A 55827-nucleotide genomic window follows, 5' to 3' on the forward strand; every position below is an offset into this window, starting at 1 on the left:
CGTCCCGGCGCGACGCTCCGCGCCGGGACGGCCGTACGGCGGGACCCGGCCCAGAAGGCGGGGGTCGCGCACAACAGCACGCTGCCGGCCGCGGGGACGCCGTGTCGTGGAACCCTGCGGGCGGCGGTCGCCGTGGCGTCGGGGCCGCAGCCTGGAGCGGCGCGGCGGGCTCCGCGGCCCCTCGCATGCGCAGGCGGCCCCGGGGGTCCCCCGATAGCCTCGCCCTCTGCACCGGAAGGGATTCTCATGCCTCGTATCACGCTCGTGCTGGGCGACATCACGGCCGAGGAGGCCGACGCCGTGGTCAACGCCGCGAACTCCTCGCTGCTCGGCGGTGGGGGAGTCGACGGAGCCATCCACCGGCGCGGCGGCCCGGAGATCCTTGCCGCCTGCGAGGACCTGCGCCGTTCGCACTACGGCAAGGGCCTGCCGACGGGCCGGGCCGTCGCCACCACGGCCGGCCGGCTTCCGGCCGGGCACGTGATCCACACGGTCGGCCCGGTCTGGTCGCGGGACGAGGACCGTTCGGAGCTGCTGGCCTCCTGCTACCGGGAGTCGCTGCGGGTCGCCGATGAGATGGGAGCCCGGAGCGTCGCCTTCCCGGCGATCTCCACCGGCATCTACGGGTGGCCCATGAACGACGGGGCGCGGATCGCGGTGGAGACCGTACGGTCCGTGCGGACCGAGGTCGAGGAGGTGCGGTTCGTGCTGTTCGACGAGCGTGCCTACGCGGCCTTCGCGGCGGCGGTGGACGCCTGACGGGCCCGGTCGGCCCGAGAGGGGCGATTGAAAGAATATGTAGATCGGTCTAGTCTGGCCCCATGGGACAGAAGGGCGCCGAGACGCGGGACCGGCTGCTGGACGCGACGCAGGAGTTGATCGAGGTCGGAGGGTACTTCGGTGCCGGGCTCAATCAAGTGATCGCGGCCAGTGGTGCGCCCCGGGGCTCGCTGTACTTCCACTTCCCCGGCGGCAAGGATCAGCTGGTCGGCGAGTCCGTCCGCCGGGCCGGGGGGATGATCGGTGACGCCCTCGGGGGCCTGGCCGACTCCAGCCCGTCCGTGGCGGAGTTCGTCGACGGGGTGCTGCGGCACCTGGGTGACCGGCTTGAGGAGTCGGGCTGGCGCAAGGGATGCCCGGTGGCCACCGTGGCACTGGAGATGGCCGCCACCAGCGACCCCTTGCACGAGGCGTGCTCGGAGGTCTACGCCTCGTGGCAGGAGGCCCTGCGCGCACAGCTGGCGGGCCGTCCGGACGCGGACGACCTCTCCGTCACGATCCTGGCCCTGGTGGAGGGGGCGCTCCTGCTGGCCCGCGCGCACCGCAGCAGGAGGCCGCTGGACAGCGTCTCCCGTCAGATCGGCGCCCTGCTGCGCTGACACGGCCCGCCGCCACCGGCGGGCTTCATTTTTTGGCCTCAAAATATGTAGACCGATCTATTCTAGGAGTTCTCATGGACGCGATCGTCTTCGGCGCGACCGGCTTCATCGGCCGCTCGCTCGTCGCCGAACTGCTCACCCGGGGGCAGCGGGTGGCGGCAGCCGTACGCAACGACACCCTCACCCCCTGGCTGACTGCCCAGGGCGTCGACACCGGCGGGCTGGACGTCGTCGCCGCCGACATCACGCGACCGCTCCCGGCGCTGCCCGAGGTGCGCGACGTCTACAACGCCGCCGGCCGCTTCGCCTTCGGGCTCGGCGTGCAGGAGGCGCGGGCGACCAACGTCACCGGGGCGCTCAACGTGCTCGAATGGGCCGCCACGCTCCCCCGGTTGCGGCGGCTGGTACACATCAGCGGGTACCGCGTGAGCGCGCCCGGGGGCCGCCCCGACCACGCAGGGCCGGGCGCGTACGAGGCGTCGAAGGTCGAGGGGGATCTCGCGGTGCGCGCCCGGGCTCGCGAGTTGGGAGTACCGCTGACCATCGCGAACCCCAGCACGGTGATCGGGCCGGGCCAGTACATCGGCCTGGCCGCCCTCGTCGAGGACCTGTGGAACGGCCGGCTTCCCGCCCTGCCCGGCGGCCCCGACACCTTCCTGCCCATCGCCACGATCGACTACTTCGTACGGTTCCTCGCGGAGGTCCCCGAGGGGCCCGCCGGTGAGCACTACTGGGTGCTCGACGACAGCACCCCGCTCCTGCCCGAGCTGATCGGTACGGTCGCCGGCCACACCGGCGTACGGGCGCCTCGGCGGACCGTTCCCGCCGGTCTGCTGCGCCGCCTGCCGCGCAGGCTGACCGGCGCCGATCCCGAGACGCTGGCGTTCCTGTCCACCGACCGCTACCCGACGGCGTCCGCCCGCGCCTTCGCGGCGAGCGCAGGCCTGGAGATGCCTCCGGCCGCCGACGCCCTGCGCGAGTGGGCCGACGACCTGGTGGCCGCCCGGTTCGGTGCCGCGACGCCCTGGCTGAGGCCGTACGGGTTCTCCGACGTGGCGGGCAGCCGTACCTGGGTGAGCGGAGAGCGGCAGCGCCCCGACCACGTCCTGCTGCACGGACTGCCGATGAACGCCGACCTCTGGGCACCCCTCGCCGCCCACCTCCCCGGCCCGGTCCTCGCCCCCGACCTGCCGGGCCTCGGCCGATCGGCCGCCACGACCCGGCCGGTGGACGCGTGGCTGGCCGACCTGCTGGGACCGGTGCGGACCCGCCCCGCCCTGGTCGCGCACTCCCTGGCCTGCGGACCGGCGCTGCAATTCGCCGTCGACCATCCGGACCGCATCAGCGGTCTCGTGCTCATCTCCCCGGCGTTCCTGCAGGAACCCGCCGCCCGGCTCGCCCGCTCGTACCTGGCCGCGCCCGTGCTGCGCCGCATGTCCGCCGCCCGGCTGGCCCGGACGCTCGGTGTCCCCGAGGGCGCCGAGGTGGAGAGCGCCGCGGCGGACCTGCGCCGTCACGGCGTGGCGCGCCGCGTGGTCACGGCCGTGCGGACGGACGTCGCCGGCCGCCGGCGGTCGCGGGCGCTGCTGGACCGGGTGAGCGTCCCGGTCCGGATCGTCGTGGGTTCGGCCGATCCGCTGGTCGAGGCCGTCGACCACCCGGTGACCGAGATCGACGGGGCCGGGCACTACCCCCAGCTCACCCACCCCGCGCAGGTCGCCCGCCACCTCGCCGCAGCCTCCGCTCCGATCGGCGGAGGAACGGATGGACGGATGGGGGATGACCGGAGGAACGGATGACCGGATGACCGGCCGGGTCGGCCGGGCCCGTGAGCGCGTGAGCGCACGACCGCCGTGACCGCCCCGAACGGCTCAGGAGGACCGCGGTCGCCTCGATGCGCCCGGGGTGGGCCGCGGGTACGTCCGGGACTGCTTGACGCTGCCGTACGCGAAGCTCGACTCGATCGAGGCGATACCGGGAATGGCGTGGATCCGGTGGCGGACCAGGGCTTCGTAGGCTTCGAGGTCCTCGATGACGACGCGGAGCAGGTAGTCACTGCTTCCCGCCATCAGGTAGCAGTCCTGGATGTGCTCGATGACCGCGACGTGCTCTTCGAACAGCCTCACCGCTTCCGCCGTGTGGCGTTCGAGGCGGATCCGGACGAACACGGTGACCGGGAGTCCGAAGGCGACCTGGTCGACCATGGCGGTGTAGCCGCGGATGAGGCCCGCTTCCTCCAGGCGCCGGACCCGGCGCAGACAGGGCGACGGGGAGAGCCGGACACGGTCGGCCAGATCCTGGTTGGACAGGCGCCCGTCGGCCTGCAATTCCCTGATGATCTGCAGATCGACTGCGTCCATGGCCACTCCTTGGCAGATTCTGCCCCAAACGTATGTCCGGGAGGCAGAACTGGCAATCGACTGCCCCGCCCGAAGCCCTAGCGTTGCCCATGAACGGGCCGGACCGGCCCGCTCTCAGAGGCTGGAGCCATTTCCTTGGTCGCGACGAACACCACCCCGGCGACCGCGCCTCCCGACGCGGCGGGCCCGAAGGCCGGACACCCCGGCCGGTTCGGGCTCTCCCCGCAGGCCGAGGGCATGCTGGCCCTCCTGCTGACCGTGGCGATCTGGGCGGCCTTCGCACTCAGCGCCCGCGCCCTGAGCGCCTCCTCCCTCCTGCCCGCCGATGCCGCCCTGCTGCGGTTCGGCGTCCCCCTCCTCGTCCTGCTCCCCGCCTTGTGGCGGCGCCGTCGCCGCATCGCCGCCGTGCGTCCGGGCGTCGCACTCAAGATCGTCTGCGGTGCGGGGGTGCCGTTCTTCCTGGCGGCGATGCACGGGGGCGCCCTGACCTCCGCGGCCTTCGTCGGCTCGATCGTCCCCGGGATGGTCCCGCTGTTCGTCTCCGCGATCATGGTCGGCCGCGGGCACGGCGCCCCCCGGGGAACACAGGCGGTCGGGCTCGCGCTGATCGCGTCCGGTGTGGTCGCCCTCGTCTGGCGCTACGTCGTTCCGGTGGACACGGACGTCCTCGCGGGCGCCGGCACGCTCCTGGTGGCCAGCGGTCTGTGGGCCCTGTACACGGTGGGACTGCGCGAGGTGGACCTCGATCCCGTCGGGTCGATCGGACTGCTGTGCCTGCCCTCCTTCGCGGTGATCGCAGCCCTGGTCCTCACCGGGGTCCTGCCGACGGGCATCGTGCACGCGGCCGGCAGCGACATCGTGCTCTTCCTGGTGGTGCAGGGGCTCGGGGTCGGGCTGTGCGCGGGCCTGCTGTACGCCTTCGCCATCCGCCGGCTGGGCGCCGAACGCAGCTCCGTCGTCGGCAGCCTCAGCCCCGTCGCCGTCGTCCTGCTCGCCGTCCCGCTGCTCGGTGAATCGCCGACCCTCGCCGTGCTGGTCGGCGTCCCCCTCATCACCGCCGGCGTCGTCCTCGCCAACCGCCGCCCCCGACCCGAGGTTCCCGCAGATGCTTGAGCTCCTCCCGCCGCCGCCCACCGACCCGCTGTGGGACCTGACCTACGAGTTCGGTGCCGACGACCGGCCCGAACGCATGAACCTCGTCCTCGGCGTCTACCGCGACGAGACGGGAACCACGCCCGTCATGGCCGCCGTCCGCGAGGCCGAGATACGCCTGGCCCAGCGCTCGGAGTCCAAGGAGTACCGCGGGCTCTCCGGCAACGCCGCCTTCAACCGCTCCCTGCTGGACCTGGTCCTGGGCCCCGGCCCGGGCGGACCGGCCGACCGGGCCGCGGCCGTGCAGACCGTCGCGGGCTCCGGCGCGCTGCGGCTCCTGTCCGATCTGATCTGGCGTACCCGCCCGGGCACCACGGTGTGGGTCAGCGATCCGGCCTACGTCAACCACCGGCCCATCCTGGAGGCCGCCGGGCTGAAGGTCCGTCCGTACGGCTGGCGCGACGCGGGGGGCGGCTTCGACACGGAAGGCGTGCTGCGGGAACTGCGCGACGCCCGGCGGGACGACGTCGTCCTGCTCCAGGGCTGCTGCCACAACCCCACGGGCGTGGACCCCCTGCCGGCCGACTGGGCGGCGCTGGCCGAGTCGGCCGTCCGCGGCGGCTGGGTGCCCTTCGTCGACCTCGCCTACCACGGGCTCGGCGACGGCCTGGAAGCCGACCTGCTGGCCACGCGGCTGCTGGCGGCGCGGGTGCCGGAAATGCTGATCGCCGTCAGCTGCTCCAAGAACTTCGGCCTCTACAGCGACCGCGTCGGCTGCGCCATCGTCCTCGGCGCCTCCGGCCGGGACGTGCGGCACGCCGAGACGGCTCTGCAGAACGCGGCCCGGACGCTGTACTCGATGCCGCCCGAGCACGGCGCGGCCGTCGTGACCACGATCCTGGAGGACGAGGGCCTACGGGCCGCCTGGCGGGCGGAACTGGACGTCATGCGGGGCCGGATCATGGCCAACCGGGCCGATCTGACCGCTCACCTGACCACGCTGGGGTGCGGGGAGCAGGCCCGGTCGCTGGCACGGCAGAAGGGGATGTTCTCCATGCTGCCGCTCACGCCGCACCAGATGCTCCGCCTCCGCCGCCGGCACGCCATCTACGGGACCACCTCGGGGCGGATCAACATCGCGGGCATCCCGGCGCACCGGATCCCCTGCCTCGCCCGGGGCATCGCTGCGGTCCTCGACCCGGCGGACGCGCCCCGGGCGGTCCTGCCGGCCTGAGGGCGGGCGCCGCCGGTCAGTCCTTCGGTGGCGCCAGGCGGGCCACCACCTCGGCCAGGTCCTCGCAGACCTCCTCGATCTTCAGGCGGATGTTGTCCTGCTCGGTGACGAGGGCGGCCAGCAGCAGCGCGGTCAGGGCGGCGGCTCCGTTGAGCGCCTGGAGGTTGACCATGATTTCCAGGAGGGTGTGGCCGGCGAAGGGCCCGGCGCGGTCGGTCGCCGCCGTGATCGCGAGGACGGACACGAGCAGGGCGCACGGTGCGCTGCCGGGGAGCCGGAAGCGCACCGCGGCCCAGATGAGCAGGGGGAAGACGAGGAAGAGCAGGGACAGGGAGCTGCGGGTGGCCGCGAAGGTGACGCCGCCCACGGTGAGCGCCAGCGCCGCAGCCTCGGCCGCCCGGTACGGGTCCCGCGGCAGCCGGGCCCGGCGCAGGACCAGCAGCAGCGGGGTCACCAGCAGGACGCCCATGGTGTCGCCGGCCCACCAGGCCGACCACACCGGCCAGAAGTTCTCGATCGGCAGGTCGCCGGTGAACACCAGCGTCCAGGTCCCGCTGGTGGCGCTGATCAGCATCGGCAGCAGGCCGCCGAGGAACACCAGCGCCAGCCCGTCCCGCAGCCGGTCCAGTTCGGGGCGGAAGCCCACCCGGCGCAGCAGCGCGTAGCCGCACAGCGGACCCAGGGTGTTGCCCGCGACGATGGCGAGGTCGACGGGGTCGAACTCGCTGATCCGCTCGATGGCGAGGTAGGTCCCGAGCGCGAGGCCCGGCCAGATCCGGGGCCCGAACCACAGCAGACTCGCGAGGGCGATGCCGGTGGGCAGCCACAGGGGTGTGACGATCGCCCCCTCGACGCTCACGTGCAGCCGCAGGCCGAGCCGGCCGGTCGCGTAGTAGGCGACGGCGACGCCGAGGATCCGAAGGAGGGCCTCGGCAGGACGTCGCCATTCCACGGTGCGCACCCCTGCATCAGACAACGGCCGGGGCGTCCCGGCGGGGCGTGACACGCGCGGACGGGTGCCCGGTCGCCGGGGAGGGTCAGCGCGGTCGGGCCGCGTCGTGGCTGAGGACGAGCACCGCGGCGTCGTCGGCGTGGCCGGTGAAATCGGTCACCTTCATCACCTCGGCGGCCAGCTCGTCGGGATCGGTCCCCGCCGCCTCCCCGACGATCCGGGCCACCCGCTGCAGCCCCTCCTCGATCGGGAACGACGGCCCTTCGACCACCCCGTCGGTGACCAGGACGAGGGAGCCCGCCTCCGTCAGCCTCACGCGGGTCACCGGGTACCTGGCCCCGGTGACCGTGCCCAGCGGCGGACCGCCGGCGTCCTCGGCGATGCCGGACCGGCCGTCGGCGGTGGCCCAGACGGTGGGGACGTGGCCGGCCCGGGCCGTCTGGATCTCCCACGTACGCGGATCGAAGCGGAGAAGGCTGCAGGTCGCGAACAGCTCGCTGTCCATCGAGAGCAGGACGTCATTGGCCCGGCTCAGCACCTCGCCGGGATCGACGACGACCGCGGCCACGGCGCGCAGACACACCCGGACCTGCCCCATGAAGGCGGTGGCCGCCACATCGTGCCCCTGCACGTCGCCGATGGAGAAGGCGAGGGCCCCACCCGCCACGCGGAAGCCGTCGTACCAGTCGCCGCCGATCTCCAGGCCGCGCCGGGCGGGTGCGTACCGGGCCGCGGCCCTCAGCCCCGGCAGTACGGGCAGGGAGGCGGGCAGCAGCTCGCGCTGCAGCGCCTCGGCGAGTTCCACCCGGGCCCGCTGCAGCTCCGCTCCCTCCCGCGCCTGGGCGGTGAGCCGGCCCAGCATGCTCAGCAGATCCGCGCTGGCGGGCCGGTGTGGCCGGCGCGGAGTCACGGACCACTCCGGGATACGTCCATGTGCCTCTGCCTCCGCGGCGCGAAAGGGCCGTGCTCATCATATTTCGGCTCGGCACACGGCGCGCAGGCGGCCGGGACGGGCGGAGACGTGGCAGAGGCTCGGCACAGGCGTGGCGGGGGCCCTCAAGCCGTCGAGAAGAGCCGGCCGTAGCCCGTGATGGGGGTGGTCGGGGTGGCCGCCGCGCGGAGGGCCGCCCACAGGAGGGTCTGGTTCGCGGTCAGGACCGGGCGGCCCAGGGTGGCCTCCATGGCCGCGATCGCCCCGACGGCGCGGAAGCCGTTGCCGCCGATGACGACCGCGTCCGCCGTGTCGGGGACGTGCGCCGCCACCCAGTCGTGCAGGGCCCGCGGCCCGATGAGGGTCTGCCCGCTGGGGAGGCCGCAGGGGGCCGCGTACGGGACCTCGAAGCCGGAGTCCTCGTAGTAACCCCGGCCCAGATCGCTCAGCGTCTCGTCGAACCACGGAGGGTCCACGAGCGCGGGCCGGCCGGCCCGCAGCGCCCGCAGCGCCTCGACGGTCGCGGCGCAGGTGGCGACCACGGGCAGCCCGTGGGCGCGCTCGCGCAGCCGGTCCAGCATGTACCCCTCCCCGCGCGGGCCGATGACGTAGGCGGAGCTGGTGAAGGCGTAGGCGATCACCGACACCGGCGCGGCGGCCAGCAGCCCGGCGGCCTCGTCCACGTGCGGGGGCTCGGCGAAGGCCCGTACGGGGGCGAGCGGAATGGTGGGATCCATCATGCCGCCGTGCCCCATCGCGCGGAACGGCACCCGGGCGGCGTGCAGGCCCACGTCGGCCGGAGCCATGGCGCGCAGCTCGGACTCGGGGCCGACATCGGCGTGCGGGGTGAGGACTCCGAGGCGGACGCGCACGTCCCACCCGTCGGGCTGCCACATCGCGTGTTCCTCTCGGAGGCCGGGAGATACGGGAGGTCTTCCACTGTGTCACCGGCCGGGCGGTCGAGCCGCTCGGCCGCGCCGCCGCGTGCGGGGCCGTCGGGTCCTCCCGGGATGTCCACAGGGCCGGGCGGATCCGGGCGGATGTGTCCGAGGAGGTCGCTAGGCTTCTGGGATGACCCCTTCGGAAGCAGCCGTCGAAATCCCCGACGCCCAGCAGGTGCTCCACCGCGTCTTCGGGTACGACTCGTTCCGCGGCGAGCAGCAGCAGATCATCGAGCACGTGGCCGGCGGCGGCGACGCGCTGGTGCTGATGCCCACCGGCGGCGGCAAATCGCTCTGTTACCAGATCCCGGCGCTGGTCAGAGCGGGCACCGGAGTGGTGATCTCCCCGCTGATCGCGCTCATGCAGGACCAGGTGGACGCCCTGAACGCGCTCGGGGTGCGCGCCGGGTTCCTCAATTCGACGCAGTTGTCCGACGAGCGGCGCGCGGTCGAGCAGGCCTTCCTCGACGGCGAGCTCGACCTGCTCTACCTGGCGCCCGAGCGGCTGCGCACCGAAGGGACGCAGCGGCTCCTCGACCGGGGCACGGTCTCGCTCTTCGCCATCGACGAGGCGCACTGCGTCGCCCAGTGGGGCCACGACTTCCGGCCCGACTACCTCGCGCTGTCCATGCTGCACGAGCGCTGGCCCAAGGTGCCGCGGATCGCACTGACCGCTACGGCCACCGAGGCCACGCACGCCGAGATCGCGGCGCGCCTCGGCCTGGAGGAAGCCCGCCACTTCGTGGCCGGCTTCGACCGGCCGAACATCCAGTACCGGATCGTGGCGAAGAACAACCCGCTCAAGCAGCTCCTGGAGCTGATCCGCACCGAGCACCCCGGGGACGCGGGCGTCGTCTACTGCCTCTCGCGGGCATCGGTGGAGAAGACGGCGGCCGCCCTGGTCGAACAGGGCATCGACGCCGTGCCGTACCACGCGGGCATGGACTCCCGGGCGCGCGCCGCGAACCAGTCGAAGTTCCTGCGGGAGGAGGGGGTCGTGGTGGTCGCCACGATCGCGTTCGGCATGGGCATCGACAAGCCCGACGTGCGCTTCGTGGCCCACCTGGACCTGCCCAAGTCGGTCGAGGGCTACTACCAGGAGACCGGCCGCGCCGGCCGCGACGGCGAGCCCGCCACGGCCTGGCTGGCGTACGGGCTCCAGGACGTGGTGCAGCAGCGCAAGATGATCGAGGGCTCCGAGGGCGACGAGGCGCACCGCCGTGCGCTGGCCGGACACCTGGAGGCGATGCTCGCCCTGTGCGAGACGGTCGGCTGCCGCCGGGTGCGGCTGCTGGCGTACTTCGGGCAGACCGGTGCGCCGGACTGCGGGAACTGCGACACCTGCCTGACGCCGGCCGAGTCCTGGGACGGGACGGTCGCGGCGCAGAAGCTGCTGTCCACGGTGTGGCGGCTGGCCAAGGAACGGCGCCAGAAGTTCGGCGCCGGACAGATCATCGACATCCTGCAGGGCAAGAAGACGGCCAAGGTCATCCAGTTCGACCACGACGGGCTCTCGGTGTTCGGCATCGGAACGGACCTGGGCACGAACGAATGGCGCGGGGTCGTGCGCCAGCTGCTGGCGCTCGGACTGCTGGCGGTGGAGGGCGACTACGGCACGCTGGTGCTGACCGAGGCCAGCGGCGAGGTGCTGGGCGGCCGCCGGAGCGTCCCGATGCGCAAGGAGACGGCGCCGGCGGCAGGGGCGTCCCGCAAGGAGTCCGGCGGATCGCGCTCCGGGAAGGGCGGCCGGGTACCGGTCGACCTGCCGGCGGCCGCCGTGCCGGTGTTCGAGGCCCTGCGGGCGTGGCGCGCCGAGACCGCGCGGGAGCAGGGCGTGCCGGCGTACGTCGTCTTCCACGACGCGACGCTGCGGGAGATCGCGACGCAGCTGCCCGGATCGGTCGCGGAGCTGGGCACGATCAGCGGGGTCGGCGAGGCGAAGCTCGCCAAGTACGCCGAGGGCATCCTGAAGACCCTGGGCGGAGCGCAGCCGGAGCCGGGTGCGCAGGCCGCCCCGGCGGCGGAGACCGAGGCCGCCCCTGCCGCGGCTGTACCCCGCGCCGCCGTGGCCGCCCCGGCCGCCGTGACCCGCGCCGCCGCGGCCGTCGTGCCCGCCCAGGCGCATCCGGCACCCCGGGCGGAGGAGTCGCTCTTCGGCCCGGAGGACGAGGACGTCGACCCGCCCTGGGACGACTGGGAGTAGCATCCCCGGCCGCGGGGGCGGGTCCGGAATCCGGCGCGACACAGCGCCGGTCAGCGAAGGCTCGGATAGTGTGAATCGGTAGGAATCGGGCCCCCTGGGGTGAGGTCGGCGCATTGGACACGTACCAGGAGACGAGCGAGGTACCGGACCAGCCGGTGGCTGCTGTCGGGTACGCGGGCGTCCTGAGCGAGCTGCTGCCGATCGCCCTGTGGCGGGAAGACGCCGACGGGGTCGTCGTCGAGTGGTCGCTGGCCGCCCAGGACCTGCTCGGCCACCGACCCGAGGACATCCTCGGCCGGTCGGGCTCCGAGGCGCTCGTCCCCGACGCCAACCACGAGCTCGCCGAGCAGCTGACCCGCCGGGTCCAGGCAGGGGAGACCGTCGTCGGCACCCTGCCCGTGCGCCACCGCGACGGTCACCAGGTCGCGATGGAGATGTGGATCCTGCCCGCCCCCGATCCGCAGGGGCGCACCGGTTCCCTTCTCATCGCCGTGGAGACCTCCGAGGTCCTGCGGATGCGCGATTCGCTCGCCGCGCTCCAGAGCCTGTTCACCCAGTCGCCGATCGGCCTCGGCACGCTCGGCCCGGACCTGCGCTTCCTGCGCGTCAACGACGCTCTCGCCCGGATGAACGGGGTGTCCGCCGCCGAACACGTCGGCAAACGGCTCACCGAGGTCGTGCCCGGGGTCAACGCCGCCGCGCTCGAACGGCTCATGCGCAAGGTGCTGGAGTGCGGCTCCGCCGTCGTGGACGTCCGCCGCACCGGCCGCACCCCCGCCGACCCCGACCACGACCGGACCTGGTCCTGCTCCTACGCCCCCCTGCTGGACGGCTCCGGGCGCCGGCTCGGCCTGATCGCCTCCCTCATCGACATCACCGACGGACAGCGCGCCCAGGCGGAGGCGGAGCGGGCCCGCAGCCGGTTCGCCCTGCTCGCCGAGGCCGGTACCCGCATCGGCACCACCCTGGACCTGGGGCAGACCGCCCGGGAGCTCGCGGAGGTGCTGGTGCCGCAGCTCACGGACTCGGCCGACGTGCAGCTCCTGGAAGCCGTACTGGAGCCGGACGAGGCCGCCGCGTCCACCCGTGGCGTGCTGCGCCGCCTCGCCTCCCTCTTCCCCGACCCGGGCGCACCGACCGCCAAACTGGTCGCGGGGCAGACCTTCCGGATCCCGGCGGGCACCGCCTACGAGCTGGTCATCACCGAGGGCCAGGCCATGAACCTCTTCACGGCCGACATCCCGGCCCTGATCAAGGACCCTCGCGCGGGCGCGCTGCGCGCGTACCTCGCCACCCTCGGCTGCGCCCGGATGGTCCCGCTGGTGGCCCGCGGCCGGGTGCTCGGGGTGGTGGTGGTGACCCGGGTGCGCGGACGCGAGCCCTTCGACCACGAGGACTGCGTGCTGATCGACGAGGTGGCCGCCCGGGCGGCCCTGAACATCGACAACGCACGGATGTACACCACCCAGCGCGCGGCGGCCCTGACCCTGCAGCGCAGCCTCACCAACAACGCGCTCCCCGAGGTGGCGGGCCTGGAACTGACCGGCCGCTACCTGCCGGCCAGCGACCACGACGTCGGCGGCGACTGGTTCGACGTGATCGAGCTCCCGGACGGCCGGACCGGCCTGGTGATCGGCGACGTGATGGGCCACGGCATCCACGCGGCCGCCGTCATGGGCCAACTGCGCACCGCCGTACGGACCCTGGCGCGGCACCAGGTGAGCCCGGAGCAGATGCTCCGCTCGCTGGACGCGGTGGTCGCCGACCTCGGCGAGGACGAGATGGCCACGTGCGTCTACGCCGTCCACGACCCGGTGACGGGCGCGTGCGTCATCGCCCGCGCCGGCCACCCGCCGCCGGCCGTGGTCACGGCCGAGGGGGTCGTGACCTTCCTCGACGGCCCGCCGGGAACCCCGCTCGGCACCGGCGGACGGGAGTTCCGCACGGAGGAGGTCCGGCTTGCGCCGGGCAGCATGCTGGTGCTCTACACGGACGGCCTCATCGAGTCCCGGGACCGGGATCTGGACGAGGGGATGGCGGGACTGGCGGGCGCCCTCGGGGACGCGGGGGAGCCGTTGGAGGCCCTGTGCGACACGATCCTGGCGCGCCTCCTCCCGGAGGCCCCGCAGGACGACGTGGCCGTGCTGCTGGCCCGGACCCTTTGAATGCACTAGTGCGATAATTGTTTGTCTCTAGCGCAATGACCGGTTACGGTTTCCCCATGTCTGCCAAGTCGCCTTCCCCCATCACGCTCACCGGCCGCCACGTTCGCCTGGAGCCGCTGACCAGGAGCCATCTCCCCGACCTGTACGCGGCCGGTGGCGGCGACGAGGAGGTGTGGCGCTGGCAGGGCGGCCCCGCGCCGCGCACGCAGGAGGAGCTGGGCGCCAAGCTCGACGCCCTGCTGGAGTGCGCGGAGCGCGGTGAGTACGTCCCCTTCGCCGTCATCCACCTCGAAAGCGGCCGGGCCGTCGGCTGGACCACGTACATGGACCTCAGCGCGGCCGACGAACGCCTGGAGATCGGCTGGACCTGGTACGGGCGCGCGTACTGGCGCAGCGCCGTCAACACCGAGTCCAAGCTGCTCCTGCTCACCCACGCCTTCGAAGACCTCGGCATGGGCCGGGTCCAGCTGAAGACGGACCACCTCAACACCCGCTCCCAGGCCGCGATCGCCCGCCTCGGAGCGCAGCGCGAAGGCGTCCTGCGCCGTCACCGCCGGCGCCCGGACGGCACCTGGCGCGACAGCGTGTACTTCTCCCTGCTGGCCGCCGAATGGCCCGAGGCGAAGGCCCGCCTGGCCGCCCGCCTCTAGGGCCCCGCCGCTACCAGGCCAGGTCCTCCAGGGCGTCCAGGTCCACCACGGCCGGCGGCGCCGGCTCCTCCGCGCCCGCCAGGGGGAGTTCCGCCCAGATCACCTTGCCGCGGTCCGTGTAGCGGGTGCCCCAGCGCTCCGCGTACTGGGCGACGAGGAAGAGGCCGCGCCCGCCCTCGTCGGTCGTGGCCGCGTAGCGCAGGTGCGGTGAGGTGCTGCTGCCGTCGGAGATCTCGCAGATCAGGGTGCGGTCGCGGAGCAGCCGGACCCGGATCGGCGGGGTTCCGTAGCGGATGGCGTTGGTGATCAGCTCGCTGAGGATGAGCTCGGCGGTGAAGGTGACGTCCCCCATGCCCCACGCGCAGAGCTGCGCGGAGCCCGCGCGGCGGACCCGGGACACGTCCGAGGGGTCCGGAAGCACCTCCCACTCCGCGATCCGCTCGGCCGGGAGCCGCCGGGTGTCGGCGATGAGCAGGGCGATGTCATCGCTCGGCGCCGGGAACAGCAGCGAGGCCAGTACGTCGGAGCAGGCCTGGTCGGGGCTGCGGTCCGGCCGGGACAGGGCCTCGGTCAGCATGCCGAGGCCGGTGTCGAAGTCCCGGTCGCGGTCCTCCAGCAGCCCGTCGGTGAACAGCACGAGCCGGCTCGCCGCGGGCAGCTTCAGCTCCACGGCCTCGAAGGGCATCCCGCCCACGCCCAGCGGCAGCCCGATCGGCAGCTCGGGGTACTCGACCCCGCCGTCGGGCCCGACCAGTGCCGGGCCGGGATGGCCGGCGCTGGCCATGGCGCAGTGACCGGACACCGGGTCGTACACCGCGTAGAGGCAGGTGGCGCCGGTGACGCCGGAGGGCTCGCCCTCCCCGGCACCCTCGTCGGCCGAGGACTCGTCCTGGTCGATCCGGTCGATCAGCTCGTCGAGGTGGCCCAGCAGCTCGTCGGGCGGCATGTCGAGCGTGGAGAAGTTGTGCACGGCGGTCCGCAGCCGGCCCATGGTGGCCGCGGCGTGCACCCCGTGCCCCACGACGTCGCCGACGACGAGCGCCACCCGGGCCCCGGCGAGCGGGATCACGTCGAACCAGTCCCCGCCCACCCCCGCCTTCGCGGGCAGGTACCGGAAGGCCACGTCCACCGCGCTCAGATCGGGCAGCACCCGCGGCAGCAGACTGCGCTGGAGGGTCACGGCAACCGCGTGCTCGCGCGTGAAGCGGCGGGCGTTGTCGATGGAGACCGCGGCCCGGGCCGCCAGCTCCTCGGCGAAGGACAGGTCCTCCTCGTCGAAGGACTCGGGGGTGTCGGCCCGCCAGAAGTTGGCCATGCCGAGGACCACTCCGCGGGCCTGGAGCGGTACCGAGATCAGCGAGTGCAGCCCGTAGTCCAGGGCGACCCGGGTGCCGTCGTGGTCCTGGGCCCGCCAGCCGAAGGCGTTGTTCAGATCGGCCGCGAGGACCGCCCGCCCGGCGTCCAGGGCCGCCGCCATCGGGGCGGTCGGCACCACGAAGCGGATGACGTCGCCCACCGGCTGGAGGGGGGAATCGACGCGGATCCCGCTGATGGCGGCCCGGCGCATCTCGGTGTGCGTCCCGCCGCCGGGCTCCTCACCGCGCAGCACCGGCTCCAGCAGCTCGACGGTGACGAAGTCCGCGAACCGCGGGACCGCGACCTCGGAGAGCTCCTCGGCGGTGCGCACCACGTCCAGGGTGGTCCCGATGCGCACGCCGGCGTCGTAGAGCAGCTGGAGGCGGTCGCGGGCGACCGCGGCCCGGCCGGAGAGCGCGGCGAGCTCCGTGGAGTCGCGCAGGGTGGTCACGGTGCCCGTCGGGCGCCCCCCGAAGGGCTTGGTCGGGCGTACGTTCACGGCGAGGAGGCGGTCGCCCGACCGGTGGACCTCGTCGGTGGCGGCTCGCCCGGAGGCCAGCAGCGCGGCCGTGGGCGGATCCAGGCCGAGATCGCCCACGTGCCGCTGCTCGGCGTCGGCCGGCAGGTCGAGGAGGCGGCGGGCCTCGTCGTTGGCGAGCAGCAGCCGCCCTTCGGAGTCGATGATCAGGACGCCCTCGCGGACGGCGTGCAGAACCGCTTCGTGGTGTTCGTTCATCCGGGTCATCTCGGCCTCGCCGAGGCCCCGGGTCTGGCGCCGCAGCCGACGGCTGACGAGGGCCGCGCCGCCGGTGCCGAGGAGCAGGGCGCCGGTGGCCGCGCCGAAGAGCAGGGGCAGTTGGCCCTCGACCCCGTCGCCGACGTTCTCGACCTCGATGCCGGTGGCGACCAGGCCGACCACCGCGCCCGCGGCGTCCCGTACGGGGACCACGGCGCGGACCACGTCGCTCGGCTTCCCCTCGAAGGTCTCGGTGAAGGCATGTCCGGCCGCGGCGCGGGAGAGGTCACCGGTGGCGCGCTGCCCGATCAGCTCGGGGCGGGAGTCGGTGTACCGGACCCCGTCGGTGGTCATGACGGCGACGAAATCCACGCCCGAGCCCCGGCGGGCGCCCTCGGCCAGCGGCTGGAGCACGGCGGTGGGGTCCGTGGACGCCAGGGCCGCCGGGAGGCCGGGGGCGTGCGCGAAGGCCTCGGCGGCGGCGAGGGAGCGGTTGCGGGCGTCGCGCTGGCTGTCGTACCGGGCCTGGAGGAACAGGGCCGTGGCGGCGGCCGTGATCAGCACCAGCACGAGGACGGCCTGGAGGGCGAAGACCTGGCCGGCGACGCTGCGGGCGCCGAGCGAGAGGCGCGCGAACAGCCGGGAGTGTCCGGGCCCGGTTCCGGGCGGGGACCCGTCCTCGGGCGGGGGCCTGTCCTCGGGCGCCCCTTCGGAGCCCCCGGCTCGGCCAAAACGTCCGGTCATGAGCCATTTCTAACACTGTCGGCGTGGTTTGGGGGAGGCCCCGGGGGTCCTGGGGCGGTAGCGGCCGCACGGTACGCCCGGGGGCTCGTGCCGACGTACGAGGTGAAGTGCTGGCGGAAGGTGACCTCGCTGGCGAATCCGGCCCGCCGGGCCACCTCGGTGACCGGATGATCGGTGCGTTCCAGCAGTTTGCGGGCTTCGTCCAGACGGTGGCCCAGGAGCCATTTGTGCGGGGTGGTCCCGGTGGCGGCGGCGAAGTGCCGGGCGAAGGAACGCGGCGACATCCCCGCCCACCGGGCCAGGGTGGCCACGTCCAGCGCCTCGTGCAGCCGCCCGAGCGCCCGCTCCCGTACGAGGGCCAGCGCCTCGGCGGTCCGGTCGGCGACCGGGGTCGGGCGGTCCAGGTACTGGGCGTGCTCGCCGGTGCGGAAGGGGCCCGTCACCATCGAACGGGCGATGGCCGCGGCCGCCTCGGAGCCGTGGGCCTCACGGACCAGGTGCAGGCAGAGGTCGATCCCGGAGGCGACCCCGGCGGAGGTCCACAGCCCGTTGTCCCCGACGTAGAGCGGGGCTTCCTCGACGCGCACGGCGGGGTACCGGCCGGCCAGCGCCGGGGCCAGGGACCAGTGGGTCACGGCCCGGCGGCCCGCGAGCAGCCCGGCCTCGGCGAGGATGAAGGCGCCGGCGCACAGGGCGGCCACGGGGATCCCCCGGACGTGGACGTCCCGCAGGGCGGCGAGGACCGGCTCGGGCGTCCGATCGCCGGGCCGCTCCAGCGCGGGGACCACGACGAGGTCGGCGCCGGCCAGCCAGTCGAGCCCGCGGTCGGGAGCCAGGGACAGCCCGCCGGGGAGCGGGATCGGGCCGGCGTCGAGGGCGCACCGGCGCAGCTCGAAGGCCGGTACCCCGAGATGGCCGCGGTCGTGCCCCCAGACCTCGGTGATGACGGCCAGGTCGAAAGCGCGGATGCCGGGCTGGGCGACGATCGCGACGCGGTGCATGGCCGTGAGTCTGCCACGCAGACCCGGCCGAAGGGGAGGGCCGAATCCCCGGCGGATGCCGCCGCGAGGCCTCCGACCTGGGGCGGAGCCCCGCTCCGGACCTCGGCGGGCCCGGACTGCCACGGTGGCAGGATCCCATCGGTTCGGGGGCGGGGTGCTACTGGTCCGAGGGGGCGTGGCCACCCAGGATGAGGCCATGACGAACAAGAGCGCGAACAAGACCGCGAACAAGACCGCGAACGAGACCTCCGACGAGACCGTGAACGCGGCTGCGAACGAAACCGCGACCGCCATCGAGATCGCGGCGAACAGTGCCCTGCTGGTCATCGATGTCCAGCAGGGCTTCGACGACCCCGCGTTCTGGGGTCCGCGCAACAACCCGGCCGCCGAGGAGAACATCGCCGCGCTGATGGACGCCTGGCAGGAGACCGGCCGCCCCGTCGTGCTCGTGCAGCACGCCTCCCGCTCCGCAGGCTCCGTCCTCGCGCCGGACCAGCCCGGGTACGCCTTCAAGGACTTCGTCGCCGAGCGGGCCGGCCGGGCCGCCCTGCACGTCACCAAGTCCGTGAACTCCTCCTTCTACGGCACCCCGGACCTCGCCGGCTGGCTCACCGCCCAGGGCGTCGGACAGCTCGTCGTCGCCGGCATCCAGACGAACATGTGCGTCGAGACCACGGCCCGGATGGCCGGGAACCTGGGCTACGAGGTCCTCGTGCCGCTCGATGCCACGCACACCTTCGACCTGGCCGCCGAAGACGGCCCGGACGCACTCCGGCTGACGGCCGACCAGCTCGCGACCGCCACCGCGGTCAACCTCCAGGGCGGCGGCTTCGCCCGGATCGTCACCACCGCGGAACTCGTGACCGCGGCCCGCACCGCCCTGCCGACCCCCGCGCAGCTCTGACCGGGTCGAGGGCGCGAGCGCGCGGCGCCCGCGAAGGGCGGGTACGGGACCTCCCCCCACGGGCCGGTCGGCCCCGGCCGGCGGCCCGCGGAACGCCGGCGGCCCGGACCCCCAGTCAGGGGATCCGGGCCGCCGGTGGGGGCGGACGCCGTCAGAGGACGTCGGCCGCGATGTTCTGCGCCACCCGCTCCAGCAGCGGCCCCGCGTTCGGGATGCTCACCGCCGGGTCCGGCTCGAGGTCCGTGAGCGGGTAGGCCCGCCGGATGCCGGCGGCCTGGAGGGCCTCCTGCGTCAGCAGCAGGCGGCCGCAGACCGCGACGACCGGCTTGCCCGCCGCACGAGCCGCCGCCGCGACACCGGCCGGAGCCTTGCCGTGCAGGGTCTGCTCGTCCAGCGAACCCTCACCGGTGATGACCAGCGTGGCCCGCTCCAGCGCCGGCGCGAAGCCGAGCACCTCGAGCATCAGCTCGATGCCGGGACGGAACGAGGCGCCGAGCAGCAGTGCCCCGTAGCCGATGCCGCCCGCTCCGCCCGCGCCGGGCGAAACCGCCGCCTCGGCGGCCAGGGAGCCGATCGACTTCTCCAGGACCACCGCGAAGTGCGCCAGCGCCGCGTCCAGCGTCGCCACGTCCTCGGGCGACGCCCCCTTCTGCGGGCCGTAGACCGCCGGAGCGCCCTTCGGACCCGTCAGAGGGTTGTCCACGTCGCTCGCCAGGACGAAGTCGATCTCCTTGATGCGGGGGTCGATGCCCGACAGGTCGGCCGAGGCCAGCCCGGCCAGTGCGCCGCCGCCCGGACCGACGGGTTCACCGTTCGCATCCAGGAACACCGCGCCCAGCGCGGCCAGCATGCCCGCGCCGCCGTCGGTGGTGGCGCTGCCGCCCACACCGAAGACGATCGAGCGCGCTCCCGCGTCGAGTGCGGCCCTCAGCAGTTCGCCGGAGCCGTAGGTGGTCGCCGTCAGCGGGGCGAAGACACCTGCCGGCAGCAGCTGGAGCCCGGAGGCCTCCGCCATCTCGACCACCGCGGTGCCCTCGCGCAGGGCGAAAGCGGCCGTGACCTGGTCGCCGAGCGGTCCGGTGACCCGTACCTCCCGGCGTTCGAAACCGGCCGCCACGGCGGCCGCGACCGTACCGTCGCCGCCGTCCGCGACGGGGAGGGTCTCGATCTCCACGCCCGGTACGGCCTTGCGAAGGCCGGCCGTCACCCGCTCCGCGACCTGAACGGCCGTGAGCGAGCCCTTGAATTTGTCCGCGGCGATGAGCACGCGCGCGGTCTCAGTTACTGCTCCGTCCGTCACCTTGCTAATCCCTTGCTATCGAACAGTGCAGTCGCGCCACCCATGAGCCTATCCGGAGGATCCTCCTATGCCCATGCGTGGCCTGGGCCACACCCGGCGCGGCATGCCCCTAAATAGGGATATACGCCTGCATAGTGTGGCCGCATGAGCACGGATTCACTGGAACAGCCACGTCCGGATTCCCCAGGTGGCGCGTCCGAAGGGCCCGACGAGGGCGCCGACGGCGCTGAAGGCACTCCCGACCGCGCCGTCGTCACCATCGGAGTGATCTCCGTCCTCGCCGTGGTCGCCTGGGCGGCCCTCGGAAAGAGCTCCTTCGACTCCGCGTCGAGCAGCGCGCTGGCCTGGGTGCTGAGCAACTTCGCGTGGCTCTTCGTGATCGCCGCCGATGTGTTCCTGGTCATGTGCGTCGTGCTCGCTATCAGCCGCTTCGGCCGGATCCGCCTCGGCAAGGACGACTCGGAGCCGGAATTCACGAACCTCGCCTGGATCGCGATGATGTTCAGCGCGGGCATGGGGATCGGGCTCATGTTCTACGGGGTGGGCGAGCCGCTCACCCACTACCTGAACCCGCCCCCGGCCTCCGGCGCGGCCCCCGGCACCGGCGACGCGGCCCGTGCTTCGCTCGACTACTCCTTCTTCCACTGGACCCTCACCCCCTGGGCGATCTACGGCATCGTCGGCCTCGCGCTCGCCTACGCGACCTTCCGCAAGGGCCGCGGCAACCGCCTCAGCTCCGCCTTCGTCCCCCTCATGGGCGAGGAGCGGGCCAACGGCCGGCCCGGCAAGGCCATCGACCTGCTCGCCGTCTTCGCGACCGTCTTCGGCACCGCCACCAGCCTCGGCCTCGGCGCCCTCCAGGTCGCCAAGGGGCTCAACATCACGACGGGGATCGAGGACTCGACCACGGTCGAGCTGATCATCATCGGATCCCTGTCCGCGGCCTTCGTGCTCTCCGCCTTCTCCGGCCTGCACAAGGGCGTCAAATGGCTCAGCACGATCAACATCGTGCTCGCCTCCGCCCTGATGCTCTTCGTCTTCGTCCTCGGCCCGACCGTCTACATCCTCGACGTGATCCCGGCGAGCGTCGGCAGCTACCTGCACGAGCTGCTGCCCATGGCCACCCGCACCGGCGCCTTCACCGACAGCGCGTGGCTCGGCGTGTGGACGATCTTCTACTGGGCGTGGTGGCTCTCCTGGGCGCCCTTCGTCGGCACCTTCATCGCCCGCATCTCGCGCGGCCGCACCATCCGCGAGTTCCTCGTCGGCGTGCTCCTGGTGCCCAGCGGTGCCACCGTCGTCTGGTTCTGCGTCATGGGCGGCACCGCGATCCGCCTCGACTCCACCGGCGTCGCAGACATGGCCGCCAAGGCCGAGGAGGGCACCGAGGCCTCGCTCTTCGCGATGCTCGACGCGCTCCCGCTCGGCACGCTCACCTCGTGGATCGCGATGGCCCTGGTGATGACGTACTTCGTCACCAGCGCCGACTCCGCCTCCCTCGTGATGGGCTCCCTCACCAGCCGGGGTTCCCTGAACCCGCCGACCTGGCTCGTGGTCACCTGGGGCGTCCTGATGGCCTCGGTGGCCGCCGTGCTCCTCGTCGCGGGCGGCCTGAAGTCCCTCCAGACGGCCACGATCCTGGTCGCCCTGCCGTTCGTGGTCGTGATGCTGGTGCTCTGCTGGGCCCTGGTGAAGGAGCTGCGCGAGGACCCGGGCGCGGGCCCCGTCCGCCACCACCCGCTGCACGGCATGCGGGACGCGGTCAGGGCCATGGTCGGCGACGCCCTCACCGAACAGGGCCCGGCCCGCCACCCGCGCCTGCGCCGGGTCGCGGAGTCGAGGAACCGCGACCGCGAGGACGGCGCCGGCGGAGGGTCCACACCGGAAGCATGATCACCGCGGGCCCGGGGCGGCTGGGTAGGGTGGCGGCGTGACCATCACGGATGACTACGCCACCTACATCGCGAGCCTGCCCCGGGTGCTGGCCGGAGCGGCCGCCCTCTTCCGGGACGCCGAGGGCCGGGTGCTCCTCGTCGAGCCCAACTACCGGGAGGGCTGGGCCCTGCCGGGCGGCACCATCGAGTCGGACACGGGGGAGTCCCCGCGTACGGCAGCCCGCCGGGAGAGCGCCGAGGAGATCGGCATCGACGTACCGCTCGGCCGGCTGCTCGCCGTCGACTGGTCGCTCGGCGCGGGCCGGCCCCCGCTCGTGGCGTACCTCTACGACGGCGGCGTGCTCGATGCCGCGCAGCTCGCCTCCATCACGCTCCAGGAGGAGGAGCTGATCTCGTGGCGGCTGGTGGAGCCGGCCGAGCTGACGGACTATCTGCTCGGATCCCTTGGCCTGCGCGTCCTGGAGGCGTGCCGGGTCCTGGAGACCGGCGAGGGCGCCGCCGAGCTGGAGAACGGGCGCCGGCCGCAGGCCTCGTAGTCCCTTCCGCTCGTTATTCCGTGCCTACACCGAGCAGGACAGAATTCAGCAGATGATCACGATGTACGCCTGGCCCAGCACCGCCGACGGGCCCGACGCCCTGCCCATGGTCCACTTCACCACCGACCAGCAGGAGAGCGGCGAGGTCACCCCCGACGGGGTGCCGGTCTGGATGTTCGACACCGCGATCCGTGACGGCGGCTGGGCCCAGTTCACCGACTTCGAGGCCTGGTCCGTGCCGGCCGAGGGCTGGCAGGCCTTCTACCGCCGCGAGGACGACGTCCTCGCCGTCACCGGCCCCGGCGCCTGCGAGGGCTGGTACCAGGGTGGCCTCGGCGCCGACCCCGAATGGGTGGGAGCGGCCGCCGCCCAGCAGAGCGTGGTCCTGCTCGCGGCCCCCGTCCAGCACCCGTCCCTGTACGCCTACGCGGTCGAGGCGGGCGCCGCCTTCGCGCTGCTCGTCCCGCTGGTGGTCATCTAGGCCGTGAGTTCCCTCCCCGCGGACCCGACGGTCCTCCACCCGTTCCCCGACCAGCCGCGCGTGGTCCTGCTGAAGCCGCTGGTGACCTCACCGCTGATCGAGGTGGGGGAGTACTCCTACTACGACGACCCGGACGATCCCACCGCGTTCGAGACCCGCAACGTGCTCTACCACTACGGGCCCGAGAAGCTGGTCATCGGGAAGTTCTGTGCGCTGGGCACCGGGGTCCGGTTCCTCATGAACGGCGCCAACCACCGCATGGACGGCCCCTCCACCTACCCCTTCCCGATCATGGGCGGTTCCTGGTCCGACCACTTCGACCTGCTCGCCGGCCTGCCCGGCCGGGGCGACACCGTCGTCGGCAACGACGTCTGGCTCGGCTACGGCGCCATGGTCATGCCGGGGGTGCGCATCGGGCACGGCGCGATCGTCGGCGCCGGCGCCGTGGTCGTGGACGACGTCCCCGACTACGGCATCGTCGGCGGCAACCCGGCCACCCTCATCCGCACCCGCCACACCGGCGAGGAGATCGCCCGCCTGCTCGCGCTCGCCTGGTGGGACTGGCCCGTGGAGCACCTCACCCGGCACATCCGTGCCGTCATGTCCGGCACCGTCGCCGACCTCGAAGCGATCGCACCGCCCGTGGGCTGAGCACCGCCGGCTGAGCACCGCCGGCCGAGCCCTAGGCCGAAAGAGACGGCCTAGAGCTGCTCGGCCCCGGATTCGAAGGCCAGCAGGCGGACCTTGCGGTCGAGGCCGCCCCCGTAGCCGGTCATGGAGCCTGACGCCCCGATGACGCGGTGGCACGGCACGATGATGCCGACCGGGTTCTTCCCGTTGGCCAGCCCCACCGCGCGCGAGGCGTTCGGCTTGCCGAGCTTGGCGGCCAGCTCCCCGTAGGACCAGGTCTGCCCGTAGGGGATCCGTACGAGCTGCGCCCACACGCTGCGCTGGAACTCGGTGCCCTCCAGCCGGACCGGGAGGTCGAAGGCGGTGAGCTCACCGGCGAAGTACGCGGTCAGCTGCCGCACCACCTCCGGGAAGGGCTCCTCACCGGCCGCGACGCGCTCCCCGAAGGCCTCCTCGGCCGGGCGGTGGCGCTGCCCGGTCATGTAGAGGCCGCAGAGGACCCCGTCGGCGGCGACGAGGGTGAGCGGCCCGTAGGGGCTGTCCACGACGGTGTGCTGCTTGGTGCTGCTGTTCATGACGGCTCGTGCTCCTCGGAAGTCGGTGGGGTCAGGCGGGCAGGACGTTGATCGCGTGGTCCTCGGTGGCCCACAGGTACTGCACGGCGTACGCGCGCCAGGGCCGCCAGTGCGCCGCGCGGGCCGTCAGGGCGGCGGGCGTGGAGGGCAGCCCGAGCCCCTTCGCGGCCCGCCGGATCCCCAGGTCGGCCGGGATGAAGGCGTCCGGGTCGCCCAGCGCCCGCATCGCGATGATCTCGGTGGTCCACGGCCCGAAGCCGGGCAGCGCCCCCAGCCGTGCGCGGGCCGCCTCCCAGTCGCTGTCGATGCCGAGCGGGAGCGAGCCGTCGGCGAGGGCCGAGACCAGCGTGGTGAAGGTGGTGCGCCGGCTGCGCGGCAGGGCCAGGGACTCCGGGTCCAGCCCGGCCAGGGCCTGCGAGGAGGGGAACAGGTGGGTCAGCCCGCCCTCGGGGTCGGGGTCGGTCACCGGCTCGCCGAGGGCGCGTACGAGGCGGGCCGCGTGCGTACGGGCCGCCGCGGTGGACACCTGCTGCCCCAGGACCGCCCGTACGGCGAACTCCTCCGCGTCGACGGTACGGGGCACGCGGCGGCCGGGAGCCTTGGCCACGAGCGGGGCCAGCAGCGGGTCCGCGCGCAGCTGCTCGTCGACGGCCTCGGGGTCCGCGTCGAGGTCCAGGAGCCGCCGGCAGCGGCTGATGGCGATGGTCAGGTCGCGCAGGTCGGTGAGGGCGAGCCGGCAGCCGATGTGGTCGGGCCGCGGGGTGAGGGCGACGACGCCGGTGCCGTACGGGAGCCGGAGCGTGCGGCGGTAGGCGCCCGCCCGCCACTCCTCGACCCCGGGGACGGCGGTCGCGGCGAGGTGGCCGAAGAGGTTGTCGGGGGTGAGCGGGGCGCGGAAGGGGAGCCGCAGGCTGATGGTGCCGGGCACCTGGCCGGACCCGGCGCCCCGGACGGCCCCCCGGCCTGCCGCCTTGGCCCGGAGCTCGCTCGGGGCCAGCGCGAAGACCTCGCGGACGGTGTCGTTGAAGGTCCGGATCGAGGAGAACCCGGCCGCGAAGGCGATGTCGCCCATCGGGAGCCCGGAGGTCTCGATCAGCAGCCGGGCGGTCTGCGCGCGCTGGGCCCGGGCGAGGGCGAGGGGCCCGGCGCCGAGCTCGGCGCCCAGCTGCCGCTCCACCTGGCGGGCGGAGTACCCGAGCCGCGAGGCCAGCCCCGGGACGCCCTCCCGGTCGACCACCCCGTCCTGGATGAGGCGCATGGCGCGGGCGACGGCGTCCGCGCGGGCGTTCCACTCGGGGGAGCCGGGGGAGGTGTCGGGCCGGCACCGCTTGCAGGCCCGGTACCCGCTCTGCTGGCAGGCGGCGGCGCTGGGCAGGAAGGTCATGTTCTCGACCTTGGGCGGTACGGCGGGGCAGCTGGGGCGGCAGTAGATCCCGGTGGTCCTGACGGCGGTGAAGAACCAGCCGTCGAAGCGGGCGTCCTTCGACTGGACGGCCCGCACGCAACGCTCCGTGTCGGTGTACATGGCTCCCATCCTCCGGGCCGGACGCCCCCCGGGCTGGCGGTTTTCCGACACCAAGCCTATGCGCGGTCCACGGGCGACGGGTCCGGGGCGGAGCCCCCGGGGATGCGGAAGGGCCCCCGGCCGCCTGGTGGCGGCCGGGGGCCCTTGCGTACGCGTACAGCCGGGTTACGGGGCCTGGGTGGCCCTCGCCTCGCGGCGGTTGTGGCGGAACGTGTTCGCGCGACGGGTCGTCGCGAACAGCGGGATGGTCGCCGCCAGAGCGATCTGCAGCGCGCAGCCGGTCTGGAGCAGCAGCCCGCCGCCCGGCGCGTCGAACGCCCACGCGGCCAGCAGGCCCATCGCCGCGACGATCCAGCTCAGCATCGCCACCGCGAGAACACCCCGCGGCTTGGGGTACTCGACCCGGCTCACCATCAGCCAGGCCACGCCGACGATCGCCAGCAGGGTCGGGATGAACGGCAGCTCCAGCAGCACGATCGAGACGACCGTCAGCGCGCCGAAGGGGCTCGGCATGCCCTGGAACATGCCGTCCTTCATCGTCACGCAGCTGAATCTCGCGAGGCGCAGCACCACCGCCAGCAGGACGACGATCGCCGCCAGCGCCGACATCTTCTGCACCGCGTCGTCGGCGACCATGCCGTAGACGAGGACGAAGTACGCCGGAGCCAGGCCGAAGCTGATCAGGTCGGACAGGTTGTCCAGCTCCGCGCCCATCGGCGAGCTGCGCAGCTTGCGGGCCACGATGCCGTCGAAGAGGTCGAAGACCGCGGCGAGCAGCATCAGTATCACGGCCGTGGCCGCGCTGCTGCGGGCCATGCCCGACTCGCCACTGCCGGTGAGGTGCGGGATGAGGATCCCGGTGGTGGTGAAGTACACCGCCATGAATCCGCACGTCGCGTTGCCGAGGGTCAGGGTGTCCGCTATCGACAACCGCAGTGACAGCGGCATGTCGTCCTCGGTGGACTCCTCCTCGGACGCTTCGGGCACCCAGCCGGCAGCCGGGGTTTCAGGTTCAGTCACGGTCAATTCGGGTCACCCCCGCGGTGGTGGCCTGTCCGACCTCGACCGCGACCTCGACGCCCTCGGGGAGGTAGATGTCGACGCGGGAGCCGAAGCGGATCAGACCGATGCGTTCGCCCTGCTCCACCTTGGTGCCGGCCGGCAGGTACGGGACGATGCGACGGGCGACGGCGCCGGCGATCTGCACCATCTCGATGTCGCCGAGCTCGGTGTCGAAGTGCCAGACGACGCGCTCGTTGTTCTCGCTCTCCTTGTTGAACGCCGGAACGAATCCACCGGGAATGTGCTCCACGGACGTCACCGTGCCCGCGAGGGGCGCACGGTTGACGTGGACGTTCAGGGGGCTCATGAAGATCGCGACGCGGGTCCGTCCGTCCTTCCACGGCATGATGCTCTGCACCACACCGTCGGCGGGGGAGATGACCCGGCCCTGCGTGATCTCGCGCTCGGGGTCGCGGAAGAACCACAGCATGCCCGCCGCGAGCGCGGTGGTGGGCACGGCCACTGCCGCCCAGCGTCCGGACTTGCGGGCCCGGGTGAGGCTGAGGGCGGCGGTGGCGACGGTCGGCAGAAGCCACGGCGATGCTCCGCGCGCGAGGCGTCCACCGAGGAGGCCGACGCGAGGTGCAGAGGTTTGGCTGTGGGGCATGGATGACCTTCGTAGCGGGTGATGCCGCGCCGCAAACGGGGGGACGGGACGGCGGCTTTACTGGAATGCTATCGGTTGCACGCAACAACTGGGCAAGCCAGAAGCCGAGTCGATGACCGTGAGCCAGTGACTGCTAGTGACTCTTTCGCGGAAAACCACTGGATGACTTACCGCAAAAGGGACTTTCAGCCCTGGAGCCGGTACTCCTCGAGCAGGCGTCGCCCGATGATCATTTTCTGGATCTCGGCGGTACCTTCACCGATGAGCAGCATGGGCGCCTCTCGGTAGAGGCGCTCGATCTCGTACTCCTTCGAGAAGCCGTATCCACCGTGGATACGGAACGCGTCCTCCACCACCTCCTTGCAGTACTCGGAGGCGAGGTACTTCGCCATCCCTGCTTCGAGGTCGTTTCGTTCCCCGGAGTCCTTTTTGCGTGCTGCATTGACCATCATCGCATGGGCGGCTTCGACCTTGGTAGCCATCTCGGCCAGCTTGAACTGAATCGCCTGGTGCTCGGCGATGGCCTTGCCGAAAGTGTGACGTTGCTGGGCATACGAGACACCCAGCTCGAACGCACGCTGCGCGACGCCGCAACCACGGGCCGCCACGTTGACGCGGCCGACCTCGACCCCGTCCATCATTTGGTAAAACCCTCGGCCGGTCTCCCCGCCCAGGACCCGATTGGCCGGAATGCGCAGTCCGTCCATGATGAGCTCGGTGGTGTCGACCCCCTTGTAGCCCATCTTGTCGATCTTGCCCGGGATGGTCAGGCCGGGCCGGACCTCTCCGAAGCCGGCCTCCTTCTCCACGAGGAAGGTCGTCATCGACTTGTGGGGGGCGGTGCCCTCCGGGTGTCCTTCGTCACTGCGCACCAAAACGGCCACGAGCGTGGACGTGCCGCCGTTCGTCAGCCACATCTTCTGGCCGTTCAGGACGTACTCGTCACCGTCCTTCACCGCCTTCGAGGTGATGGCCGACACATCGGAGCCGAGCCCCGGCTCGGACATCGAGAACGCGCCGCGCACCTCGCCCAGCGCCATCCGCGGAAGGAAGTACTCCCTCTGCTCCTGGGTGCCGTGCTGCTTGAGCATGTACGCCACGATGAAGTGGGTGTTGATGATGCCCGAGACGGACATCCAGCCGCGCGCGATCTCCTCGACGCACAGCGCGTAGGTGAGCAGCGACTCACCCAGGCCGCCGTACTCCTCCGGGATCATCAGGCCGAAGAGGCCGAGTTCCTTGAGGCCGTCGACGATCTGCTGCGGGTACTCGTCCCGGTGCTCCAGCTCGGTCGCGACCGGGATGATCTCCTTGTCGACGAACTCGCGGACGGTCTTGAGGATGTCCCTCTGGTCGTCCGTCAGGCCGGCGGTCTGGGCAAGTCGGCTCATGGTTCTACTTCCCCTGTTCCTTCAGCGTGGGGCGGCCGGGCTGCTCGCCGCCGCGCTCCTTGATGTACGTCTCGGTCGGGACCATCACCTTGCGCCGGAAGACGCAGACGAGGGTGCCGTCCTGCTTGTAGCCCTTGGTCTCCACGTAGACGATGCCGCGGTCGTTCTTCGACTTCGACGGGGTCTTGTCCAGGACCGTGGTCTCGCCGTAGATCGTGTCCCCGTGGAAGGTGGGCGCCACGTGCCGCAGCGACTCGATCTCCAGGTTGGCGATGGCCTTGCCGGAGACGTCCGGCACCGACATGCCCAGCAGCAGCGAGTAGATGTAGTTGCCCACGACCACGTTCTTGCCGAAGTCGGTCGTGTTCTCGGCGTAGTTGCTGTCCATGTGGAGCGGGTGGTGGTTCATGGTCAGCAGGCAGAAGAGATGGTCGTCGTACTCGGTGACGGTCTTCCCGGGCCAGTGCTTGTAGACCGCGCCGATCTCGAACTCTTCGTAGGTGCGTCCGAACTGCATGGTGCTACGCCTCCGGGATCTCGAACTTGGTGGTGCGCTGCATGCCGGCGGCGCGGCCCTTGCCCGAGATGACCAGCGCCATCTTGCGGCTGGCCTCGTCGATCATCTCGTCGCCGAGCATCGCGGAGCCCTTCTTGCCGCCGGCCTCGGAGGTGCACCAGTCGTACGCGTCGAGGATCAGCTCGGCGTGGTCGTAGTCCTCCTGGGAGGGGGAGAAGACCTCGTTGGCCGCGTCGACCTGGCCGGGGTGCAGCACCCACTTGCCGTCGAAGCCCAGGGCCGCCGCGCGACCGGCGACCTCGCGGTAGCCGTCGACGTTCTTGATCTGGAGGAAGGGGCCGTCGATCGCCTGGAGGTCGTGCATGCGGGCCGCCATCAGGATCCGCATCAGGATGTAGTGGTAGGCGTCCGCGCCGTAGCCGGGCGGCTGCATGCCCACGACCAGGGACTTCATGTTGATCGAGGCCATGAAGTCGGCCGGCCCGAAGATGATGGTCTCCAGCCGCGGCGAGGCACCGGCGATCTCGTCGACGTTCACCAGGCCCTTGGCGTTCTCGATCTGCGCCTCGATGCCGATCTTGCCGACCTCGAAGCCCATGGTCTTCTCGATCTGCGTCAGGAGGAGGTCGAGCGCCACGACCTGCTGGGCGTCCTGGACCTTCGGCAGCATGATGCAGTCGAGGTTCTGGCCGGCGCCCTCGACGACCGTGATCACGTCGCGGTACGTCCAGTGCGTGGTCCAGTCGTTGACGCGCACCACGCGGGTCTTGCCGGTCCAGTCGCCGTTGTTCAGCGCGTCCACGATCGTGTGGCGGGCGCCTTCCTTGGCGAGCGGGGCGCAGGCGTCCTCCAGGTCGAGGAAGACCTGGTCGGCCGGCAGGCCCTGGGCCTTCTCCAGGAACCGGGGATTGGAACCCGGCACCGCGAGGCAGGAGCGGCGCGGCCGCAGCCGGTTGACCGGGGAAGAGGGCGTGGTCATGCGGGGACCTCCGTGCTTGCAAGGGTGTCAGTGTTGAGGATCTCGTCGGCGTCGCCGAGCGGGTGGAGCTTGTTGGCCTTGCGGATCTCGTCGACGATACGGCCGATGATCTCCGTGATGCCGAAGTCCTTCGGGGTGAAGACCGCCGCCACCCCGGCCTCCTTGAGCGCCACGGCGTCCGCATTCGGAATGATGCCGCCGAGCACGACGGGGATGTCACCCGCCCCCGCCGCGCGCAGGCGTTCCAGCACGTCCGGGACGAGCGCGCTGTGCGAGCCGGACAGGATGGACAGTCCCACGCAGTGCACGTCCTCGGCCAGGGCCGCCGAGGAAATCTCCTCGGGAGTCAGCCGGATGCCCTGGTAGACCACCTCGAAGCCGGCGTCGCGGGCCCGTACGGCGATCTGCTCGGCGCCGTTGGAGTGCCCGTCCAGGCCGGGCTTGCCGACCAGCAGGCGCAGCCGGCCGGAGCCGAGGTCCTCGGCCGTACGGGAGACCTTCGCGCGGACGAGGGCCATGGGGGTCCCCTCCTCGGCGGTCACGGCCACCGGGGCCGAGGAGACCCCGGTCGGAGCCCGGAACTCACCGAACACCTCGCGCAGCGCGCTCGACCACTCGCCGGTGGTGACACCGGCGCGGGCGCACTCCAGGGTGGCCTCCATCAGGTTCTCGTCCCCGGCCGCGGCCTCCTTCAGCCGGTCCAGGGCCTGCATGACCGTGGGGAAGACGAACGGGTCACCGCCGCCCTGCCGCTCCGAGGACTCCTGGCGCTCGGCCCTCCAGCGGCCGATGCGCTCGACGGTCTGCGCCTCCAGGGCCCCGTCCACCGTCATGATGGCGCCGTCCAGGTCGGCGGTGAGCGGGTTCTCCTCGGTCTGCTGGAAGCAGTTGACGCCGACGATCTTGTCCTGGCCGTCCTCGATCCGGGCCCGCCGCGCGGCGTGCGAGGAGACCAGCTCGCCCTTGAGGTACCCGGACTCGACGGCCGCCATCGCGCCGCCCATCTCCTGGATCCGGTCGATCTCGGCCAGGCACTCGGCCACCAGGGACTCGACCTTGGCCTCGATCACGTGCGAGCCGGCGAAGATGTCCTCGTACTCCAGCAGGTCGCTCTCGTGGGCGAGGACCTGCTGGATGCGCAGCGACCACTGCTGGTCCCAGGGCCGGGGCAGGCCCAGCGCCTCGTTCCAGGCGGGCAGCTGCACGGCGCGGGCGCGGGCGTCCTTGGAGAGGGTCACCGCGAGCATCTCCAGCACGATCCGCTGGACGTTGTTCTCCGGCTGCGCCTCGGTCAGGCCCAGGGAGTTGACCTGGACCCCGTAGCGGAAGCGGCGCTGCTTGTCGTTCTCGATGCCGTAGCGCTCGCGGGTGACCTTGTCCCAGATGCGGCCGAAGGCGCGCATCTTGCACATCTCCTCGATGAAGCGGACGCCCGCGTTCACGAAGAAGGAGATCCGGGCGACGACCTCGCCGAACCGCTCCGGCGGGACCTGCCCCGAGTCGCGCACCGAGTCCAGGACCGCGATGGCCGTGGACATCGCGTACGAGATCTCCTGGACGGGCGTGGCCCCGGCCTCCTGCAGGTGGTAGCTGCAGATGTTGATCGGGTTCCACTTCGGGATGTGGTTGACCGTGTACGCGATCATGTCCGTCGTCAGGCGGAGCGAGGGCCCGGGCGGGAAGACGTGCGTCCCGCGCGAGAGGTACTCCTTGACGATGTCGTTCTGGGTGGTGCCCTGGAGCTGGGAGATGTCCGCTCCCTGCTCCTCGGCGGCCACCTGGTAGAGCGCCAGCAGCCACATGGCGGTGGCGTTGATCGTCATCGAGGTGTTCATCTGTTCCAGGGGGATGTCCTGGAACAGCCGCCGCATGTCGCCCAGATGGGAGACCGGGACCCCGACCCGGCCGACCTCGCCGCGGGCGAGGATGTGGTCGGGGTCGTAGCCGGTCTGCGTCGGCAGGTCGAACGCGACCGACAGGCCGGTCTGGCCCTTGGCGAGGTTGCGGCGGTACAGCTCGTTGGACGCCTCGGCCGTGGAGTGGCCGGCGTACGTCCGCATGAGCCACGGACGGTCCTTCTGGCGCTCTGTCATCTCAGGCTGTCCCTTTGGCCTTTGAGGGGTCTCAGATGTTGCGGAAGCGGTTGATCGCGTCCAGGTGCGTGGCGCGCATCTCGTGGTCCTTGACGCCGAGGCCTTCCTCGGGGGCCAGGCACAGCACGCCGACCTTGCCCTGGTGGAGGTTGCGGTGGACGTCGTAGGCGGCCTGGCCGGTCTCCTCGAGGGAGTAGACCTTCGACAGGGTGGGGTGGATCTTGCCCTTCGAGACCAGGCGGTTGGCCTCCCAGGCCTCGCGGTAGTTCGCGAAGTGCGAGCCGATGATCTTCTTCAGGGACATCCACAGGTAGCGGTTGTCGTACTCGTGCATGTAGCCCGAGGTCGAGGCGCAGGTGGTGATGGTGCCGCCCTTGCGGGTGACGTAGACCGAGGCGCCGAAGGTCTCGCGGCCCGGGTGCTCGAAGACGATGTCGATGTCCTCGCCGCCGGTCAGCTCGCGGATGCGCTTGCCGAAGCGCTTCCACTCCTTCGGGTCCTGGGTGTGCTCGTCCTTCCAGAACTTGTAGCCCTCGGCGTTGCGGTCGATGACCGCCGTCGCGCCCATCGCCCGGCAGATGTCGGCCTTCTCCGGGGAGGAGACCACGCAGATCGGGTTGGCGCCGCCGGCCAGCGCGAACTGGGTGGCGTACGAGCCGAGCCCGCCGCTGGCGCCCCAGATCAGGACGTTGTCGCCCTGCTTCATGCCGGCGCCGTTGCGGGAGACCAGCTGGCGGTACGCGGTGGAGTTGACCAGGCCGGGGGAGGCGGCCTCCTCCCAGCTGAGGTGGTCGGGCTTGGGCATCAGCTGGTTCGACTTGACCAGCGCGATCTCCGCCAGACCGCCGAAGTTGGTCTCGAAGCCCCAGATGCGCTGCTCGGGGTCGAGCATCGTGTCGTTGTGGCCGTCGGAGGACTCCAGCTCGACCGACAGGCAGTGCGCGACGACCTCGTCGCCCGGCTTCCAGGCGTTCACGCCGGGGCCGGTGCGCAGGACGACGCCCGCGAGGTCCGAGCCGATGATGTGGTACGGCAGGTCGTGGCGCTTGGTGAGCTCCGAGAGGCGCCCGTAGCGCTCCAGGAAACTGAAGGTGGAGACCGGCTCGAAGATCGAGGTCCACACCGAGTTGTAGTTGACCGAGGAAGCCATGACGGCCACCAGGGCCTCGCCCGGGCCCAGCTCGGGGAGCGGGACCTCGTCGAGGTGCAGGGACTTGCGGGGGTCCTTCTCGCGGGTGGTGAGCCCGGCGAACATCTCCGTCTCGTCCTTGTGCACGGTGATCGCGCGGTACGAGTCGGGGAGCGGCAGGGCAGCGAAGTCGGCGGCCGTCGCGGCCTGCGACTGGATCGCGTCCAGGATGTCCTTCACGGTGTTGCCTCCGGCCGTGCGCTGATGAGGGTGCGCTGAGGGAAACGGGGTGCGTTGAGCTGCTGTGCGGCGAAGCGCGGGGTGGTACTGCTCGGGGTGCCGTCGATTCGGCTGGGGTGGAGCTGCGCGTTGCCTGTGGTGGGGCGTGCGGGGGCCTGGTGACGCAGGCATCCGGGGCGCGTTCCGTGCCGAGTGGGCTGGATCGCGGGGACATCCGGACGAGATTCAACGTATGGCACCCCGTGTCACTCAGCAAGGCACCGCGTGCCAAAACTTTCTCTCATTTGCCGATTGACCTGCACCGATGAGCGATGATCGATCAGAGTTACCCGCGAGTAGGGGCAACTCGGACAAACGAAAGCGGCCGCCCCCGGAACGGGAGCGGCCGCTGTGACGTGTGTCGCCTACTTGTTTCTGAGCGCCTCTTCGATGGTCCGCATGACCTCGTCCAGGGGGGCGTCCGTGCGGGCCACCGCCACCAGCACCTCGCCCTGCGTACGCACCGCGGCGGCCGCGGTGGCGGGCTCCGGCGGCGGCGCCGTGCTCAGGGTGCGCCCCGCGCCGATCCCGGAACCGAAGGTCTTGCGCACGATCGAGAAGGCGTGGTCGAGCTGCGCCTCCACGTCGCCCTGACCGCCCGCCCGCAGCCAGCGCCGCAGCACGTGGTTGTGGGCCGTGACCACCGCCGAGGCGGCGACCTCCGCCAGCAGCGGGTCGTCGTTGCCGTCGTGGTGGTCGGTCTCGTCGAAATGGGCCAGCAGGTAGCGGGTGAACAGCCGCTCGTAGCGGGCGACCGAGGCGATCTCCCGCTCCCGCAGCGCCGGAACCTCGCGGGTGAGCCGGTAGCGCTCCACCGACACCGCCGGCGAGGCGGCGTACATCTTCATGACTTCCTTGATCCCCCGGCACACCGTGTCGAGCGGGTGCTCGTGCGCCGGGGCCACGTCGAGGACGGCCTCGGCGCGGGTCAGGGTGTCGTCGTGGTCCGGGAAGATCGCCTCTTCCTTGGACCGGAAGTGCCGGAAGAAGGTCCGGCGGGCGACCCCGGCCACGGAGGCGATCTCGTCGACCGTCGTGGCCTCGTACCCCTTGTTCGCGAAGAGCTCCATGGCGGCCGCCGCGAGCTCACGGCGCATCTTGAGCCGCTGCGCGGCCGCCTTGGTACCGGCCGGGGTCTCCGGGGCGTCGGAGACAGCGGAGGCGCGGGGTGGGGTCTTGGCGGGCTGGGACATAGAGCGAAAGTACTTCATTCGTGCGGGAGAGCGCTCCCGAGGGGGGTGGGACGGGAAGGGATGCGGGGGAGGGCCGGCACTGGGCACACAGTGCTCCTCGGGAGGGTTCGTCCGCCGTGAGGGTCCGGCGGACCCGAGCAGCCCTCCCCACGCATCCTGTTCTTGGGGCCCCTGGGCCCGCCGCGGGTTACCGGCGGGGGGCGTACTCACGGAATCCGCGGCCGGTCTTCCGGCCCAGGCAGCCCGCCGCGACCAGGTGCTCCAGCAGCGGGGAGGGGGCCAGACCCGGGTCGCGGAACTCCTTGTGCAGGACCTGCTCGATGGCCAGCGACACGTCCAGGCCGACCACGTCGAGGAGCTCGAAGGGCCCCATCGGGTAGCCGCCGCCCAGCTTCATCGCCGCGTCGATGTCGTCGATGCCCGCGTAGTGCTGCTCGACCATCTTGATCGCGTTGTTGAGGTACGGGAACAGCAGCGCGTTCACGATGAAGCCGGCCCGGTCCCCGCAGTCCACCGCGTGCTTGCGGACCTGCCCGCAGATCCCGCGGACCGTGGCGTGCACGTCGTCGGCGGTCAGGACGGTGCGGACCACCTCGACCAGCTTCATCGCCGGGGCCGGGTTGAAGAAGTGCATGCCGATGACGTCCTCGGGCCGCGAGGTCGCGCGGGCGATCGCGATCACCGGGAGCGAGGAGGTCGTGGTCGCGAGCACCGCACCGGGCTTGCAGGACTTGTCCAGAGCACGGAACAGCTCCTGCTTCACCTCCAGGTCCTCGGCGACGGCCTCCACGGCCAGGTCCACGTCGGCGAAGGCGTCCAGCGAGCCCGCCGCCGTGATCCGGCCCACGGTGGCGGCGGCGGCCTCGGCCGTCAGCCGGCCCCGGTCCACCGCGCGGGCCAGGGACTTGGCGATCGCGGCCTTCGCCGCGTCCGCCTTCTCCTGGCTGCGGGCCGCCAGCACCACGGGGAAGCCGGCCTGCGCGAAGACCTGCGCGATCCCGCTCGCCATCGTGCCCGAGCCGGCCACGCCGACCGAGTTCACCGGACGGCTCGCCCGGACCAGCTCCCCGTCCGGCGGCGTCTGCAGGTCACGGACGACGACCTGGCTGCCCGGGGCCTCGTACGTGTAGAAGCCGCGCCCGGACTTCTGCCCGGTCAGGCCCGCCTCGGCGAGGTGGCCGAGGATCGGGGCCGGGGCGTGCAGCCGGTCGCCCGAGGCCGTGTACATGGCCTCCAGGACGGTGCGGGCGGTGTCCACGCCGATCAGGTCGAGCAGCGCGAGCGGGCCCATCGGCAGGCCGCAGCCCAGCCTCATCGCCGCGTCGATGTCCTCGCGGGAGGCGTACTTCGCCTCGTACATGGCGGCGGCCTGGTTGAGGTAGCCGAACAGCAGGCCGTCGGCGACGAAGCCCGGGCGGTCGCCGACCGCGACCGGCTCCTTGCCGAGCTCGCGGGCCAGGGTGGTGACCGCCTCGACGGCCGGCGGGGCCGTCAGGACGCTGGAGACGACCTCGACCAGCTTCATCGCCCCGACCGGGTTGAAGAAGTGCAGGCCGACCACGCGCTCCGGGCGCTGGGACTCGGCGGCCATCCGCGTCACCGACAGGGCGTTGGTGCCGGTGGCCAGGATCGCGGCGGGCCGGACGATCGCGTCGAGCTCGCGGAAGATCCGCTGCTTGAGCTCGTAGGACTCGGGGACCACCTCGATGACGAGGTCGGCGTCGGCGGCGGCGCCCAGCTCGGAGAAGGTGCGGAAGCGGGCGAGGACCCCTTCGCGCTCCTGCTCGGTGAGCTGTCCGCGGACCACGGAGCGGGCGGTGGCCGCCGCGAGGGACGCGGTGGCCCGGCGGGCGGCGGCCTCGCTGACGTCGATGCCGATGACCTCGCGGCCGGCCCGGGCGAGGACCTCGGCGATGCCGGAGCCCATCGTGCCGAGACCGACGACCGCGATGGTCTGCAGGGCGGGACGGACGGGCTGGGAGGAGGGGGAGGGCTGACCGGACGTGGACGGAAGGTCCATCGCGGGACTCCAGTGGAAGAGGGTGACGACTGAGGGGGCGCGCGGCGCACGGCGCGCGCGGAGGCCGTACGGAAGACCATGCGGACGTCCGTGCGGAGAAGCCCCGGGGCTCGCGGAGCGAACCGGGGATCGCGGCGGAACCAGGGGTCGCGTCGGAACCGGGGAACCCGGAGGAACCGGGGAACCCGGAGGGCCGAAGAAACGGGAGGAGCCGAGCCGGGGGAACCCGGCAGGAAGAAGCCCGTGGGGCCAAAGCGGCGGAGCCCTGTCCCGGGGTCACGCCGTGAGGTGGTGCGGAAGTCGTGCAGAACCGACTGGCACGAGGTGGCTGCGTCACCAGGCCGACCTCGTACGTGTTGTAGGGACAGTAACGCGTGCCCAACTGGTCCGCCAGAGCGCGCAGATGTGACCTGTACCGCCCAAATGTACCGATCATCGATCATCGATCAACCGGCTGTTCGAAGGCCCGACCGCGCGGCGCCCACCCGTGTCGGGGAACCCGGCGCGGCGGCCGCCGGGGCCGCCTAGGGTGGCCGGGTGAACGACGTGTTGGAGCGCCTGCGGGCGGAAGCCGCGCAGGCACCGGAGTACGAGGCGCTGCTCGCGGCGGACGCGGACGGCCTGGCGGCATCCCTGACCTCCGCCGGGCTGCCCCTGTGGGCCCGCGAGCTGGCCGCGTACCGGCTGGGGCTGGCCGGCGACCGGCGCGCCTTCGAATCCCTGGTCCTGCTGCTCAACCACCGGGACCCGCCCCGCTGCGAGGCGGCCGCGCAGGCGCTGGCCGTCCTCGGGGACCCGCGCACGGCCCGCGCGGCGGCGGCGCTGGCGACGAACGACCTGCGCACGGCCTACGCCCTGCACCCGGTCCGGCTGCTGGCGGCGCTGCGCGCTCCGGAGTCGGCCCCTGCGCTGATCCGCACGCTGTCGCGGCTGCTCGCGCCGCACGACCCGTACTGGCGGGTGGCCCTGGCCTGTGTGGAGGGGCTGGGCGCGCTGGCGGACCAGCGCGCCCGGGAGGTCCTGATCCGGGCCCAGTCGCACCCCCGGCTGGCGGTGGCGGCGACGGCGGCCCTGCGGGAGCTGGGCGTCAGCTAGCGAAGCCGGTCTTGAAGCCGGTCCCGAGCCCGGCCCCGGACCCGGTCCTGAAGCCGGTCTCGGACTCGGCCTCGTAGCCCGGCCCGGACCCGGGCCGCTCCGGGACGACCGCGAAGGCCTCGATCTCCATCAGCAGTTCGGGCCGGAACAGCGCCGCCACCTGGACCGCCGAGGAGGCCGGGAGGCGGTCCGGGTCGATCACCTCGTCGCGGGCCTCCCGTACGGCCGGGAGGTCGGCGACGTCCGTGACGAAGTACGTCAGCTTCACCACGTCGTCGAAGGTGGCCCCGGCCGCCGCCAGGCACCGCCGCAGGTTCTCGAACACCTGCCGGGCCTGGGCGGCGGCGTCGCCCTCGCCGACCAGCTCGCCCTTCTCGTCGAAGGCGCACTGCCCGGACACGGCGACGAACCGTCCCGTGCCCCAGACGACGTGGTGGTAGCCGGTGCCCGGGGCGACGCCCCGGGGCGCGGCGATGCGGGTGAGGTGGTTGTCCTGTGAGGTGTTCATGGGCATGATCTTGCCCGCTGCGGCTCGGCCTAGCCCCGGAAGCCGAGCAGCCCGTGCAGGGCGGCGCCGCCCGCCGACGGCGGAACCGCGCGGGTCGCCGGGACCGGGGTGGGGGCCGGCTGGGCGGGGCAGACGGCGTCCGCGGCCTTGCCCGTCAGCAGGTACGCGGACAGCTTCTCGTCGAGGCACTTGTTGCCGCTGAGGGCGACGCCGTGGTTGCCGCCGCCCTCCTCGACGACCAGCGCCGAGCCCGCGAGCTTGCGCCGCATGCTCACCGCGCCCTCGTAGGGGGTCGCGGCGTCCTCGGTCGCCTGGAAGAGGAGCGCCTGCGGGAGCGCCGTGTTGGTCACGTCCGGGGCCTGGAGCGGCTCGGTCGGCCAGAACGCGCACGGGGCGTTGTACCAGGCGTTGTTCCAGGTCATGAAGGGCGCCTTGGCGTGCGTGCGCCACATGTCGGCCCGCCACTGGTTCCAGTTCCTGGGCCACGCCGAGTCCCGGCACTGCACGGCCGTGTAGACGCTGTAGCTGTTGCCCGCCGAGGGCTCGACCGCGCCGAACTTCTCGTACGCGGAGACCAGCGGCTTCGGGTCCCCCTCCACGGCGTACGCGGCGAAGGCCGTCGCGAGGTGGGGCCAGTAGCCGTTGAAGTAGCCGCCCGGCATGAAGGTGTCCTCCAGCTCCGCCGGGCCCACCTTGGCGCCGGCCGGGGCTGTGCGCAGCGCCGTCCGCATCTCGTACCAGCGGGCCTCGACCCGGGCCGGGTCGGTGCCGAGGTGGTACGTGGAGTCGTAGCGGGCCACCCACGCCAGGAAGGCCTTGTGGCGGGAGTCGAAGGCCTGGTCCTGGGAGAGGTTGTCCTCGTACCAGACCCCGGCCGGGTCGACGACGGAGTCCAGGACCAGGCGGTGGATCCGGTCGGGGTGCAGCTTGGCGTACACCGCGCCCAGGAAGGTGCCGTAGGAGTAGCCGAAGTAGCTGAGCTTGTCCGCGCGCAGGGCGGCGCGCAGCACTTCGAGGTCACGGGCCGCCGACACCGTGCCGATGTACGGGAGGACGTCGGCGTGCTTGGTCTGGCAGGACTCGGCGAAGGCCTTCACCCGCTCCAGGTTGGCCCGCTCGGTCTTCTCGTCCAGCGGTACGGAGTCGGGCCGTACGGGGGTGAAGTGGCCCGCGCCGCAGTCCAGGGCGGGCTCGCTCTTGCCGACGCCCCGCGGGTCGAAGCCGATCACGTCGTACTGGGCCGCGACCTCCTTGGGCAGTGCGGAGGCGATGAACCCGGCCAGGGTGCGCCCGCTGCCGCCGGGCCCGCCGGGGTTGACCAGCAGCGGGCCCTGGGAGCGGGCGGCCGTGTGGGGGACCCGGGTCAGGGCGAGGGAGATCTGCCGGCCGGCCGGGTCGTCGTGGTCGAGGGGGACCTTGAGGGAGGCGCACTGGAGCGTCGGGTAGCGGGAGGTCGCGCAGTTCGACCACTTCAGTGCCTCGGCGGCCGGGGCGGCCGCTGCCGGGGCCGCGGCCGTGACCGGGCTCGCCAGGGCGGCGGCGAGGGTGGACACCGCCAGCAGGACGGCGGCGCGCCGCAGAGCGGGACCGGGCTTGCTTTTCGTCGGGTGCAGCATCGGGTGGAGCATGGGGCCTCCCAGCCAAGGGTTCTGGGCGGAATCGTCCCGGAACCTGTGCTCGGAAGGGGGGATTGGGGCCCCGATTGGCCCGATGTGATGACCCTTCAGTCGGTCGTACGGTCGTACGGGCGCTCAGAGCAGGCTGAGCTGGGTCGCCCCGGGTGCGGGCGCGGGCCCGCCCGGCCGCTCCGGGACGACGATCCGCCGGGCCGGGCCGCTACCGCCGGGGCCGATGCCGAATTCGGCGGCGAGCTCATGGACTTGGCGGGTGATCATCCGCTGGTACCAGGTGGGCGCGTACGAGCCGCCCGCGTACATCCGCTCGTACCGCTCGACCAGGTGGGGGTGGTGCTCGCCGAGCCAGGCCGTGAACCATTCCCGCGCCCCGGGGCGCAGATGGAGTACCAGGGGTGTCACGGAGGTCGCCCCGGACGCGGCGACGGCCCGGACGGTGGCCCGCAGCTGCTCCGCGGAGTCCCCGAGGAAGGGGATCACCGGGGCCATCAGCACCCCGCACTCGATGCCCGCGTCGGTGAGCGTGCGGACTGCCTGCAGCCGGGCGGCGGGGGAGGGGGTGCCCGGCTCGACCGTGCGCCACAGGGCGGTGTCGGTGAAGCCGACGGAGACGGAGATCCCGACGTCGGCGACGGCCGCTGCTTCCTGGATGAGGGGGAGGTCGCGCAGGATCAGGGTGCCCTTGGTGAGGATCGAGAAGGGATTGGCCCGCTCCCGGAGCGCCTCGATGATCCCGGGCATCAGGCGGTAGCGGCCCTCGGCACGCTGATAGCAGTCCACGTTGGTGCCCATCGCGATGTGCGCGCCGCTCCAGCGGGGCGAGGCGAGCTCGCGGCGCAGGAGCTCGGGGGCGTTGGTCTTGACGACGATCTGGGAGTCGAAGCCGATGCCGGTGTCGAGGTCCTCCCTCGGTAGTTCGCCCCGAGAATAGAACAAACGTTCCCATGATCGTGCAGCCCGGTAAACCCGCTGGTCAGCGCGGTGTCGGGGATGGAAAGCTGTGCGCCATGGCGAGACACAGACTCACGGTGTGCCTTCCGGGCGAGGCCCGGGGCCGGCTGGAGGAGGCGATCGGCGAGGCGATGGCGCCCTTCTTCTACGAGAGGGAGGGGGACATCGCGGACGATCTGCTGATCTGGGACCACTGGCGGATCGACGGAGACGCGGACGGCGTCGGGTACCGGATCCTGCCCGGCCACGAGGCGGATCCCCGGATCGTCCACGACCAGCCGCTCTGGGACGGCACCGCCCAGCCGAGCCTGCCCGGCTGGTGCGCGGGCGGCCCGCTCGGACTGCTGGAGCGCAGGCCCTGGGAGCGGGCCGCCGCGGTCGCCCGTCTCGTCTGGGACGGCTGGCGGGAAGTGGCCCGGTCGAACCCGCCCTCCCGCCCCTGGGGCGACTTCTGCCCCGAGTGGCCGCCGGGGATGGACGGCAGCGCGTACGACGCGCTGCGCGCGCCGGCTCGCGCCGACTACCTCGCGCAGACCCCCGTCGCCGCGTACCGGGAGTGGGCCGCCGGGCTGCGGCTCGACCCCGCGGACGAGGAGTTCCGCCCCGCCCTCGTCGACGGCTGGACCGACCCGCTCGGGTCGATCGGCCGCTGGACCCGGGAGGAGTTCGCCCGGCGCGGCGCGCGCGAGGCCGTAGGGAACTGCCACCTGCTGACCCTCGACGGCTGGTGGTACGAGGACGGCGGGTGGCCCCTGCACGGCGCCTGCGACGACCCCGCCGCCTGCCCGCACCCCCCGCCGCCGGAGCTCGCCGCCGGGGGCGGGCCGGCCTACCTCGCCGGGCTGTCGGCCGACACCCTGCTGGTGTCCCTGCGCTGTCACGTCTGACCCGGATTTGGGCGCCCGCCCCGGAGGTGGTTGGCTTCGCGGTGACGAGCGAACACAACTGCTGGAGGAAAGCCATGGCGCAGGTCGAGGCCACCACGGAACGCATCATCGGGGCGGACGCGGAGACCGTGTTCGACGCGCTGGCCGACTACACCGGGACCCGGGGCAAGGTGCTGCCCGAGCACTTCAGCGAGTACGAGGTGCGCGAGGGCGGCGACGGCGAGGGCACCCTCGTCCACTGGAAGCTCCAGGCCACGAGCAAGCGGGTTCGCGACTGCCTGCTGGAGGTCACCGAGCCCACGGACGGCCAGCTCGTGGAGAAGGACCGCAACTCCTCCATGGTCACCACCTGGACGGTCACCCCGGCGGGCGAGGGCAAGTCCAAGGCCGTCGTCACCACCGTGTGGAACGGCGCGGGCGGCATCGGCGGCTTCTTCGAGCGCACCTTCGCACCCAAGGGCCTGGCCCGCATCTACGACACCCTGCTCGCCAACCTGGCGGCCGAAGTCAAGGGCTGAGCAAGGCCGTTGCCGGTGAGGCCGGAGGCCGGGCCTCACCGGATCGGGTGAAATGCGCCCGCCCGGGACCCGACGCGGCCCGGGCGTGGCCACGAGGCCCGGCGGGGGCCGGAGGACTAGGGTGGGGCCCTGAGCGCTACCGACCGCCCGGGGGCCCGATGAAGATCCTCATCTCCGCCGACATGGAAGGCGCCACCGGCGTCACCTGGCCCGCCGACGTGCTGCCCGGGACCCCGCAGTGGGAACGCTGCCGGACCATGTTCACCTCCGACGTGAACGCCGCCGTCCTCGGGTTCTACGACGCCGGCGCCGACCAGGTCCTCGTCAACGAGGCCCACTGGACCATGCGCAACCTGCTGCTGGAGCGGCTCGACGCGCGCGTCGAGATGCTGACCGGCCGCCACAAGTCCCTCTCCATGGTCGAGGGCGTCCAGCACGGGGACGTCGACGGCATCGCCTTCGTCGGCTACCACACGGGCGCCGGCGCCGAGGGCGTGCTCGCCCACACCTACCTCGCCAACTCCATCACCGGGGTCTGGGTCAACGGGAACCGCGCCAGCGAGGGCCTGCTCAACGCGCACGTGGTCGCCGAGTACGGGGTCCCGGTCATCCTCGTGACGGGAGACGACCTGACCTGCGCCGACGCCGCCGGCTACGCCCCGGAGGCGGTGACCGTCGCCGTCAAGGACCACGTCTCGCGCTACGCCGCCGTCTGCCGCACCCCGGCGCGTACGGCCGCCGACATCCGGGCCGCCGCCAAGGAGGCCGCGGCCCTCGCCGTGCGCCACGAGCCGGTGCGCGGGGGGCCGTTCACGGTGGAGGTGGAGTTCGACGCCGAGCACCTGGCGATGGCGGCCACCGTCGTGCCCGGGGTCGAACGGGCGGGTGAGCGTAGGGTCGGGTACACGAGCGAGACGATGTACGAGGGGATCCGGACCTTCAAGGCGGTCACCACGATCGTCTCGGCAGCGGTGGAGGAGCAGTATGGCTGACATGTCCGAACCGGGCGCCGGCTTCGGTGTCACCGGTACCCCCGTCGACCGGGTGGCGCTCGACGAGGCCGTCGAGTTCACCTCCGGTCTGATCCGCATCGACACCACCAACCGCGGCGGTGGCGACTGCCGGGAGCGCCCGGCCGCCGAGTACGTCGCCGAGCGGCTGGCGGACATCGGCCTGGAGCCCGCGCTCCTGGAGCGCACCCCGGGCCGAACCAACGTGGTGGCCCGGATCGCGGGCACCGACCCCACCGCCCCCGCCCTCCTGGTCCACGGCCACCTCGACGTGGTCCCGGCCGAGGCCGCCGACTGGAGCGTCGACCCCTTCTCGGGCGAGATCCGGGACGGGGTGGTCTGGGGCCGCGGCGCCGTCGACATGAAGAACATGGACGCGATGGTGCTGGCCGTCGTACGGGCCTGGGCGCGGGCCGGCGTGCAGCCGCGGCGGGACATCGTGATCGCCTACACCGCCGACGAGGAGGACAGCGCGATCGACGGCTCGGGCTTCCTCGCCGACCACCACCCCGCGCTCTTCGAAGGCTGTACCGAGGGCATCAGCGAGTCCGGGGCCTTCACCGTGCACGCCGCGCCCGGACAGGCCCTCTACCCGATCGCCGCCGGCGAACGCGGCACCGCCTGGCTGAAGCTCACCGCGACCGGCACCGCCGGACACGGCTCCAAGCCCAACCGGGCCAACGCGGTCAGCCGGCTCGCCGCCGCCGTCGCCCGCATCGGCGAGCACGACTGGCCGGTCCGTCTCACCGACACCGTCACCGCCTGCATCACCGAACTCGCCTCCCTGCAGGGCATGTCGGTGGACCCGCGGGATCCCGGATTCCAGCTGGACCAGATCCTCAACAAGCTGGGCCCGGCCGGCGCCCTCGTCGAGGCGACCGTCCGCAACAGTGCCAACCCGACCATGCTCAGCGCCGGTTACAAGCTCAACGTCGTCCCCGGCACCGCCACCGCCTACGTGGACGGCCGCATGCTGCCCGGCGGCGAGGCCGAGTTCATCGCCACCCTCGACGAGCTCACCGGGCCCGACGTGCACTGGGAGTTCCACCACCGGGAAGTGGCCCTCGAAGCCCCCGTGGACGGGCGGACCTACGGGATCCTGCGCGAGTCCGTCGAGGCCTTCGACCCCGAGGGGCACGTGGTGCCCTTCTGCATGGCGGGCGGCACCGACGCCAAGCAGTTCTCCCGGCTCGGCATCACCGGCTACGGCTACTCCCCGCTCAAGCTGCCGCCCGGCTTCGACTACTGGTCCCTCTTCCACGGAGTGGACGAGCGCGTGCCCGTCGACGCCCTGCACTTCGGGGTCCGCGTCCTCGACCGCGCCCTGCGCGCCCTGTGATGACCTCGCGCGGCGACGGCACCGCCCCCTACGGCAGCTGGCCCTCGCCCATCGGCGCCGCGCTCGCCGCCTCCCTCGACGGGAGGCCGGAGTACGTCGGCGCGATCGGCTCCGAGGTGTGGTGGACGGTGCCCCGGCCCGCCGAAGGCGGCCGCCGGGCCCTGGTCCGCCGGCCCGCGGACGGCGGACCCGAGGTGTGCGCGCTGCCCGCTCCGTGGAACGTGCGCAGCCGGGTCACCGAGTACGGCGGCCAGCCCTGGGCGGGCGCCGAACGACCCCTGGGTGGACCGCTGGTGGTGTTCGTCCACTTCGCCGACCAGCGGCTGTACGCCTACGAGCCGGACGCGCCCGGCGGCCCGGCCCCGCGGGCGCTGACACCCGTCTCGGCGGTGGGAGGCGGGCTGCGCTGGGCCGACCCGGTGCTGCGCGAGGGTGAAGTCTGGTGCGTGCTGGAGGAGTTCACCGGAGCCGCCCCGACCGATGTGCGCCGGGTACTGGCCGCCGTACCGCTGGACGGGTCGGCGGCGGAAGACCGCTCCCGGGTCCGGGAGTTGACCGACGACCGGTACCGGTTCAGCACCGGCCCCAGGCTCTCCCCCGATGGGCGGCAGGCCGCCTGGCTGGTGTGGGACCACCCCCGGATGCCCTGGGACGGCACCGAGCTGCGGCTCGCCGAGGTCACCTCGGACGGCAGGCTCGCGGAGCCCCGTACCGTGCTCGGCGGACCCGAGGAGGCCGTCGCGCAGGTCGAGTGGACCACCGGCGGAGACCTCCTCGCGGTGAGCGACCGGGGCGGCTGGTGGAACCCGTACCGGGTGGACCGGGAGACGGGCGATGCGGTCAACCTGTGCCCCCGGGAAGAGGAGTTCGGCGGGCCGCTGTGGAAGCCGGGCCTGCGCTGGATCGCGGCGCTCCCCGACGGGCTGGTGGCCGTCCTGCACGGCCGGGGCTCCCCGGTGCTCGGCGTGCTCGACCCCGAGAGCGGGGACCTGGTCGACGCGGCCGGGCCGTGGACGGCCTGGCAGCCCACGCTCGCCGTCAGCGGCGGCCGGGTCTACGGGGTGGCGGCCAGCCCGCGCAGCGCGTACGAGGTGGTGGAGCTGGACACGGCCACCGGGCACGCCCGGGTGGTGGGCGGCCGCGGCTCCCCGGGGGCGGACGGGACGGGCGGGGCCGACGGACCGGGACCGGCCGGCGGGTCGCGCGAGGCGGACCGGGCGGACCCCGCGTACTACCCGGAGCCGCAGAGCAGGACCTTCCTCGGCCGGGGCGGCCGGGAGATCCACGCACACGTCTACCCGCCGCACCACCCCGTACTGCGCGCCAGGGCCGACGAGCTGCCCCCGTACGTGGTGTGGGCGCACGGCGGCCCCACCGACCACGTGCCACCCGTACTCGACCTGCACATCGCCTACTTCACCTCCCGCGGCATCGGCGTCGTCGAAGTCAACTACGGCGGCTCCACGGGCTACGGGCGCGCCTACCGGGAACGGCTGCGCGAACAGTGGGGCATCGTCGACGTCGAGGACTGCGCCGCCGTTGCGCGGGCCCTGGCCGCCGAGGGCACCGCCGACCCGGACCGGCTCGCGATCCGCGGCGGCAGCGCGGGCGGCTGGACGGCGGCTGCCTCACTGGCCGCCACAGGGCTGTACGCGTGCGCGGCGATCATCTACCCGGTCCTGGACCTGGCCGGCTTCGCCGCGGAGACCCACGACCTGGAGTCCCGCTACGCCGACGGCCTCGCCGGCCCCCCGCAGACCCTGGCCCTGCTCAGCCGCGAGCGCTCCCCGGTGGCCCGCGCCGACCGGATCACCGCGCCGTTCGTCCTGCTCCAGGGCCTGGACGACCCGGTCTGCCCGCCCGCGCAGGCGGAGCGGCTGCTGACCGCGATGCGCGGGCGGTCGGTACCGCACGCGTACGTCGCCTTCGAGGGCGAGGGGCACGGCTTCCGGCGTGCGGACACGATGGTCCGGGCGCTGGAGGCGGAGCTGTCGCTGTACGCGCAGGTGTTCGGGTTCGAGCGGGCGGACATCCCCCGTCTGGCCCTGTCCGACTGAGCCCCCGCGCCCCCGCGCCGCCGCGAGCGGGCGATGGGGGCCATGAGCTCCCACACGTCCGGGAACCGCGGCAAGGGTCGCGCGTCGATCACCCAGGGCCGCGCTGCGCCGGCATCGCCGCGCTCGCGGTGCTCACCCTGGTGTTCATCTTCGAGAACACCCGTCCCACCAAGGTCCGGCTGCGCCGAAAGCAGCGGGAGCCGCGGCGGGCGCGGGCGGTCAGCCCGCGTGGACCCAGACGCGGAGCGGGCCGATGGCCGTGAAGCCGTGGCGCAGCGCCGTGCCGAGGTCGTCCCCCGACTCGTAGCCGACGAGCGCCAGGCCGGGCCAGAGCGAGGCGGTCAGGGTCAGCGCGCCCGTCCAGGCCTCGTCGTCCGGGGTTCCGTCGGCGCTGAACACGTTGGAGATGCCGACCACGTCGCCGGTGCGGTTGGCGGCCGCCCCGGCGAGGATCCGGCCCCCGGCGTCCCGCCCCGCGAGGAAGGCGATCTCCCCGGCCACTCCGGCCTCCCCGGCCACTCCTGCCTCCCCGGCCACTCCTGCCTCCCCGGTGGTCGCCGTGAGCAGCCCCGGATGGAACAGGCCGGTGCTCTCCTCTCCGTCCCAGGCCGTCTCCCACGCCTCCAGCTCCGCGGGTCCGGAGATCCGGCTCCACTCCAGGGCCGGGGCGGCGTGCGGAACGGAGGCCGGGCGGTGGATCCACTCGGCGCCGAAGAGGACCTCGAAGCCGGCCGGAGCCAGGTCGAGCACGGCGAAGCTGTCCTTGACCGACGCGTGCGGCGCGACGGTGTCGATCCCGGCGAGCAGGGCGGCCGTGTCGGTGTCCCGGGTGAGGGTCACGGCGTCCGGGTAGTAGAGCGGCGTCGGGCGCGGGCTGCTCCAGGCCTGGGCGGTGAAGCCGCCGTCGCGGCAGACAGCTGCGCACCACGCGGCGTTGTTGTACGCGGCCGCGAGGAGGAGTTCTTCGGTGTTCGGGGTGATGATCACCCGGGGATCCTGCCACAAGCCCTAGCCTGGGGCGATGTCGTATCTCCCGTACCTCGCCGAGGGCGGACGGATCGGGCTCCGGCCCTACCGGCCCGCTGACGGCGCCGAGTTCACCGCCCGGGTGCGCGAGAGCCGTGAGCTCCACCACCCGTGGCTGTCGCCGCCCGCGACCGTGGAGGCCTACGAGGCGTACGCCGCCCCGCTGATCGCCGGCGCAGCCGCGGCCACCGCGACGGGCAGGACCGGATTCCTCGTGTGCGAGCGGGATTCGGGCGCGATCGCCGGCTTCGTGAACGTCAACAACATCGTCTACGGCGCCTTCCAGTGCGGCGCGCTCGGGTACGGGGCCTTCGCGCACGCGGCGGGCCGGGGGCTCATGCGGGAGGCGCTCGGCCTCGCCGTCGGCCACGCCTTCGCGGAGGGCGGGCTCGCACTGCACCGGCTGGAGGCCAATATCCAGCCGGAGAACACCGCCTCGATCGCCCTCGTCCGCGGGCTCGGCTTCCGACTGGAGGGGCTGTCGCCCGACTTCCTCCAGGTCGACGGCGCCTGGCGGGACCACGAACGCTGGGCGCTCACGTCCGAAATGCCATGTCCCCGGGCCCCGCATCGCACAGGATGAGTCCATGCGAACCCTCGTGCTCCTCGACGCACCGTCCAACCTCGGGCTCCGCCCCCCGGCCCCGGGCGCCGTTCCCGGGGTGTACAAACTGGCCGGGGCCCTGCGCGAACAGGGCCTGCTGGCCCGCCTCGGCGCACGCGAGGGCGGGGTCGTCGTCCCGCCTCGCTACGACCGGGGCGACTGGAAGGAGGGCGACGGGGTGTTCCATGCGGAGGCCCTCGCCGCGTACACCGTCGCCCTCGCCGACCGGATCGAGGACCACCTGCGCTCCGGGGAGTTCCCCGTCGTCCTCGGCGGCGACTGCTCCATCCAGCTCGGTGCCTCCCTGGCCATGCGGCGCCTCGGGCGGTACGGCATCGCCGCGATCGACGGCTCCGCCGACTTCCGCCACCCCGGCAACGAGGCCGTCAACGGTCCCGTGGGAGCGGCCGGCGGCGAGGAGCTCGCACTCGCCACCGGGCGCGGCCAGGCGGACCTCGCCGACCTGGAGGGCCTCGGGCCCTACGTGCGCGACGAGGACGTCCGGCTCTTCGGGCTGCGCGACGGGGACCCTGACCTCCCCGAGCTGCGCGCCGCCGGGATCTTCGCCGCCACGGTGGGGGCGATCCGCGACCGCGGCGCCGGGCCGGTGGCCCGTACCGCGCTGACGGGGCTGCAGCCGCCGGCCACCGCGGGGTTCTGGGTCCACCTGGACGCCGACGTACTGGACCCGTCCGTGATGCCGGCCGTCGACAGCCCCGACCCCGGCGGCCTGATTCCCGACGAACTCGCGGAACTGCTCGGCGTGTTGATCAGCTCGCCGCGCTGCGTCGGACTCAACGTCACCATCTACGACCCGGACCTGGACCCGGACCGGCGCGCGGGCGCACTGCTCGCCGACCTGGTGGCGGGGGCCTTCGGCTAGGCCGTCCGGCGGTCGCGATCGGGGTCAGACCCCGATCGCGCCGTCGATGCGCTCGCGCAGCAGGTCCGCGTGGCCGTTGTGGCGCGCGTACTCCTCGATCATGTGGACCAGGACCCAGCGCAGCGGGACCTCGCCCAGCCACCCGTCCTTCCCGGACACCTCCAGGTCGGGCGCCGACTGCGTGAACCGCTCTGCGAAGGCCACCTCCGCCCGCCACGCCTCCCACGCCCGCTCGACCACCGCGGGATCGGACACCGCCCCGTCGAAGTCACCGTCGGGATCGTCCGGCGAGGAGAACAGGGCCGGGGCGTCCTGTGCGGCCAGCACCCGCCGGAACCAGCGGCGCTCCACGTCCGCGAGGTGACGTACCAGCCCGAGCAGCGACAGCGTGGACGGCTCCACCGACCGCTCGGCCAACTCCGCCTCCAGGCCCGCGCACTTGAGCTCCAGCGTCGCGCGCTGCGCCGCCAACATCCCGGCGAGCATGTCCCGTTCGCCGGCGTTCACATGCGCGGTGATCCGGCTCTCCGTCGCCTCCCCGCCGAACAACTGTCCCCGTCTGCTCCGTACGCTCATGGACCTCATTGTCGATCGCCGGCCCACGCCCCGCCAGGCTTTGCGTAATCCTGACCGGTGGTGATCCGCCGAATCCCTGTGCACCGGCCGCCGTGGCGTGTTCCATTTCCCTCATGGCCACCACCGTCCGCCGCTCCGTACTGACCCTTCCCGCAGCCCCGTTGGGTCCCGAGAACCCACTGCCCGCCCTCCGTGAGACCGACGGCGTGCACACGCTGGACGAGCGGTCGCGCGAGGGCCTGCCGCGCGACATGGCACGCCAGATCGGGTACGAGCCGCTGCGCTCGCTGCTGCCCGTCCGGATCCGTGACGGCTACCAACGCAAGCGCACCGAGCGGGACTTCGAGACGATCGTCATCGAGAACGCACACCTGCGCGCCACCGTCCTGCCCGGACTCGGCGGCCGGATCCATTCGCTCGTCCACCTCCCCACCGGACGCGAACTGCTCTACCGCAACCCGGTGTTCCAGCCCGCCAACTTCGCGCTCAACGGCGCCTGGTTCTCCGGCGGCATCGAGTGGAACCTCGGAGCCACCGGCCACACCACCCTCTCCTGCGCCCCGTTGCACGCCGCGCTCGTCCCGGCACCCGACGGGGGAGTCATGGTGCGGCTCTGGGAGTGGGAGCGGCTGCGCGACCTGCCGTTCCAGGTGGACCTGTGGCTGCCCGAGGACTCGGAGTTCCTCTACGTCGGCGTCCGCGTGCGCAATCCGCACGAGCGGCCCGCACCCGTCTACTGGTGGTCCAACATCGCCGTGCCCGAGGAGGACGGCACCCGCGTCCTGGCCCCGGCCGACGAGGCCTGGCACTTCGGGTACGAGCGCTCCCTGCGCCGCATCCCCGTACCCGGCTGGGAGGACACGGACCGCACCTACCCGCTGCGCAGCACGTACCCCGCCGACTTCTTCTACGAGGTCGAAGCCGGGACCCGGCCCTGGATCGCCTCCCTCGACGCCGAGGGGCGGGGACTCGTCCAGACCTCCACGGCCCGGCTGCGCGGCCGCAAGCTCTTCGTCTGGGGCGCCGGTGAGGGCGGTCGGCGCTGGCAGGAATGGCTGACGGAGCCCGGTACGGGCGGGTACGCGGAGATCCAGGCCGGGCTCGCCCGCACCCAGCTGGAACACGTACGCCTGGAAGCGGGCGGGGAGTTCAGCTGGCTGGAGGCCTACGGGGCCCTGTCCGCGGACCCGGCGGCGGTGCACGGGGAGGACTGGGCGGCGGCCCGCGCCGCGGCCGGGACGGCACTGGAGTCCGCGCTGCCCGGGCCGGCCGTGGACGCGGCGTACGAGGCGTGGCGCGGGTGCGCCGACACCGAACCGGGAGAGCGGCTGGCCGCCGGCTCCGGCTGGGGCGCGCTGGAGGTGTTGTGCGGGGGCCACAAACTGCCCGGCACCCCCTTCGCGGAGGACACCCTCGACGAGGACCAGGCACCCTGGCTGGAGCTGTGGCGCACCGGTGTCTTCCCCGCCCCGCGCCGGGTGGCGCCGCCCGGCCCGAGCCTGGTCGCCCCGCACTGGCGGGACATGCTGGAGACCGCCCCGGCGGACCCGCTGACCGAGTACCACCTCGGGGTCGCCCAGTGGCACGCCGGGGACATCGCCCAGGCGGTACGGAGCTGGGAGCGCGGGCTGGCGCTGGCCCCGTCGCGGTGGCCGCTGCTGAGGTGTCTGGCCGTCGCCGACGACCTGGCCGGCGACCCGGCCCGGGCGGCCCGCTGGTACGCCGAGGCCTTCGAGGACCTGACCCAGGAGAGCCGGGGCGGCACGGGCTGGCTGGCCGCCGAATCGGCCCTGGGCCGGGAGGCGTTGGCGTCCCTGCTGGCCGCGGGCCTGCTACCGGAGGCCCGCTCGGTGTGGGACCGGCTGCGCCCCGCCCTGCGCGACGAGGGCCGCTTCCGGCTGTCGGCGGCCCGGCTCCTCGCGGCCGAGGGCCATGTGGGCGCGGCCCGGCGGGTCTTCGAAGAGGGCTTCGAACTGCCCGACCTCCGCGAGGGCGAGGAAACCCTCGCCGAAGTCTGGGCCACCCTCACGGACCGCCCGCTGCCGCCCGCGTACAACTTCCGGATGCGCCCGCCGGGGGAGTAGGCCGGCGGGGGAGCAGGACCGGGGCCTTCGCCTACCGGGTGTAGGTGCGGATGCGGTAGCGCAGGCCGGTCACCGAGGACTGCCAGTCACCGTCCTCGGCGACGGTCCACGCCGGTTCCAGCTCCGGGGCGTGGGTGTCGCCGATCACCTTCGTGTCGACCTCGGTCACCGAGAGCATGACGGCGTGGGCCAGCGCGGCCCGGTAGACCTCGCCGCCGCCGATCACCCAGCAGGCGGTGGCGGGGGCGGCCGGATCGGGCTGCCCGGCCGCGAGCTCCAGGGCCTCGGGGATGGACCCGGCGCGCTCCGCGCCCTCCGCGGCCCATGCGGGGTCACGGGTCACCACGATGTTGCGCCGCCCGGACAGGGGCCGGAAGCGCGCCGGCAGCGAGTCCCAGGTCTTGCGGCCCATCACCACCGGATGGCCGAGCGTCGTGGCCTTGAAGTGGGCCATGTCCTCGGGCAGCCGCCAGGGGATCCCGTTGTCCGCGCCGATCACGCCGTCGGAGCTCTGCGCCCAGATCAGCCCGACGTTCATGCCGCCGGTCAGGTCCCCGCTCAGGTTCACGTTCATACCGCGACCGGGGCCTTGATCGCCGGGTGGTGCTGGTAGCCGGCCAGCTCCACGTCGCCGTAGGCGTAGTCGAAGAGCGAGTCGGCCCGGTGCAGCTTCAGCTCGGGGAACTCGAAGGGCGTGCGCGAGATCTGCTCGGTCACCTGGTCGACGTGGTTGTCGTAGATGTGGCAGTCGCCGCCGGTCCAGATGAAGTCGCCCGGCTCCAGGCCGGTCTGCTGCGCCACCATGTGGGTGAGCAGGGCGTAGCTGGCGATGTTGAACGGCACGCCGAGGAACAGGTCCGCGCTGCGCTGGTACAGCTGACAGGAGAGCTTGCCGTCGGCCACGTAGAACTGGAAGAAGGCGTGGCACGGCGCGAGCGCCATCTTGGACAGCTCGGACACGTTCCACGCGGAGACGATCATCCGGCGGGAGTCCGGGTCACGGCGCAGCGTGTCGAGGACCTCGGTGATCTGGTCGATGTGCAGGCCGTCCGGCGTGGGCCAGGAGCGCCACTGGGCGCCGTAGACCGGGCCGAGGTCGCCGTTCTCGTCGGCCCACTCGTCCCAGATGGTGACGCCGTGCTCCCGCAGCCAGCCGACGTTCGACTCGCCGCGCAGGAACCAGAGCAGCTCGTACACGATCGACTTGAGGTGCACCTTCTTGGTGGTGACCAGGGGAAACCCCTGCGAGAGGTCGTAACGCAGTTGGTGCCCGAAGACACTCCGGGTGCCGGTGCCCGTCCGGTCGGCCTTCGCCGTCCCGGAGGTGAGCACCAGCTTCAACAGGTCTTCGTACTGGGTATCCGCCACGGGCACCGAGTCTACTGGCCTGCCGTCCGAGGTCCGGTCAGCCGGTGGGTCAGCCGGTCACCGCGCCGTCGGTGAGCAGGCCGGCCAGGACCGCCTCGCCGACGGCCACGACCGCCGTCTGGGGGCGGATCATCACGGTGATCTCATCGATCAGGCCCTCGGGTGTGAGGTGCAGCATGTCGATGCCGTGCACCTGCCGGTCGCCCACGGTGGTCCGGAACGGCAGCACGGTCGCCGGTCCCTCGGCTCCCTCCGCCCCGAACGGGACGCCGGCCGACTGGACGCTGCCGTCGAAGTGCCCGACGTAGTGGAAGCCCTCGAACGTGCGCAGGAGGACGCGGAAGAGGGCCAGCACGGCCGGCTTGCCCTCGAACGGCTTCGACTTCACCGGGCTGTTGAGCCGGACGTCGTCGGTGAACAGTGCGTCCAGCGCGGCGAGGTCATGGCCGGCCACGGCGGCGCGGAAGCGGTCGGCCGGACTGGTGTCGGTACTCATGAGGACTCCTCGATAGTCACCGATGTGATTAGTCAGTTTCTTGACTATCATGGCCTGGGCGTCCTGAGGAAGAGGGCGCCGCGAACGGACACGCCCCCCGGAGGAGAGGAAGGGACCGACCGATGGCTCTGCGCCACGCCGTACTGGCCGCGCTGCTCGACGAGGAGCTGAGCGGCTACCAGCTGGCCAAGGCCTTCGGCACGGGCGTGGCCAACTTCTGGCACGCCTCGCCCCAGCAGCTCTACGCCGAGCTGGCCAGGCTGGAGCGGGACGGCTTCATCGCGGGCCGCGAGGTCGTCCAGGACACCCGGCCGAACAAGCGGCTGTTCCAGGTCACCGACGCCGGACTGGCCGAGCTGGAGCGGTTCACCGCCGCCGAGACCAAGCCCTGCGTCATCCGCGACGACCTGCTCGTCAAGGTCCAGGCGGCCGAGTACGTCGACACGGGGGCGCTGCTCGCGCAGCTCGCGGAGCGGACCGCCTTCGCGACGGCCAAGGCGGAGCTGTTCGAGAAACTGCTCCGCTCGATGCGCGGCGAGCGCACGGAGGAGGAGTTCCTGCGCCACGGCGCACGGATCGGCCCCTACCTCACCTGCCTGCGCGGCCTGGAGTTCGAGCGGGCCAACCGCGCCTGGTACGAGCGCACGACGATCATTCTGAACGAGAGGCGGGCATCCCGTGGAGAGCAGTGAGCAGCGACGGCCGACCCGGTACGTGGCGCTCGGCGACAGCCAGAGCGAGGGCGTGGGCGACGGGGACGACCGCACCGGGCTGCGCGGCTGTGCCGACCGGCTCGCCGAGCTGATCGCGGTGCACGAGCCCGACGTGCTCTACGCCAACCTGGCCGTGCGGGGCCGCCTCGCGGCGGGGGTGCGCGAGGGGCAGCTCGGGCCGGCCCTCGCGCTCCGTCCCGACCTGGCCACCGTGGTCGCCGGGGTCAACGACGTGCTGCGGCCCCGCTTCGACGCCGACGAGGTCGCCGGGCACCTGGAGGCGATGTTCGCCGCGCTCACCGCGCAGGGCGCCCGCGTCGCCACGGTCACCTTCCCCGACATCGCGAAGCTCGTCCCGCTCGCCAGGGGGGCGGCCCCGCGCGTCACCGCGCTCAACGAGCGGATACGGCGGGCGGCGGAGCGGCACGGGGTGGCCGTCGCCGACTTCGCCCGCCACGAGGCCTCCACCGACCCGCGGATGTGGAGCGCGGACCGGCTGCACGCCGCGCCGTCCGGCCACGCGATGATCGCCGCCGGTGTCGCGCACGCCCTGGGGCTGCCCGGCAGTGACGATGCCTGGACCCGCCCGCTGCCCGGCCCGCCGCCCGCCGCGCCCGCGGGCCTGCGGGGCGTGGCCGGGGAGCTGCGGTGGGCCGTGGGCTTCGCCGGGCCCTGGATCGGGCGGCGGCTGCGCGGGCGCTCGTCCGGAGACGGCCGTACGGCCAAGCGGCCCGATCTGCTCCCCGTACGCCTGGCGGCCTGAACCGGGCGCCCGGGCTCAGGCGCGGCAGATGATCTCGCCGTTCAGCACCGAGAACCAGGCGTCCGGCTCCGCGCCCCAGGTGTGCCAGGCGTCCGCCGCGGCCGCCAGCTCCGCCTCCGTCGCGTGTCCGCCGCCGGTCGCGATCCCGGCGTAGGCCGAGGCCGTCGTACGGTCCGCCCACAGCGCGGACCACCACGCGGCCTCCTCCGCGGTCGCGTAGCACCACGAGGTCGCCGTGCAGGCCACGTCCGTGAAGCCCGCCGCCCGCGCCCACGCGCGCAGGCGGCGTCCGGCGTCCGGCTCGCCGCCGTTGGCGCGTGCGACCCGCCGGTACAGGTCCAGCCACTCCTCCAGCCCCGGAGTCGCGGGGTACCAGGTCATCGCCGCGTAGTCCGCGTCCCGCGCCGCGACGATCCCGCCCGGCCGGCACACCCGGCGCATCTCGCGCAGCGCCT

General features: G+C 72.8%; 51 protein-coding genes (1 of these 51 only partly in view). 24 read left to right on the forward strand and 27 right to left on the reverse strand.

Annotated features, from left to right (window positions below; genetic code table 11):
- The first annotated feature begins 246 nt into the window (after positions 1-246).
- From ABZY57_RS12360 to ABZY57_RS12370, 3 genes are all read left to right on the forward strand, one after another.
- On the forward strand, positions 247-759 hold the full coding sequence (locus tag ABZY57_RS12360; RefSeq protein WP_356510941.1) for an O-acetyl-ADP-ribose deacetylase: 513 nt from the start codon (positions 247-249) through the stop codon (positions 757-759).
- A 62-nt stretch (positions 760-821) separates the two neighbouring features.
- Complete coding sequence (locus ABZY57_RS12365) at positions 822-1379, forward strand: TetR/AcrR family transcriptional regulator (RefSeq protein ID WP_356510943.1); 558 nt, start codon at positions 822-824, stop codon at positions 1377-1379.
- 74 nt (positions 1380-1453) lie between these two features.
- Positions 1454-3178, forward strand: a complete 1725-nt coding sequence (locus tag ABZY57_RS12370) for an alpha/beta fold hydrolase (RefSeq protein WP_356510945.1) — start codon at positions 1454-1456, stop codon at positions 3176-3178.
- Positions 3179-3250: 72 nt separating this feature from the next.
- Here the strand turns inward: ABZY57_RS12370 and ABZY57_RS12375 are convergent, their stop codons facing one another.
- Complete coding sequence (locus tag ABZY57_RS12375) at positions 3251-3739, reverse strand: Lrp/AsnC family transcriptional regulator (protein WP_356510947.1); 489 nt, start codon at positions 3737-3739, stop codon at positions 3251-3253.
- Positions 3740-3874: 135 nt separating this feature from the next.
- On the opposite strand from ABZY57_RS12375, the gene ABZY57_RS12380 reads away from it, so the two are divergent.
- Both ABZY57_RS12380 and ABZY57_RS12385 read left to right on the forward strand, forming a co-directional pair.
- A complete protein-coding gene (locus ABZY57_RS12380; protein WP_356510949.1) occupies positions 3875-4852 on the forward strand; it encodes a DMT family transporter in 978 nt (325 codons plus the stop codon).
- The gene (locus ABZY57_RS12385; RefSeq protein ID WP_356510951.1) at positions 4845-6065 is read left to right on the forward strand and encodes an aromatic amino acid transaminase; all 1221 of its coding nucleotides are present in this window, start codon (positions 4845-4847) and stop codon (positions 6063-6065) included. Before ABZY57_RS12380 ends, ABZY57_RS12385 begins: the two co-directional genes overlap by 8 nt.
- 16 nt (positions 6066-6081) lie before the next feature.
- Here the strand turns inward: ABZY57_RS12385 and ABZY57_RS12390 are convergent, their stop codons facing one another.
- The 3 genes from ABZY57_RS12390 to ABZY57_RS12400 form a co-directional block, all read right to left on the reverse strand.
- Complete coding sequence (locus ABZY57_RS12390; RefSeq protein WP_356510953.1) at positions 6082-7017, reverse strand: MASE1 domain-containing protein; 936 nt, start codon at positions 7015-7017, stop codon at positions 6082-6084.
- An 85-nt stretch (positions 7018-7102) separates the two neighbouring features.
- Complete coding sequence (locus ABZY57_RS12395) at positions 7103-7927, reverse strand: PP2C family protein-serine/threonine phosphatase (protein WP_356510955.1); 825 nt, start codon at positions 7925-7927, stop codon at positions 7103-7105.
- 146 nt (positions 7928-8073) lie between these two features.
- Complete coding sequence (locus ABZY57_RS12400; protein ID WP_356510957.1) at positions 8074-8844, reverse strand: maleate cis-trans isomerase; 771 nt, start codon at positions 8842-8844, stop codon at positions 8074-8076.
- Positions 8845-9019: 175 nt separating this feature from the next.
- Here ABZY57_RS12400 and recQ point away from each other — a divergent pair, with 175 nt between their 5' ends.
- The 3 genes from recQ (at position 9020) to ABZY57_RS12415 (ending at position 13907) form a co-directional block, all read left to right on the forward strand.
- Positions 9020-11092, forward strand: a complete 2073-nt coding sequence (gene recQ, locus ABZY57_RS12405; protein ID WP_356510959.1) for a DNA helicase RecQ — start codon at positions 9020-9022, stop codon at positions 11090-11092.
- 113 nt (positions 11093-11205) lie between these two features.
- Positions 11206-13257, forward strand: coding sequence for a SpoIIE family protein phosphatase (locus tag ABZY57_RS12410; protein WP_356510961.1), 2052 nt, complete (start codon positions 11206-11208; stop codon positions 13255-13257).
- A gap of 56 nt (positions 13258-13313) precedes the next feature.
- Positions 13314-13907 (forward strand): GNAT family protein, encoded by a 594-nt coding sequence (locus ABZY57_RS12415; RefSeq protein WP_356510963.1) that lies wholly within the window; start codon positions 13314-13316, stop codon positions 13905-13907.
- A gap of 10 nt (positions 13908-13917) precedes the next feature.
- On the opposite strand, the gene ABZY57_RS12420 is transcribed toward ABZY57_RS12415, so the two are convergent.
- Both ABZY57_RS12420 and ABZY57_RS12425 read right to left on the reverse strand, forming a co-directional pair.
- The gene (locus ABZY57_RS12420; RefSeq protein WP_356510965.1) at positions 13918-16743 is read right to left on the reverse strand and encodes a SpoIIE family protein phosphatase; all 2826 of its coding nucleotides are present in this window, start codon (positions 16741-16743) and stop codon (positions 13918-13920) included.
- On the reverse strand, positions 16740-17744 hold the full coding sequence (locus ABZY57_RS12425) for a helix-turn-helix domain-containing protein (RefSeq protein WP_356510967.1): 1005 nt from the start codon (positions 17742-17744) through the stop codon (positions 16740-16742). The genes ABZY57_RS12420 and ABZY57_RS12425 overlap by 4 nt, the downstream gene beginning before the upstream one ends.
- 292 nt (positions 17745-18036) lie before the next feature.
- Between ABZY57_RS12425 and ABZY57_RS12430 the strand changes: the two genes are divergently transcribed.
- Positions 18037-18648, forward strand: coding sequence for a cysteine hydrolase family protein (locus ABZY57_RS12430; protein WP_356511027.1), 612 nt, complete (start codon positions 18037-18039; stop codon positions 18646-18648).
- Positions 18649-18799: 151 nt separating this feature from the next.
- On the opposite strand, the gene ABZY57_RS12435 is transcribed toward ABZY57_RS12430, so the two are convergent.
- Positions 18800-19948, reverse strand: coding sequence for a glycerate kinase (locus ABZY57_RS12435; RefSeq protein ID WP_356510969.1), 1149 nt, complete (start codon positions 19946-19948; stop codon positions 18800-18802).
- A gap of 144 nt (positions 19949-20092) precedes the next feature.
- Between ABZY57_RS12435 and ABZY57_RS12440 the strand changes: the two genes are divergently transcribed.
- Genes ABZY57_RS12440 through ABZY57_RS12455 form a run of 4 tightly spaced genes read left to right on the forward strand, consistent with a single transcriptional unit; the run spans position 20093 to position 23511 of the window.
- Positions 20093-21841: a BCCT family transporter gene (locus ABZY57_RS12440; RefSeq protein ID WP_356510971.1), complete on the forward strand. Its 1749-nt coding sequence runs from the start codon at positions 20093-20095 to the stop codon at positions 21839-21841.
- 37 nt (positions 21842-21878) lie between these two features.
- Positions 21879-22379 (forward strand): NUDIX hydrolase, encoded by a 501-nt coding sequence (locus ABZY57_RS12445; protein WP_356510973.1) that lies wholly within the window; start codon positions 21879-21881, stop codon positions 22377-22379.
- Between the two features lie 52 nt (positions 22380-22431).
- Positions 22432-22860, forward strand: coding sequence for a hypothetical protein (locus tag ABZY57_RS12450; protein WP_356510975.1), 429 nt, complete (start codon positions 22432-22434; stop codon positions 22858-22860).
- A gap of 3 nt (positions 22861-22863) precedes the next feature.
- Entirely contained in the window at positions 22864-23511 is a 648-nt protein-coding gene (locus ABZY57_RS12455; RefSeq protein ID WP_356510977.1) for a CatB-related O-acetyltransferase, read from the forward strand.
- 50 nt (positions 23512-23561) lie between these two features.
- Here the strand turns inward: ABZY57_RS12455 and ABZY57_RS12460 are convergent, their stop codons facing one another.
- The 11 genes from ABZY57_RS12460 to ABZY57_RS12510 all read right to left on the reverse strand — a co-directional run bounded on the left by ABZY57_RS12460 (position 23562) and on the right by ABZY57_RS12510 (position 36860).
- The gene (locus ABZY57_RS12460) at positions 23562-24065 is read right to left on the reverse strand and encodes a methylated-DNA--[protein]-cysteine S-methyltransferase (protein WP_356510979.1); all 504 of its coding nucleotides are present in this window, start codon (positions 24063-24065) and stop codon (positions 23562-23564) included.
- A gap of 31 nt (positions 24066-24096) precedes the next feature.
- Positions 24097-25590 carry an AlkA N-terminal domain-containing protein gene (locus ABZY57_RS12465; RefSeq protein ID WP_356510981.1) on the reverse strand — a complete coding sequence of 498 codons (1494 nt, stop codon included), beginning with the start codon at positions 25588-25590 and terminating at the stop codon, positions 24097-24099.
- Between the two features lie 165 nt (positions 25591-25755).
- On the reverse strand, positions 25756-26538 hold the full coding sequence (gene pssA, locus ABZY57_RS12470) for a CDP-diacylglycerol--serine O-phosphatidyltransferase (RefSeq protein ID WP_267756791.1): 783 nt from the start codon (positions 26536-26538) through the stop codon (positions 25756-25758).
- A 64-nt stretch (positions 26539-26602) separates the two neighbouring features.
- Positions 26603-27259, reverse strand: coding sequence for a phosphatidylserine decarboxylase (locus tag ABZY57_RS12475; RefSeq protein WP_250740415.1), 657 nt, complete (start codon positions 27257-27259; stop codon positions 26603-26605).
- Positions 27260-27444: 185 nt separating this feature from the next.
- Positions 27445-28650, reverse strand: a complete 1206-nt coding sequence (locus ABZY57_RS12480) for an acyl-CoA dehydrogenase family protein (protein ID WP_327303412.1) — start codon at positions 28648-28650, stop codon at positions 27445-27447.
- 4 nt (positions 28651-28654) lie between these two features.
- Positions 28655-29167: a MaoC family dehydratase gene (locus tag ABZY57_RS12485; RefSeq protein ID WP_053681718.1), complete on the reverse strand. Its 513-nt coding sequence runs from the start codon at positions 29165-29167 to the stop codon at positions 28655-28657.
- Positions 29168-29171: 4 nt separating this feature from the next.
- Positions 29172-30146 carry a CoA ester lyase gene (locus tag ABZY57_RS12490; RefSeq protein ID WP_250740413.1) on the reverse strand — a complete coding sequence of 325 codons (975 nt, stop codon included), beginning with the start codon at positions 30144-30146 and terminating at the stop codon, positions 29172-29174.
- Positions 30143-32239 (reverse strand): protein meaA, encoded by a 2097-nt coding sequence (locus ABZY57_RS12495; RefSeq protein ID WP_356510984.1) that lies wholly within the window; start codon positions 32237-32239, stop codon positions 30143-30145. The genes ABZY57_RS12490 and ABZY57_RS12495 overlap by 4 nt, the downstream gene beginning before the upstream one ends.
- A 31-nt stretch (positions 32240-32270) precedes the next feature.
- A complete protein-coding gene (ccrA, locus tag ABZY57_RS12500) occupies positions 32271-33608 on the reverse strand; it encodes a crotonyl-CoA carboxylase/reductase (protein WP_356510986.1) in 1338 nt (445 codons plus the stop codon).
- Positions 33609-34012: 404 nt separating this feature from the next.
- Complete coding sequence (locus tag ABZY57_RS12505; RefSeq protein WP_356510988.1) at positions 34013-34840, reverse strand: TetR family transcriptional regulator; 828 nt, start codon at positions 34838-34840, stop codon at positions 34013-34015.
- A 187-nt stretch (positions 34841-35027) separates the two neighbouring features.
- Positions 35028-36860, reverse strand: a complete 1833-nt coding sequence (locus ABZY57_RS12510; protein WP_356510990.1) for a 3-hydroxybutyryl-CoA dehydrogenase — start codon at positions 36858-36860, stop codon at positions 35028-35030.
- A gap of 537 nt (positions 36861-37397) precedes the next feature.
- Here ABZY57_RS12510 and ABZY57_RS12515 point away from each other — a divergent pair.
- Entirely contained in the window at positions 37398-37955 is a 558-nt protein-coding gene (locus tag ABZY57_RS12515) for an adenylosuccinate lyase (RefSeq protein WP_356510992.1), read from the forward strand.
- On the opposite strand, the gene ABZY57_RS12520 is transcribed toward ABZY57_RS12515, so the two are convergent.
- The 3 genes from ABZY57_RS12520 to ABZY57_RS12530 all read right to left on the reverse strand — a co-directional run bounded on the left by ABZY57_RS12520 (position 37948) and on the right by ABZY57_RS12530 (position 41033).
- Positions 37948-38463 (reverse strand): RidA family protein, encoded by a 516-nt coding sequence (locus ABZY57_RS12520; protein WP_356510994.1) that lies wholly within the window; start codon positions 38461-38463, stop codon positions 37948-37950. The two genes, ABZY57_RS12515 and ABZY57_RS12520, sit on opposite strands and share 8 nt — an antisense overlap.
- 29 nt (positions 38464-38492) lie before the next feature.
- Positions 38493-40091 carry an alpha/beta hydrolase gene (locus tag ABZY57_RS12525; RefSeq protein WP_356510996.1) on the reverse strand — a complete coding sequence of 533 codons (1599 nt, stop codon included), beginning with the start codon at positions 40089-40091 and terminating at the stop codon, positions 38493-38495.
- Positions 40092-40214: 123 nt separating this feature from the next.
- On the reverse strand, positions 40215-41033 hold the full coding sequence (locus ABZY57_RS12530) for a radical SAM protein (protein ID WP_356510998.1): 819 nt from the start codon (positions 41031-41033) through the stop codon (positions 40215-40217).
- A 71-nt stretch (positions 41034-41104) separates the two neighbouring features.
- Between ABZY57_RS12530 and ABZY57_RS12535 the strand changes: the two genes are divergently transcribed.
- The 5 genes from ABZY57_RS12535 (at position 41105) to ABZY57_RS12555 (ending at position 46859) form a co-directional block, all read left to right on the forward strand.
- On the forward strand, positions 41105-41935 hold the full coding sequence (locus tag ABZY57_RS12535) for a hypothetical protein (RefSeq protein ID WP_356511000.1): 831 nt from the start codon (positions 41105-41107) through the stop codon (positions 41933-41935).
- Positions 41936-42009: 74 nt separating this feature from the next.
- The gene (locus tag ABZY57_RS12540) at positions 42010-42453 is read left to right on the forward strand and encodes an SRPBCC family protein (RefSeq protein ID WP_266884991.1); all 444 of its coding nucleotides are present in this window, start codon (positions 42010-42012) and stop codon (positions 42451-42453) included.
- 158 nt (positions 42454-42611) lie between these two features.
- Positions 42612-43445 (forward strand): M55 family metallopeptidase, encoded by an 834-nt coding sequence (locus ABZY57_RS12545; protein ID WP_356511003.1) that lies wholly within the window; start codon positions 42612-42614, stop codon positions 43443-43445.
- A gap of 1 nt (position 43446) precedes the next feature.
- The gene (locus tag ABZY57_RS12550; protein WP_356511029.1) at positions 43447-44802 is read left to right on the forward strand and encodes a M20/M25/M40 family metallo-hydrolase; all 1356 of its coding nucleotides are present in this window, start codon (positions 43447-43449) and stop codon (positions 44800-44802) included.
- Positions 44802-46859 carry a prolyl oligopeptidase family serine peptidase gene (locus ABZY57_RS12555; RefSeq protein WP_356511005.1) on the forward strand — a complete coding sequence of 686 codons (2058 nt, stop codon included), beginning with the start codon at positions 44802-44804 and terminating at the stop codon, positions 46857-46859. The genes ABZY57_RS12550 and ABZY57_RS12555 overlap by 1 nt, the downstream gene beginning before the upstream one ends.
- A 219-nt stretch (positions 46860-47078) precedes the next feature.
- On the opposite strand, the gene ABZY57_RS12560 is transcribed toward ABZY57_RS12555, so the two are convergent.
- Positions 47079-47846, reverse strand: coding sequence for a hypothetical protein (locus ABZY57_RS12560; RefSeq protein ID WP_356511007.1), 768 nt, complete (start codon positions 47844-47846; stop codon positions 47079-47081).
- 34 nt (positions 47847-47880) lie between these two features.
- Between ABZY57_RS12560 and ABZY57_RS12565 the strand changes: the two genes are divergently transcribed.
- Both ABZY57_RS12565 and ABZY57_RS12570 read left to right on the forward strand, forming a co-directional pair.
- Positions 47881-48468 carry a GNAT family protein gene (locus ABZY57_RS12565; RefSeq protein WP_356511009.1) on the forward strand — a complete coding sequence of 196 codons (588 nt, stop codon included), beginning with the start codon at positions 47881-47883 and terminating at the stop codon, positions 48466-48468.
- Positions 48469-48472: 4 nt separating this feature from the next.
- Positions 48473-49372, forward strand: coding sequence for an arginase family protein (locus tag ABZY57_RS12570; protein WP_356511011.1), 900 nt, complete (start codon positions 48473-48475; stop codon positions 49370-49372).
- Between the two features lie 24 nt (positions 49373-49396).
- Here the strand turns inward: ABZY57_RS12570 and ABZY57_RS12575 are convergent, their stop codons facing one another.
- Positions 49397-49858: a DinB family protein gene (locus tag ABZY57_RS12575; protein WP_356511031.1), complete on the reverse strand. Its 462-nt coding sequence runs from the start codon at positions 49856-49858 to the stop codon at positions 49397-49399.
- 203 nt (positions 49859-50061) lie between these two features.
- On the opposite strand from ABZY57_RS12575, the gene ABZY57_RS12580 reads away from it, so the two are divergent.
- On the forward strand, positions 50062-52032 hold the full coding sequence (locus tag ABZY57_RS12580) for a DUF5107 domain-containing protein (protein ID WP_356511013.1): 1971 nt from the start codon (positions 50062-50064) through the stop codon (positions 52030-52032).
- Positions 52033-52063: 31 nt separating this feature from the next.
- Here ABZY57_RS12580 and ABZY57_RS12585 read toward each other — a convergent pair whose 3' ends face one another.
- From ABZY57_RS12585 to ABZY57_RS12595, 3 genes are read right to left on the reverse strand one after another with little or no spacing between them, the layout of a single operon-like run.
- Positions 52064-52570 carry a dihydrofolate reductase gene (locus ABZY57_RS12585; protein ID WP_356511033.1) on the reverse strand — a complete coding sequence of 169 codons (507 nt, stop codon included), beginning with the start codon at positions 52568-52570 and terminating at the stop codon, positions 52064-52066.
- A 32-nt stretch (positions 52571-52602) separates the two neighbouring features.
- Positions 52603-53400 (reverse strand): thymidylate synthase, encoded by a 798-nt coding sequence (locus ABZY57_RS12590; protein ID WP_356511015.1) that lies wholly within the window; start codon positions 53398-53400, stop codon positions 52603-52605.
- A 49-nt stretch (positions 53401-53449) separates the two neighbouring features.
- Entirely contained in the window at positions 53450-53896 is a 447-nt protein-coding gene (locus ABZY57_RS12595) for a nuclear transport factor 2 family protein (protein ID WP_356511017.1), read from the reverse strand.
- Between the two features lie 122 nt (positions 53897-54018).
- Here ABZY57_RS12595 and ABZY57_RS12600 point away from each other — a divergent pair, with 122 nt between their 5' ends.
- On the forward strand, positions 54019-54588 hold the full coding sequence (locus ABZY57_RS12600) for a PadR family transcriptional regulator (protein ID WP_356511019.1): 570 nt from the start codon (positions 54019-54021) through the stop codon (positions 54586-54588).
- Positions 54575-55372 (forward strand): SGNH/GDSL hydrolase family protein, encoded by a 798-nt coding sequence (locus ABZY57_RS12605; RefSeq protein ID WP_356511021.1) that lies wholly within the window; start codon positions 54575-54577, stop codon positions 55370-55372. Before ABZY57_RS12600 ends, ABZY57_RS12605 begins: the two co-directional genes overlap by 14 nt.
- Positions 55373-55387: 15 nt before the next feature.
- Here the strand turns inward: ABZY57_RS12605 and ABZY57_RS12610 are convergent, their stop codons facing one another.
- Positions 55388-55827 carry the 3' portion of a methyltransferase domain-containing protein gene (locus ABZY57_RS12610; protein ID WP_356511023.1) on the reverse strand. 415 nt of this gene lie beyond the right edge of the window, so 440 of the gene's 855 nt are visible here — the last part of the coding sequence; the start codon falls outside the window, past its right edge — the gene reads right to left on this strand; it ends in the stop codon at positions 55388-55390.

It is taken from the genome of Streptomyces sp. NPDC006450 (assembly GCF_040612195.1).
Classification (GTDB): domain Bacteria; phylum Actinomycetota; class Actinomycetes; order Streptomycetales; family Streptomycetaceae; genus Streptomyces.

Excerpts from the sequence above, each read along its gene's own strand:
- ABZY57_RS12420 (WP_356510965.1), bottom strand. The coding sequence starts at position 16,743 with ATGACCGGACGTTTTGGCCGAGCCGGGGGCTCCGAAGGGGCGCCCGAG.
- ABZY57_RS12520 (WP_356510994.1), bottom strand. The coding sequence starts at position 38,463 with ATGAACACCTCACAGGACAACCACCTCACCCGCATCGCCGCGCCCCGG.
- ABZY57_RS12575 (WP_356511031.1), bottom strand. The coding sequence starts at position 49,858 with ATGCTCGCCGGGATGTTGGCGGCGCAGCGCGCGACGCTGGAGCTCAAG.
- ABZY57_RS12535 (WP_356511000.1), top strand. The coding sequence starts at position 41,105 with ATGGCGAGACACAGACTCACGGTGTGCCTTCCGGGCGAGGCCCGGGGC.
- ABZY57_RS12400 (WP_356510957.1), bottom strand. The coding sequence starts at position 8,844 with ATGTGGCAGCCCGACGGGTGGGACGTGCGCGTCCGCCTCGGAGTCCTC.
- ABZY57_RS12425 (WP_356510967.1), bottom strand. The coding sequence starts at position 17,744 with ATGCACCGCGTCGCGATCGTCGCCCAGCCCGGCATCCGCGCTTTCGAC.
- ABZY57_RS12385 (WP_356510951.1), top strand. The coding sequence starts at position 4,845 with ATGCTTGAGCTCCTCCCGCCGCCGCCCACCGACCCGCTGTGGGACCTG.
- ABZY57_RS12600 (WP_356511019.1), top strand. The coding sequence starts at position 54,019 with ATGGCTCTGCGCCACGCCGTACTGGCCGCGCTGCTCGACGAGGAGCTG.
- ABZY57_RS12545 (WP_356511003.1), top strand. The coding sequence starts at position 42,612 with ATGAAGATCCTCATCTCCGCCGACATGGAAGGCGCCACCGGCGTCACC.
- ABZY57_RS12490 (WP_250740413.1), bottom strand. The coding sequence starts at position 30,146 with ATGACCACGCCCTCTTCCCCGGTCAACCGGCTGCGGCCGCGCCGCTCC.
- ABZY57_RS12555 (WP_356511005.1), top strand. The coding sequence starts at position 44,802 with ATGACCTCGCGCGGCGACGGCACCGCCCCCTACGGCAGCTGGCCCTCG.
- ABZY57_RS12580 (WP_356511013.1), top strand. The coding sequence starts at position 50,062 with ATGGCCACCACCGTCCGCCGCTCCGTACTGACCCTTCCCGCAGCCCCG.
- ABZY57_RS12565 (WP_356511009.1), top strand. The coding sequence starts at position 47,881 with ATGTCGTATCTCCCGTACCTCGCCGAGGGCGGACGGATCGGGCTCCGG.
- ABZY57_RS12550 (WP_356511029.1), top strand. The coding sequence starts at position 43,447 with ATGTCCGAACCGGGCGCCGGCTTCGGTGTCACCGGTACCCCCGTCGAC.
- ABZY57_RS12370 (WP_356510945.1), top strand. The coding sequence starts at position 1,454 with ATGGACGCGATCGTCTTCGGCGCGACCGGCTTCATCGGCCGCTCGCTC.
- ABZY57_RS12510 (WP_356510990.1), bottom strand. The coding sequence starts at position 36,860 with ATGGACCTTCCGTCCACGTCCGGTCAGCCCTCCCCCTCCTCCCAGCCC.
- ABZY57_RS12375 (WP_356510947.1), bottom strand. The coding sequence starts at position 3,739 with ATGGACGCAGTCGATCTGCAGATCATCAGGGAATTGCAGGCCGACGGG.
- ABZY57_RS12525 (WP_356510996.1), bottom strand. The coding sequence starts at position 40,091 with ATGCTCCACCCGATGCTGCACCCGACGAAAAGCAAGCCCGGTCCCGCT.
- ABZY57_RS12460 (WP_356510979.1), bottom strand. The coding sequence starts at position 24,065 with ATGAACAGCAGCACCAAGCAGCACACCGTCGTGGACAGCCCCTACGGG.
- ABZY57_RS12465 (WP_356510981.1), bottom strand. The coding sequence starts at position 25,590 with ATGTACACCGACACGGAGCGTTGCGTGCGGGCCGTCCAGTCGAAGGAC.
- ABZY57_RS12360 (WP_356510941.1), top strand. The coding sequence starts at position 247 with ATGCCTCGTATCACGCTCGTGCTGGGCGACATCACGGCCGAGGAGGCC.
- ABZY57_RS12415 (WP_356510963.1), top strand. The coding sequence starts at position 13,314 with ATGTCTGCCAAGTCGCCTTCCCCCATCACGCTCACCGGCCGCCACGTT.
- pssA (WP_267756791.1), bottom strand. The coding sequence starts at position 26,538 with ATGCCGCTGTCACTGCGGTTGTCGATAGCGGACACCCTGACCCTCGGC.
- ABZY57_RS12440 (WP_356510971.1), top strand. The coding sequence starts at position 20,093 with ATGAGCACGGATTCACTGGAACAGCCACGTCCGGATTCCCCAGGTGGC.
- ABZY57_RS12480 (WP_327303412.1), bottom strand. The coding sequence starts at position 28,650 with ATGAGCCGACTTGCCCAGACCGCCGGCCTGACGGACGACCAGAGGGAC.
- ABZY57_RS12585 (WP_356511033.1), bottom strand. The coding sequence starts at position 52,570 with ATGAACGTCGGGCTGATCTGGGCGCAGAGCTCCGACGGCGTGATCGGC.
- ABZY57_RS12540 (WP_266884991.1), top strand. The coding sequence starts at position 42,010 with ATGGCGCAGGTCGAGGCCACCACGGAACGCATCATCGGGGCGGACGCG.
- ABZY57_RS12450 (WP_356510975.1), top strand. The coding sequence starts at position 22,432 with ATGATCACGATGTACGCCTGGCCCAGCACCGCCGACGGGCCCGACGCC.
- ABZY57_RS12505 (WP_356510988.1), bottom strand. The coding sequence starts at position 34,840 with ATGTCCCAGCCCGCCAAGACCCCACCCCGCGCCTCCGCTGTCTCCGAC.
- recQ (WP_356510959.1), top strand. The coding sequence starts at position 9,020 with ATGACCCCTTCGGAAGCAGCCGTCGAAATCCCCGACGCCCAGCAGGTG.
- ABZY57_RS12595 (WP_356511017.1), bottom strand. The coding sequence starts at position 53,896 with ATGAGTACCGACACCAGTCCGGCCGACCGCTTCCGCGCCGCCGTGGCC.
- ABZY57_RS12485 (WP_053681718.1), bottom strand. The coding sequence starts at position 29,167 with ATGCAGTTCGGACGCACCTACGAAGAGTTCGAGATCGGCGCGGTCTAC.
- ABZY57_RS12570 (WP_356511011.1), top strand. The coding sequence starts at position 48,473 with ATGCGAACCCTCGTGCTCCTCGACGCACCGTCCAACCTCGGGCTCCGC.
- ABZY57_RS12475 (WP_250740415.1), bottom strand. The coding sequence starts at position 27,259 with ATGCCCCACAGCCAAACCTCTGCACCTCGCGTCGGCCTCCTCGGTGGA.
- ABZY57_RS12495 (WP_356510984.1), bottom strand. The coding sequence starts at position 32,239 with ATGACAGAGCGCCAGAAGGACCGTCCGTGGCTCATGCGGACGTACGCC.
- ABZY57_RS12365 (WP_356510943.1), top strand. The coding sequence starts at position 822 with ATGGGACAGAAGGGCGCCGAGACGCGGGACCGGCTGCTGGACGCGACG.